The 46,326-nt window shown below is 71.7% G+C and carries 41 protein-coding genes and 3 pseudogenes (1 of these 44 only partly in view); 19 read left to right on the top strand and 25 right to left on the bottom strand.

Translation table 11 applies throughout. From position 1 onward, the window contains the following. Together JF597_RS28620 and JF597_RS28615 are read left to right on the top strand one after the other, a co-directional pair. Nucleotides 1–2,133, top strand: a 2,133-nt coding sequence (locus JF597_RS28620; RefSeq protein ID WP_294002111.1) for an ABC transporter transmembrane domain-containing protein, incomplete at its 5' end; no start/stop codon positions are given. Nucleotides 2,134–2,236: 103 nt separating this feature from the next. Continuing rightward, nucleotides 2,237–2,629, top strand: a complete 393-nt coding sequence (locus JF597_RS28615; protein WP_294002109.1) for a hypothetical protein — start codon at nucleotides 2,237–2,239, stop codon at nucleotides 2,627–2,629. Between the two features lie 238 nt (nucleotides 2,630–2,867). Here the strand turns inward: JF597_RS28615 and JF597_RS28610 are convergent, their stop codons facing one another. Together JF597_RS28610 and JF597_RS28605 are read right to left on the bottom strand one after the other, a co-directional pair. Next, nucleotides 2,868–3,485, bottom strand: coding sequence for a hypothetical protein (locus JF597_RS28610; protein ID WP_294002107.1), 618 nt, complete (start codon nucleotides 3,483–3,485; stop codon nucleotides 2,868–2,870). Nucleotides 3,486–3,587: 102 nt separating this feature from the next. Continuing rightward, nucleotides 3,588–5,381: a glycoside hydrolase family 3 protein gene (locus JF597_RS28605; protein ID WP_294002105.1), complete on the bottom strand. Its 1,794-nt coding sequence runs from the start codon at nucleotides 5,379–5,381 to the stop codon at nucleotides 3,588–3,590. Nucleotides 5,382–5,868: 487 nt separating this feature from the next. Between JF597_RS28605 and aroA the strand changes: the two genes are divergently transcribed. Then, nucleotides 5,869–7,119: a 3-phosphoshikimate 1-carboxyvinyltransferase gene (gene aroA / locus JF597_RS28600; protein ID WP_294002104.1), complete on the top strand. Its 1,251-nt coding sequence runs from the start codon at nucleotides 5,869–5,871 to the stop codon at nucleotides 7,117–7,119. A gap of 9 nt (nucleotides 7,120–7,128) precedes the next feature. Here aroA and JF597_RS28595 read toward each other — a convergent pair whose 3' ends face one another. Beyond that, a complete protein-coding gene (locus JF597_RS28595; protein WP_294002103.1) occupies nucleotides 7,129–7,929 on the bottom strand; it encodes a sugar phosphate isomerase/epimerase family protein in 801 nt (266 codons plus the stop codon). 17 nt (nucleotides 7,930–7,946) lie between these two features. Then, nucleotides 7,947–8,882, bottom strand: coding sequence for a bifunctional helix-turn-helix transcriptional regulator/GNAT family N-acetyltransferase (locus tag JF597_RS28590; protein WP_294002102.1), 936 nt, complete (start codon nucleotides 8,880–8,882; stop codon nucleotides 7,947–7,949). A 393-nt stretch (nucleotides 8,883–9,275) separates the two neighbouring features. On the opposite strand from JF597_RS28590, the gene JF597_RS28585 reads away from it, so the two are divergent. Further along, complete coding sequence (locus JF597_RS28585; RefSeq protein WP_294002100.1) at nucleotides 9,276–9,671, top strand: hypothetical protein; 396 nt, start codon at nucleotides 9,276–9,278, stop codon at nucleotides 9,669–9,671. A gap of 297 nt (nucleotides 9,672–9,968) precedes the next feature. Here the strand turns inward: JF597_RS28585 and JF597_RS28580 are convergent, their stop codons facing one another. Further along, complete coding sequence (locus tag JF597_RS28580) at nucleotides 9,969–11,015, bottom strand: LacI family DNA-binding transcriptional regulator (RefSeq protein WP_294002098.1); 1,047 nt, start codon at nucleotides 11,013–11,015, stop codon at nucleotides 9,969–9,971. Nucleotides 11,016–11,266: 251 nt separating this feature from the next. Between JF597_RS28580 and JF597_RS28575 the strand changes: the two genes are divergently transcribed. The 7 genes from JF597_RS28575 to JF597_RS28545 all read left to right on the top strand — a co-directional run bounded on the left by JF597_RS28575 (nucleotide 11,267) and on the right by JF597_RS28545 (nucleotide 18,720). Next, nucleotides 11,267–12,424 carry a Gfo/Idh/MocA family oxidoreductase gene (locus JF597_RS28575; protein WP_294002096.1) on the top strand — a complete coding sequence of 386 codons (1,158 nt, stop codon included), beginning with the start codon at nucleotides 11,267–11,269 and terminating at the stop codon, nucleotides 12,422–12,424. After that, complete coding sequence (locus JF597_RS28570) at nucleotides 12,421–13,572, top strand: dihydrodipicolinate synthase family protein (RefSeq protein ID WP_294002095.1); 1,152 nt, start codon at nucleotides 12,421–12,423, stop codon at nucleotides 13,570–13,572. The genes JF597_RS28575 and JF597_RS28570 overlap by 4 nt, the downstream gene beginning before the upstream one ends. A gap of 32 nt (nucleotides 13,573–13,604) precedes the next feature. Beyond that, on the top strand, nucleotides 13,605–14,405 hold the full coding sequence (locus tag JF597_RS28565) for a sugar phosphate isomerase/epimerase family protein (protein ID WP_294002119.1): 801 nt from the start codon (nucleotides 13,605–13,607) through the stop codon (nucleotides 14,403–14,405). 237 nt (nucleotides 14,406–14,642) lie between these two features. Beyond that, nucleotides 14,643–15,722, top strand: coding sequence for a MerR family transcriptional regulator (locus JF597_RS28560; RefSeq protein ID WP_294002093.1), 1,080 nt, complete (start codon nucleotides 14,643–14,645; stop codon nucleotides 15,720–15,722). Nucleotides 15,723–16,181: 459 nt separating this feature from the next. After that, nucleotides 16,182–17,195: a DUF5937 family protein gene (locus tag JF597_RS28555; protein ID WP_294002092.1), complete on the top strand. Its 1,014-nt coding sequence runs from the start codon at nucleotides 16,182–16,184 to the stop codon at nucleotides 17,193–17,195. Between the two features lie 147 nt (nucleotides 17,196–17,342). Next, nucleotides 17,343–17,759, top strand: a complete 417-nt coding sequence (locus JF597_RS28550) for a hypothetical protein (protein ID WP_294002090.1) — start codon at nucleotides 17,343–17,345, stop codon at nucleotides 17,757–17,759. A 76-nt stretch (nucleotides 17,760–17,835) separates the two neighbouring features. Continuing rightward, complete coding sequence (locus tag JF597_RS28545; protein ID WP_294002088.1) at nucleotides 17,836–18,720, top strand: hypothetical protein; 885 nt, start codon at nucleotides 17,836–17,838, stop codon at nucleotides 18,718–18,720. A gap of 5 nt (nucleotides 18,721–18,725) precedes the next feature. Here JF597_RS28545 and rbsD read toward each other — a convergent pair whose 3' ends face one another. From rbsD to JF597_RS28520, 5 genes are all read right to left on the bottom strand, one after another. Next, nucleotides 18,726–19,115 carry a D-ribose pyranase gene (gene rbsD, locus JF597_RS28540; protein WP_294002086.1) on the bottom strand — a complete coding sequence of 130 codons (390 nt, stop codon included), beginning with the start codon at nucleotides 19,113–19,115 and terminating at the stop codon, nucleotides 18,726–18,728. After that, the gene (locus JF597_RS28535) at nucleotides 19,112–20,056 is read right to left on the bottom strand and encodes a ribokinase (RefSeq protein WP_294002085.1); all 945 of its coding nucleotides are present in this window, start codon (nucleotides 20,054–20,056) and stop codon (nucleotides 19,112–19,114) included. The genes rbsD and JF597_RS28535 overlap by 4 nt, the downstream gene beginning before the upstream one ends. Before the next feature lie 73 nt (nucleotides 20,057–20,129). Beyond that, nucleotides 20,130–22,076, bottom strand: a complete 1,947-nt coding sequence (locus JF597_RS28530; RefSeq protein WP_294002083.1) for a substrate-binding domain-containing protein — start codon at nucleotides 22,074–22,076, stop codon at nucleotides 20,130–20,132. Further along, nucleotides 22,066–23,610: a sugar ABC transporter ATP-binding protein gene (locus JF597_RS28525; protein WP_294002081.1), complete on the bottom strand. Its 1,545-nt coding sequence runs from the start codon at nucleotides 23,608–23,610 to the stop codon at nucleotides 22,066–22,068. The genes JF597_RS28530 and JF597_RS28525 overlap by 11 nt, the downstream gene beginning before the upstream one ends. Then, nucleotides 23,607–24,650: a LacI family DNA-binding transcriptional regulator gene (locus tag JF597_RS28520; protein WP_294002080.1), complete on the bottom strand. Its 1,044-nt coding sequence runs from the start codon at nucleotides 24,648–24,650 to the stop codon at nucleotides 23,607–23,609. The genes JF597_RS28525 and JF597_RS28520 overlap by 4 nt, the downstream gene beginning before the upstream one ends. A 169-nt stretch (nucleotides 24,651–24,819) precedes the next feature. Here JF597_RS28520 and JF597_RS28515 point away from each other — a divergent pair, with 169 nt between their 5' ends. Then, entirely contained in the window at nucleotides 24,820–25,014 is a 195-nt protein-coding gene (locus JF597_RS28515) for a hypothetical protein (RefSeq protein ID WP_294002079.1), read from the top strand. Here the strand turns inward: JF597_RS28515 and JF597_RS28510 are convergent, their stop codons facing one another. From JF597_RS28510 to JF597_RS28490, 5 genes and pseudogenes are all read right to left on the bottom strand, one after another. Next, complete coding sequence (locus JF597_RS28510; protein WP_294002078.1) at nucleotides 25,015–25,788, bottom strand: DUF5995 family protein; 774 nt, start codon at nucleotides 25,786–25,788, stop codon at nucleotides 25,015–25,017. A gap of 105 nt (nucleotides 25,789–25,893) precedes the next feature. After that, nucleotides 25,894–26,823, bottom strand: a pseudogene (locus JF597_RS28505) (ferredoxin). A gap of 122 nt (nucleotides 26,824–26,945) precedes the next feature. Further along, nucleotides 26,946–27,728 (bottom strand): VOC family protein, encoded by a 783-nt coding sequence (locus tag JF597_RS28500; RefSeq protein WP_294002076.1) that lies wholly within the window; start codon nucleotides 27,726–27,728, stop codon nucleotides 26,946–26,948. A 129-nt stretch (nucleotides 27,729–27,857) separates the two neighbouring features. Continuing rightward, the gene (locus JF597_RS28495; RefSeq protein WP_294002074.1) at nucleotides 27,858–28,226 is read right to left on the bottom strand and encodes a VOC family protein; all 369 of its coding nucleotides are present in this window, start codon (nucleotides 28,224–28,226) and stop codon (nucleotides 27,858–27,860) included. Then, on the bottom strand, nucleotides 28,216–29,439 hold the full coding sequence (locus tag JF597_RS28490; RefSeq protein ID WP_294002073.1) for an RNA-guided endonuclease TnpB family protein: 1,224 nt from the start codon (nucleotides 29,437–29,439) through the stop codon (nucleotides 28,216–28,218). The genes JF597_RS28495 and JF597_RS28490 overlap by 11 nt, the downstream gene beginning before the upstream one ends. Nucleotides 29,440–29,464: 25 nt before the next feature. On the opposite strand from JF597_RS28490, the pseudogene tnpA reads away from it, so the two are divergent. Beyond that, nucleotides 29,465–29,882, top strand: a pseudogene (gene tnpA / locus JF597_RS28485) (IS200/IS605 family transposase). A gap of 162 nt (nucleotides 29,883–30,044) precedes the next feature. Here tnpA and JF597_RS28480 read toward each other — a convergent pair. The 4 genes and pseudogenes from JF597_RS28480 to JF597_RS28465 all read right to left on the bottom strand — a co-directional run. Further along, nucleotides 30,045–30,471: pseudogene (locus JF597_RS28480) on the bottom strand (VOC family protein); the annotation flags it as partial. Between the two features lie 170 nt (nucleotides 30,472–30,641). Further along, nucleotides 30,642–31,037, bottom strand: a complete 396-nt coding sequence (locus JF597_RS28475) for a VOC family protein (RefSeq protein ID WP_294002072.1) — start codon at nucleotides 31,035–31,037, stop codon at nucleotides 30,642–30,644. Nucleotides 31,038–31,158: 121 nt separating this feature from the next. After that, entirely contained in the window at nucleotides 31,159–31,482 is a 324-nt protein-coding gene (locus JF597_RS28470) for a hypothetical protein (protein ID WP_294002117.1), read from the bottom strand. Nucleotides 31,483–31,552: 70 nt separating this feature from the next. Then, on the bottom strand, nucleotides 31,553–31,957 hold the full coding sequence (locus JF597_RS28465) for an ATP-binding protein (protein WP_294002071.1): 405 nt from the start codon (nucleotides 31,955–31,957) through the stop codon (nucleotides 31,553–31,555). A gap of 180 nt (nucleotides 31,958–32,137) precedes the next feature. On the opposite strand from JF597_RS28465, the gene JF597_RS28460 reads away from it, so the two are divergent. Then, on the top strand, nucleotides 32,138–32,977 hold the full coding sequence (locus tag JF597_RS28460) for a helix-turn-helix transcriptional regulator (RefSeq protein ID WP_294002070.1): 840 nt from the start codon (nucleotides 32,138–32,140) through the stop codon (nucleotides 32,975–32,977). A 6-nt stretch (nucleotides 32,978–32,983) separates the two neighbouring features. Next, on the top strand, nucleotides 32,984–33,199 hold the full coding sequence (locus JF597_RS28455) for a DUF397 domain-containing protein (protein ID WP_294002068.1): 216 nt from the start codon (nucleotides 32,984–32,986) through the stop codon (nucleotides 33,197–33,199). On the opposite strand, the gene JF597_RS28450 is transcribed toward JF597_RS28455, so the two are convergent. Together JF597_RS28450 and JF597_RS28445 are read right to left on the bottom strand one after the other, a co-directional pair. Further along, a complete protein-coding gene (locus JF597_RS28450) occupies nucleotides 33,147–33,734 on the bottom strand; it encodes a DUF4328 domain-containing protein (protein ID WP_294002066.1) in 588 nt (195 codons plus the stop codon). The two genes, JF597_RS28455 and JF597_RS28450, sit on opposite strands and share 53 nt — an antisense overlap. A gap of 57 nt (nucleotides 33,735–33,791) precedes the next feature. Then, nucleotides 33,792–34,466, bottom strand: a complete 675-nt coding sequence (locus tag JF597_RS28445; protein WP_294002064.1) for a DUF402 domain-containing protein — start codon at nucleotides 34,464–34,466, stop codon at nucleotides 33,792–33,794. A 114-nt stretch (nucleotides 34,467–34,580) separates the two neighbouring features. Here JF597_RS28445 and JF597_RS28440 point away from each other — a divergent pair, with 114 nt between their 5' ends. Further along, nucleotides 34,581–36,869, top strand: a complete 2,289-nt coding sequence (locus tag JF597_RS28440; RefSeq protein ID WP_294002062.1) for an ATP-dependent RecD-like DNA helicase — start codon at nucleotides 34,581–34,583, stop codon at nucleotides 36,867–36,869. A 178-nt stretch (nucleotides 36,870–37,047) separates the two neighbouring features. Beyond that, nucleotides 37,048–38,337, top strand: coding sequence for a citrate synthase (locus JF597_RS28435; protein WP_294002060.1), 1,290 nt, complete (start codon nucleotides 37,048–37,050; stop codon nucleotides 38,335–38,337). A 555-nt stretch (nucleotides 38,338–38,892) separates the two neighbouring features. On the opposite strand, the gene JF597_RS28430 is transcribed toward JF597_RS28435, so the two are convergent. The 4 genes from JF597_RS28430 to JF597_RS28415 form a co-directional block, all read right to left on the bottom strand. Next, nucleotides 38,893–41,196: a heavy metal translocating P-type ATPase gene (locus JF597_RS28430; RefSeq protein WP_294002059.1), complete on the bottom strand. Its 2,304-nt coding sequence runs from the start codon at nucleotides 41,194–41,196 to the stop codon at nucleotides 38,893–38,895. A 128-nt stretch (nucleotides 41,197–41,324) separates the two neighbouring features. Beyond that, complete coding sequence (locus JF597_RS28425; protein ID WP_294002058.1) at nucleotides 41,325–41,564, bottom strand: heavy-metal-associated domain-containing protein; 240 nt, start codon at nucleotides 41,562–41,564, stop codon at nucleotides 41,325–41,327. Nucleotides 41,565–41,637: 73 nt separating this feature from the next. Next, complete coding sequence (locus tag JF597_RS28420; RefSeq protein ID WP_294002056.1) at nucleotides 41,638–42,588, bottom strand: PrsW family intramembrane metalloprotease; 951 nt, start codon at nucleotides 42,586–42,588, stop codon at nucleotides 41,638–41,640. A gap of 195 nt (nucleotides 42,589–42,783) precedes the next feature. Next, nucleotides 42,784–43,446, bottom strand: coding sequence for a TetR/AcrR family transcriptional regulator (locus tag JF597_RS28415; protein ID WP_294002055.1), 663 nt, complete (start codon nucleotides 43,444–43,446; stop codon nucleotides 42,784–42,786). Nucleotides 43,447–43,644: 198 nt separating this feature from the next. On the opposite strand from JF597_RS28415, the gene JF597_RS28410 reads away from it, so the two are divergent. Together JF597_RS28410 and JF597_RS28405 are read left to right on the top strand one after the other, a co-directional pair. Continuing rightward, nucleotides 43,645–45,888, top strand: a complete 2,244-nt coding sequence (locus tag JF597_RS28410) for an MMPL family transporter (RefSeq protein WP_294002053.1) — start codon at nucleotides 43,645–43,647, stop codon at nucleotides 45,886–45,888. Between the two features lie 246 nt (nucleotides 45,889–46,134). Continuing rightward, nucleotides 46,135–46,326, top strand: the start of a protein-coding gene (locus tag JF597_RS28405; RefSeq protein WP_294002052.1) for a zinc-dependent alcohol dehydrogenase family protein. Its footprint extends 852 nt past the window's final position; 192 of the gene's 1,044 nt are visible here — the first part of the coding sequence; the start codon lies at nucleotides 46,135–46,137; the stop codon falls past the right edge of the window.

Here is a 46,326-nt window from a genome sequence, read left to right as displayed (position 1 = left end):
CTCAACCTCGCCGACCGCATCGCCGTCCTCGACGGCGGCCGGCTCGCCGACATCGGCACCGACGAGGAGCTCCAGCAGCGGTCCGCCCTGTACCGCCGGCTCCTCACCGACCCCGACGAGCTGGGCGGGGTCTCCCCGGGGCACGCGCTGCCCCTCGAACCGCGCGAGGACACCTCCGTGCGGGACGAGCTGGACGCCGAGTTCGACGCCGAGCGCGGTGTGACCCCGCGGCTGTGGACCGGCGACCGTACGCCCCGTGACCTCGCCCTCGCCGGCACCCCGGCCACCCCCGAACTCCTCGCCCAGGTCGAGGCGCTGCCCCCGGCGACCGACGTCCCCGACATCGACGAGGCCGGCGCCGTACGCCCCGAGGACTCCTACGGCCTGCGCCGCCTGCTGCGCGGCTTCGGCGGGCCCCTGCTCGTCAGCCTCGGGCTGGTCGCCGTGGACGCCGGCATGGGCCTGCTCCTGCCGATCCTGATCCGGCACGGCATCGACCAGGGCGTCAGCAAGATGGCGATCGGCGCGGTCTGGGCGGCCTCGCTGCTCGGCCTGGTCGCGGTGCTCGTCCAGTGGGCGGCCCAGACGGGCGAGACCCGGATGACCGGCCGCACCGGCGAACGGGTCCTCTACTCCCTCCGCCTGAAGATCTTCTCCCAGCTCCAGCGGCTCGGGCTCGACTACTACGAGCGGGAGCTGACCGGTCGGATCATGACGCGGATGACGACGGACGTGGACGCGCTGTCCACGTTCCTCCAGACGGGCCTGGTCACCGCGTTCGTCTCCGTCGTCACCTTCTTCGGGATCATGGTCGCCCTGCTGGTGATCGACGTACAGCTCGCGCTCGTCGTCTTCACCACCCTGCCCCCGCTGGTCGTCGCGACCTTCTTCTTCCGCCGGGCGAGCGTGAAGGCGTACGAACTGGCCCGCGAGCGGGTGTCGGTGGTCAACGCCGACCTCCAGGAGTCGGTGTCCGGGCTGCGCATCGTGCAGGCCTTCCGGCGGGAGCGGGACAGCGGGCGCCGCTTCACCGAGCGCAGCGAGAGCTACCGCAAGGCCCGTATCCGGGGGCAGTGGCTGATATCGGTCTACTTCCCGTTCGTCCAGCTGCTGTCGTCGGTGGCCGCGGCGAGCGTGCTGATGGCGGGCGCCCACCGGGTGGAGGCGGCGACCCTCACCACCGGCGCGCTGGTCGCCTACCTGCTCTACATCGACCTGTTCTTCGCCCCCGTCCAGCAGCTCTCCCAGGTCTTCGACGGCTACCAGCAGGCGACCGTCTCCCTCGGCCGCATCCAGGAACTCCTGCGCGAGCCGACGTCCACGCAGGCGGCGGAGCGGCCCCGCGACGTCGGTTCCCTGCACGGCGACATCGCCTTCGAGAACGTGCACTTCGCATACGGTGCAGCCGACGAGGGCGACGCAGCCCTGGACGGCATCGACCTGACGATCCCCGCCGGGCAGACCGTCGCCTTCGTCGGCGAGACCGGCGCCGGCAAGTCGACCCTCGTCAAGCTGGTCGCGCGGTTCTACGACCCGACGAGCGGCCGGGTGACGGTCGACGGCACCGATCTGCGCGACCTCGACCTCACCTCGTACCGGCACCGGCTCGGGGTCGTCCCGCAGGAGGCGTACCTCTTCCCGGGGACGGTCCGGGACGCCATCGCCTACGGCCGCCCGGACGCCACCGACGCCCAGGTGGAGGCGGCGGCCCGCGCGGTCGGCGCCCACGAGATGATCGCCACCCTCGACGGCGGCTACCTCCACGAGGTGGCCGAGCGCGGCCGCAACCTGTCCGCGGGCCAGCGCCAGCTGATCGCCCTCGCCCGGGCCGAGCTGGTCGACCCCGACGTCCTGCTCCTCGACGAGGCGACGGCGGCCCTCGACCTGGCGACCGAGGCCCAGGTCAACATGGCCACCGACCGCCTGACGGGCCGTCGTACCACCCTCGTGGTCGCCCACCGGCTGACCACCGCGGCCCGCGCCGACCGGGTGGTGGTCATGGACCACGGCCGGATCGCCGAGGACGGCACCCACGACGAACTGCTCGCCCGCGACGGCCGGTACGCCGAGCTGTGGCGCACCTTCATCGGCCAGCCCGAGGAACCGGAGGAGCCGGTGGGCGCGACCCGGTGAGCCCGCCTCCCTGACGGCCGTGCAACCATCCGACATACGTCGGGCGTCCGTACAACAGTACGGTCATGGCTGGTGCACAGCTGCGGTACGGGAGGGGACGACTGTGGACAGGGGTGGGATACGCCGACGGCTCGCGCTCGGTGTGGCCGTGCTGGCCGCCTCCGGGGCGCTCGCGCTCGTGGCACCGGCCGAGGCCCAGGCCGTGACGGCGGCGAACTGCGCCGGGCGCGAGGTACGGACCCTGGCCTTCGCCACCGGCACCGTGCACGTCTACCGGCAGGGCGGCTACGTCTGCGCGATCACCCTGCCCAAGAACTCCGGCGGCAGGCGGACCATGTCCGTCAGCGTCCAGGCCCGCGGCAACCGCCCGGTCGTCGACAAGGGCAAGTACAGCCACCGTGCGGGCCCGGTCACGGTCCACGCGGGACACCGGTGCGTGTGGGTGCGGGGCACGGTGGGGCGGAGCTCGGTGAGCTCGGGATGGATCCTCTGCTGAGGGGGGACCGCCCGTGCGCATACGACGAGAGGTCCGCTGGGTCCTGTGGGGGCTGTGGGGCGCGTGTCTGCTGTTCTGCGTCTGGTTCTTCGCGGAGGCGATCGCGCTGTTCCGGCAGGCCGAGTCGTGGTGACGGGAGCGGCGTCCGCGGCATCACCGCGACGCCTGCCCACTGTCTGGCCCGTGCCCTGGACGCTCCGGACGAGCCCCCGCTGCGGGCGCTGCTGACACGGAGCGTTCACAGCCGCCGGGCGCAGCCCACCGGATGCTCACCGCCCAGCTGCACGTAGAGGGCGGTGGACGCCGGGCAGGCGTCCCGTGAGGCCACCGCCCGTACCACCCGGTACTGCGGCTTGCGTCTCCCCGAGCCGTCGCAGGCGGTCTCGCGGACCTCGCCCCGGCCCGAGCCGTAGACACAGTCGCCGACGATCGTGCGCGGGCCGCCGCCCCCGCCGGGGTCGCCGGGGTGCGGCGGCTCCAGGCTGCGCATGCAGGCGTAGCCCTGCGGGATCGTTCCGTCGCCGTCCTCGCCGCCGCCCGCGCGCTGGGCGCCGATGTGCAGCACGAAGTCGGTGGTGGCCGGGCACAGCGGACCGTCGGCGACGGTGCCGTCGTACCGGGCGATCACCCGGGCCGCCGCCCGTTCACTGGTGCAGGGCACCTCGGTGAAGCCGGCGGTCCCGAACGAGCTGCACTCGCCGACCGCGAGGAACCGCGTGCCGAACCCGGACGGCGCCGGGCTCGCCGTCGAGCGCGCGCTGCCCGCCGGTGCCTCGGACGACGGCGTCCGGCAACCGGCCGGCAGCAGCACGACGGCCACCGCCACCAGGACCCCCGCAAAACGTCTGCTCCGCATACCGACCCCCCTGCCAGCGTGGCCCGCGATCACGGTCCGCGTCAGCTGTACGGGAGGCTTTCCGCCTGTTGGGGACGTTACGCCCGGTTCCGCGGCGTACGTCTAATACGTCAGCCCGTGGCCGATCGGATACAGCACCTGGGCCGGATCGTCCGCCCGTTGCACCGGCACCGGCAGTCTGCCGCGCGGCGCCACCTTGCCCGCGATCACCCGCGCCGCGGCCCGCAGTTCGACGTCGGTCCAGGAGTAGGCCGCCAAGCAGGCTCGCACGGAGGGGAGTTGGGCGACATCGTAGGGATTGCGCACCGCCACCGCCACCACCGGGCGGCCGGTCGCGACCAGCCGTTCCACCAGCTGCTGCTGTCCGCTGCCCGCCGTCACGTTGTACGTCCCGACCACCACCGCGTCCGCCTCCCGCGCCGCCGCGACGGCCTTGTCGACGGTCGTGGCGGACGGCGCGGTACCCGTGGACAACGCGCTCGCGGTGAAACCCAGTCCGGTGAGGGCGGCGGCGAGCACGCCGGTCGGCGGGCCCGTCGTACCGGACGGCGAGTCCGGGTCGGCGCCCACGACCAGCACCTTTGCGTGCGTGCGCGGGGAGAGGGGGAGCAGTCCGCCCTCGTTGACCAGCAGGGTGGTGGTGTGCTCGGCGATGCGGTCGGCGGCGGCGAGGTGCTTCGCCGCGCCGACCACCCGGCCGACGTCCTTCGTGTTGACGTACGGCCGGTCGAGCAGCCCCAGCCGGGACTTCAGCCGCAGGATCCGCAGGATCGACTCGTCCAGCCGGGACTCGGTCAGCTCACCGTCCTGCACGGCCTTCAGGACGGCGTTCCAGGCGATGTCCAGGGTGGGCGGGTTGAGGAGCTGGTCCACTCCGGCCTTCAGGGCGAGCACCGGCACCCGGTCGTCGCCGTACTTCGTGCGCACCCCCTCCATGCCCAGGGAGTCGGTCACCACGACCCCGTCGTAGCCGAGTTCGTCGCGCAGGATGCCGGTGAGGACCGGGTGCGAGAGGGTGGCCGGGTCGCCGGAGCCGTCCAGGGCCGGGAACTGGATGTGCGCGGTCATGACGGAGTCGATGCCGGCCTCGATCGCCGCCCGGAACGGGACCGCGTCCAGCTTCTCCCACAGCTCCCGGCTGTGCGTGATCACCGGGAAGCCGGTGTGGCTGTCGACGGCGGTGTCGCCGTGCCCCGGGAAGTGCTTGGCGGTGGCCGCCACGCCCGCCTCCTGGTACCCCTGCACCTCGGCGGCGACCAGCGCCCCGACCGCGTCCGGGCCGGCCCCGAAGGACCGTACGCCGATGATCGGGTTGGCCGGGTTCACGTTCACGTCGGCGTCGGGGGAGTAGTCCTGCCGGACACCCATCGCCCGCAGCTCCGCGCCGGAGACACGGCCGACGGTGCGGGCGTCGGCCCGGGAGCCGCCCGCCCCGAGGGCCATGGCGCCCGGGAAGAGCGTGGCGGGCCTGCCGATCCGGCAGACGGCGCCGTGCTCCTGGTCGGTGGCGATCAGGACGGGCAGGCCGCGCGGCTGTTCCAGCGAGGCCCGCTGGATCCCGTTGGACAGTTCGGCGATCTGTCGCGGGTCACGGGTGTTGTGCGTCCAGGTGAAGTAGATGATCCCGCCGACCCGGTACTTCCCGATCAGCTCGGCCGCAGTGCGGACGCCGATCTCCTTGAGGTTGGCGTCGATGTCGGCCTGGTCGGGGTCGGTGGCCGAATGCCCGTAGACCCGCATCATGAACAGCTGCCCGACCTTCTCCTCGAGCGTCATCCGGGAGACGATCGCGCGGAGTCTCTTGTCGTCGGAGCCGAGGGCGTTCGCGCTGGTGCCGACGGCCAGTCCCGCGGTGACGCCCGCGGTCGCGGCGAGGACGGTGCGTCTGGAGGGCACGTGCGCTCCTTCCGGTGGAGAAACCGGCTGAAGGAAACTTCCGTGGGATCACCAATATTCGGGAAGTTTCTTTCCGTCAAGGGAAAGCACGGTACCCGCAGAGGGGCCGCCATCGGCGCATTGGGAGGGGGGCACGTCGATGGCGGCGGGCCGGCGGCCGTGGTGCGGCGGAGAGGGTAGGCCGGCGCTCGCAGCCAGCAGCGAGGGCCGACACCACACCACGGAGACTCTTCCGACAGCCTGCGCTTTGGACGGACGGGACGGGGGAGGGGTTCCCGTCGGGCGGTCCGTTTCCGTAATTCGGGAAGGGGGAGCTGGAAGTTACGTCAGGGACAGCGCCCCTGAAAGGGGCGCTGGGGGTGCCCCCGGCCGAAGGCTGGGGGAGGAACTGCGCGAACAACCCCCACCGGCCCGAAGTCGACGAACGACCTGTTCCACCCCCTGGAAAACCCCCCACCCGAGCCTCCCGGCAAGCGATCATGACGGCATGCCCCTCGTCGACATCCCCGGTTCCAAGTCCGTCACCGCCCGCGCCCTCTTCCTCGCGGCCGCCGCCGACGGAGTCACCACCCTCGTCCGCCCCCTCCGCTCCGACGACACCGAGGGCTTCGCCGAGGGCCTGGCCCGGCTCGGCTACCGAGTCGGCCGCACCCCCGACACCTGGCAGGTGGACGGCCGCCCGCAGGGCCCCGCGCTGCCCGAGGCCGACGTCTACTGCCGGGACGGCGCCACCACCGCCCGCTTCCTGCCCACCCTCGCCGCCGCCGGCCACGGCAGCTACCGCTTCGACGCCTCCGAGCAGATGCGCCGCCGCCCCCTCGCCCCGCTCACCCGCGCCCTGCGCGACCTCGGGGTCGACCTGCGCCACGAGGCGGCCGAGGGCCACCACCCGCTGCGCATCGAGGCGGCCGGCGTCGAGGGCGGCGAGGTGACGCTCGACGCCGGGCAGTCCTCGCAGTACCTCACCGCCCTGCTCCTGCTCGGCCCGCTCACCCGCAAGGGCCTGCGGATCCGGGTGACGGACCTGGTGTCCGCGCCGTACGTGGAGATCACGATCGCGATGATGAGGTCGTTCGGGGTGGAGGTGGCGCGGGAGGGGGACACCTTCGTCGTGCCGCCGGGCGGGTACCGGGCCACCACCTACGCGGTCGAGCCGGACGCCTCCACCGCCAGTTACTTCTTCGCCGCGGCGGCCGTGACGGGCCGTGAGGTCACCGTCCCGGGGCTCGGGCGGGGCGCGCTCCAGGGGGACCTCGGGTTCGTGGACGTACTGCGGCGGATGGGCGCGGACGTGGAGGTCGGCGAGGACCGGACGACCGTCCGGGGCACGGGCCGGCTGCGCGGCCTGACCGTCGCCATGCGGGACATCTCCGACACCATGCCCACCCTCGCGGCCGTCGCCCCCTTCGCGAGCGGTCCCGTCCGGATCGAGGACGTCGCCAACACCCGGGTGAAGGAGTGCGACCGGCTCGACGCCTGCGCGGAGAACCTGCGCCGGCTGGGCATCGAGGTCGCCACGGGCGAGGACTGGATCGAGATCCGGCCCGGCACGCCCGTCCCGGCCGAGATCAAGACCTACGGCGACCACCGCGTCGTCATGTCCTTCGCGGTGACCGGGCTGCGCACGCCCGGGATCTCCTTCGACGACCCCGGCTGCGTGAAGAAGACCTTCCCGGGCTTCCACGAGGCGTTCGGTGAGCTGGCCGCGGGGTGGGGGATTCCGGTGGCCGGCGCGTGAGGGCGGGGGTCAGGCCGACTCGGTGAGCAGCCGGGCCAGGTGCTCCCGGCCCGCCGCCAGCAGGCCGGGCAGCGGGGCCGCGGCCTCGTACCAGCGTTTCTCGTACTCCCAGCACAGCCAGCCGTCCCAGCCGTGCCGGGAGAGCACCTCGACGCACTCGGAGAGGGGGAGGATCCCGGCGCCGAGCGGCAGCGGGGTGGTGTCGTCGGCCGAGGCGATGTCCTTGACCTGGACGTAGCCGAGGTGCGGGGCGAGCGCCGCGTAGGTCTCGGCGGGCTGCTCGCCGCCCAGCCAGGTGTGCATGACGTCCCAGAGCGAGCCGACCATGCGGTGGCCGACCGGGCCGAGGACCCGGATCGCCGCGGCGCCGGTGCGGTGCGAGTCGTGGGTCTCGAGCAGCACCCGTACGCCGAGCGCGGCGGCGTCCTCGGCGACCGTGCCGAGCCGCCGGGCGGCGATCGCGTCGGACTCGGCCGCGGGCAGGGACGGGTCGGCGCCGGGGAAGACGCGGACGTAGGGGGCGCCCAGGTCGTGGGCGAGCTGGAGGAGTTGGCGGGTCTCGTCGAGGACCGGGGCGTCCGCGCCGGGCGCCGCGAGGCGCGCGTACCCGGCGACGCCCAGGACCTCCACCCCGGTCGCCTTGAACTCGGCGGCCACGTCCGAGCGCGCGGCCGGGCCGAGGCCGGGGTGCACGGGCTCCTCCGGATGGGCGCGCAGCTCGACGCCGTGGTAGCCGTGGGCGGTGGCGAGGGCCAGCACGTCCGGCACCGGCAGACCGGGAACCCCGAGGGTGGAGAAGGCGAACTTCATGCCCACCAACCTACTTCTCACTCACCGGTCGTGTGCAGGTCCAGCCGCCAGTCCTGGCCGACCAGGTCCTTGCCGAAGGAGCGGTGCGGTTTCTCGGCGGTGAGGACGAAACCGTGCCGCTGGTAGATGCTGCGGGCGGCGGACAGCACGTCGTTGGTCCACAGGACCAGCTCCCGGTAGCCGACCCCGCGCGCGAAGTCGGTCACGGCGGTGACCAGCCGGTCGCCGATGCCGAGCCCGCGGGCCTCCGGTTCGACGAGCAGCAGCCGCAGCCGTGCGGTGCCCGGCGCGTCGTCCCGTACGCACATCACGCAGCCCACCGGACGCCCGGCCCACTCGGCGATCCAGGTCCGCTCCAGGTGCGGGTCGTGGTCCTCGGCGTAGTCGGCGACGATCCGGGCGACGAGGCCCTCGTAGTCGGTGTTCCAGCCGTACTCGGCCGCGTACAGGGCTGCGTTGCGCTGCACGATCCAGCCCAGGTCGCCGGGGTGCGGCTCGCGCAGCACGACCTCGCCGGAGCCCTCGGGGGTGTGCCCGTCGCCGAGGATCGTGCGGATGGTGCGCATCGCCTCGGCGAGGCGGGACCGCTCGCCCGGGTCGACGGCGCCCAGCAGGGAGCCGACCGATTCCCGGGCCCGTTCGTCGAGCAGTTCGGCGGCCGCCCGGCCGCCCTGGGTGAGGGAGACGCGCCGCCGCCGCGGGTCCTTCTCCGAGGGCGCGCGCTCGATCAGCCCGGCCTCCTCGAACTTGTTGAGGATCCGGCTCAAGTATCCGGCGTCCAGCGCGAGATCGGACCGCAGGTCGGCCGCGTCGGTGTCGGCGGCGTGCGCGAGCTCGTACAGCACCCGGGCCTCGGTGAGGGTGTACGGGGCGTAGAGGTGGCGGCCGTAGTCGAGGGCGCCGATGAGATTGGTGTAGAAGCGGTTGAAGGCACGGACGTCCTGGACGGTCATGGCTGGACCCCGATGTTTGACTGAGTCAGAGATACCGCGCCTCCGAGGCTATCCCGCCACCCCGCCCGGCCGGAAGGCGTCGGCCCGAACGGCGGCGCCGCGGGCTTTACTTGTCTTTTTTGGTTGGCCCGGGTCCTGCTTTTGACTTCGTCGCGTCCGCGCCGTAGGTTTATACACGAACGTCACTTATGTCCGTTTCAACCAGGACGTGACGTGGTCCGCCGGAAGAGCTCGGACCGGTGCGGAGAACCGGCATCACGGGCGGCGGACGCGTTCTGAGCTGCGCGCAGGCTCTGGAGCGCACGCAGGGCGGCCGACCCTCCTGACATGGCGGCCGTCGTCACTAACCACACCCTCGGAGAGGGGCGAACCATGCGCGCGCACACCACACGTATGAAGAGGGTCGCCATCGCTGCGATTTCGGCACCCATCCTGGCGCTCGCCGCCGGAGCCGGAGTCGCCAGTGCGGCCACCCACGCGGCGCCCGACCACGTCGTCTCCTACCAGGACAACGGCGGTGGCGGTGGCGGCGGCGGCCACGGCGGCGGCGGTGGCGGTGGCCACGGCGGCGGCGGTGGCGGTGGCCACGGCGGCGGCGGTGGCGGCCATGGCGGCGGAGGTTACGGCGGCGGAGGCCACGGCGGCGGTGGCTACGGCGGCGGTGGCTACGGCGGCGGTGGCTACGGCGGTCACGGCGGCTATGGCGGTGGCTATGGCGGCTACGGCGGTCACGGCCACGGTGGCTACGGCGGCGGCGACGACGACTACGGCTGGGGCGGCTGGGACTGAGCCGGCCCTCCGCGTCTGACCCTCCCCTGAAATCAAAGGACGGATCCGGGTGCCCGACCTTCGGGCACCCGGATCCGTGTATCCGGCCCCGGTATCGGCCGGGCGGCTGCCCGGCCGATACCGGGAGCGAGGGACGTCCGGGGCATCTGAGCCGTGCCCCCGGTGTCGTCCCCTGTGCCAGGTCGGCTGCGGTTCAGCAGCGCCCCTAGGGGCGCGGGGAACTGCGCGACCAGCCACGACGGCGCTGCACCCGGCAGCCGCCGGACGCCACATCGCGGCCCTCCCCCAGCGGAGCGCTCAGCCGCGTGGCACCCCCGAGGACCCCCGGACCATCAGCTCGCCGCGGACCGTCGCGATCCCGCCCGGCGGCGGCTCCTCGCGGCCCATGGCGATGCGGCCGGCCCGCGCCCCCGCCTCCGCGAGCGGCAGCCGGACCGTCGTCAGCGACGGCACCGCGTCGATGCTGAACGGCAGGTCGTCGAAGCCGGCCACCGACACGTCCGCCGGGATCCGCAGCCCCGACTCCCGCAGCGCCGCGCACGCGCCCAGCGCGACCGAGTCGTTCGCCGCCACCACCGCGGTGAGCGTCGGGTCCCGGCGCAGCAGCTCCAGCGTCGCCTCGTAGCCCGCCCGTCGGTCGTACCGCCCGTGCACGGTCCAGCGCGGGTCCTCCTCGATACCCGCGTCGGCCAGCGCCGCCCGGTGGCCCTCGAGGCGGTGCCGGGTGGTCGTCCGCTCCTCCGGGCCCGCGATGTAGCCGAGGCGCCGGTGGCCCAGGCCGATGAGGTGCTCGGTCAGCTGCTTGCCGCCGCCGCGGTTGTCGAAGGTCAGCGCCACCGCGTTGGTGTCCGGCGCCGGCGGCCGCCCGCACAGCACCACCTTGGTCCCGGCGTCCGCCAGCTTCCGCAGCTTCGCCGCCACCGCCGCCGCGTGCGGCGCGTCCTCCACGGCCCCGCCGGTCAGGATCACCGCTGCCGCCCGCTGCCGTTGCAGCAGCGTCAGGTACGTCAGCTCCCGCTCCGGCGACCCCCCGGTGTTGCAGGTCACCGCCAGCCGCTCGCCGCCCGCGCGCCCGCCCGGACCGCCGATCTCGCCCTGGATCGCGCTCGCCATGATCCCGAAGAACGGGTCGGCGATGTCGTTGACCAGGATGCCGACCAGGTCGGAGGTGGCCGCCGCGAGCGCGCTCGCCGGCCCGTTGAGGACGTAGTCCAGCTCGTCCACCGCCCGCAGCACCCGCTCCCGTGTGGACGCCGCCACGGGGTAGTTGCCGTTCAGTACGCGCGACACCGTCGCGGGCGAGACCTGGGCGCGGGCCGCCACGTCCGCCAGGGTCACCGTCATCTTGTCGTCCTCCGGTCACGCGTCTCGTCGTACGTCGTCGTACGCAGCCTGATCGGCAGCCCGATCAACAGCTTGCTCATAGGAAGCCCCCTTGCCGTGCAGACCATAAGGCCATTCACTCCTGTTGTTCGCCCCCTCGAACAACTCGACCCCATCACGGTCTTGTACAGACCAGGGGTCAAAGGCTAACTTCAGACCATATAGAAAGCGCTTGCTGCGTTGCTGAGACGCACGCGGACGAAGGGAAACACGTGAACCGCAAGACGGTGCGTATCGCCATGAACGGCGTCACCGGGCGCATGGGCTACCGCCAGCACCTCGTCCGCTCGATCCTCGCCCTGCGCGAGCAGGGCGGACTCGACCTCGGCGACGGCACGGTGCTGTGGCCGGAACCGGTCCTGGTCGGCCGCCGCGAGCACGCGCTCCGCGAGATCGCCGACCGCCACGGCCTCTCGGACGAGCACATCTCCACCGACCTGGAGGCCGTCCTCGCCGACCCGACCATCGACATCTACTTCGACGCCCAGGTCACCTCCGCCCGCGAGGAGGCCATCAAGCAGGCCGTCGCCGCCGGCAAGCACATCTACACCGAGAAGCCGACGGCCACCGGCCTGGACGGCGCCCTGGAGCTGGCCCGGCTCGCGCACGCCAAGGGCGTCAAGTCCGGCGTCGTCCAGGACAAGATCTTCCTGCCCGGCCTGCTGAAGCTGAAGCGGCTCATCGACGGCGGCTTCTTCGGCCGGATCCTCTCGGTCCGCGGCGAGTTCGGCTACTGGGTCTTCGAGGGCGACTGGCAGGAGGCCCAGCGCCCCTCCTGGAACTACCGCGCGGAGGACGGCGGCGGCATCGTCGTCGACATGTTCCCGCACTGGGAGTACGTCCTGCACGAGCTGTTCGGCCGCGTGAAGTCCGTCCAGGCCCTCACCGCCACCCACATCCCGCAGCGCTGGGACGAGAACGGCAAGCCCTACGACGCGACGGCCGACGACGCCGCGTACGGCATCTTCGAGCTCGACGGCGGCGCCGTCGCCCAGATCAACTCCTCCTGGGCGGTCCGCGTCAACCGCGACGAACTGGTCGAGTTCCAGGTGGACGGCACCGAAGGCTCAGCGGTCGCCGGCCTGCGCAACTGCCGTGTCCAGCACCGCAGCGCGACCCCCAAGCCGGTCTGGAACCCGGACATCCCCGCCACCTACGCCTTCCGCGAGCAGTGGCAGGAGGTCCCCGACAACACCGAGTTCGACAACGGCTTCAAGGCCCAGTGGGAGCTGTTCCTCCGGCACGTCTACGCCGACGCCCCCTACCACTGGGACCTGCTGGCCGGCGCCCGCGGCGTGCAGCTGGCCGAGCTGGGCCTGAAGTCCTCGACGGAGGGCCGCCGCATCGAGGTACCGGAGATCGCGCTGTGACCATCCATCTCCCCGCCGCGGACGGGTCGTTGCGGGCGTACGAGCCGCGCACCGAACCCCTCGCCCTCACCCCCGGCACCCCCTTCGCCTCCCGCACGGTCTTCTCGGCGGCGCACGTCGTCGCCGACCCGTTCGCCGACACGAACCCCGACTCGCCCGCCGCCGTCGACTGGGACGCCACCCTCGCCTTCCGCCGCCACCTGTGGTCGCACGGCCTGGGTGTCGCCGAGGCGATGGACACCGCCCAGCGCGGCATGGGCCTGGACTGGGCGGGCGCGGCCGAGCTGATCCGGCGCAGCGCCGCCGAGGCGCGTGCCGTCGGCGGCCGGATCGCCTGCGGCGTCGGCACCGACCAGATCACCGGCGGCACGCTCGCCGAGATCAGGGCGGCGTACGAGGAGCAGCTCGCCCTCGTCGAGGAGTCGGGCGCCCAGGCCATCCTGATGGCCTCCCGGGCGCTCGCGGCGGCCGCCACCGGCCCCGAGGACTACCTCGACGTCTACGGCCACCTGCTGCGCCAGGCCGCCGAGCCGGTGGTCCTGCACTGGCTCGGCCCGATGTTCGACCCGGCGCTGGAGGGCTACTGGGGCTCGTCCGACCTGGACGCGGCCACCGACACCTTCCTCGAGGTCATCGCCGCCCACCCCGACAAGGTCGACGGCATCAAGGTCTCCCTGCTCGACGCGCAGCGCGAGGTCGACCTGCGCCGCCGCCTGCCGCAGGGCGTCCGCTGCTACACCGGCGACGACTTCAACTACCCCGAGCTGATCGCGGGCGACGAGCAGGGCTTCAGCCACGCCCTGCTCGGCATATTCGACCCACTGGGGCCCCTGGCGGCCGAGGGGGTGCGGATCCTGGACACCGGTGACACGGCGGGCTTCCGCCGCCTGCTGGACCCCACCGTGGAGCTCTCCCGGCACCTCTTCCAGACCCCCACCCGGTTCTACAAGACGGGCGTGGTCCTCCTGGCCTGGCTGGCCGGCCACCAGTCCCACTTCACGATGGTCGGCGGCTTCCAGTCGGCGCGCTCGCTGCCGCACTTCGCGCGCGCCTACGAACTCGCCGACGGACTGGGCCTGTTCCCGGACCCCAAGCTGGCCGAGGACCGTATGAAGACCCTCCTCGCCCTGTACGGAGTCAGCCAGTGACCGGCGACCTGTCCCGTTTCTCCATCAACCAGATGACCGTCAAGCAGCTGTCGCTGCCCGAACTCACCGACGCCTGCGGGCGACTGGGCGTACCGGCCGTCGGCCTGTGGCGCGAGCCGGTGCAGGCGTACGGCGTCGACGCGGCCGCCAAGCTGGTCCGCGAGGCCGGTCTGACCGTCACCACCCTGTGCCGCGGCGGCTTCCTCACCGCGATCGACCCGGACGAGCGTGCCGCGGCGCTCGCCGACAACCGGCGGGCGGTCGAGGAGGCCGCGACCCTCGGCACGGACACCCTGGTCCTGGTCTCCGGCGGCCTGCCGACCGGCTCCAAGGACCTGCACGGCGCCCGTGAACGCATCGCCGACGCCCTCGCCGAACTCGGCCCCTACGCCGAGCGGCACGGCGTCCGCCTGGCCATCGAGCCCCTGCACCCGATGTACGCCGCCGACCGCTGCGTGGTCTCCACCCTCACCCAGGCCCTGGACCTCGCGGAACGCTTCCCGGCCCACCAGGTCGGCGTCACCGTCGACACGTACCACATCTGGTGGGACGACCAGGCACCCGCACAGATCGCCCGGGCCGGCGCGGGCGGCCGCATCCACACCTTCCAGCTCGCCGACTGGACCACCCCGTTGCCGGAGGGCGTCCTCAACGGCCGCGGCCAGATCGGCGACGGCGCGATCGACATGCGCGAGTGGCAGGGCTACGTGGAGGCGGCCGGCTACACCGGCGCCATCGAGGTGGAGCTCTTCAACGACGGGCTGTGGGCGAGGGACGGGCGGGAGGTGCTCGCCGAGACGGCGGAACGGTTCGTGCGGCACACGGCGGCCTGACCGGTCGGTGGCCTGCCCGCTTCCCGTGCGGACGGGCAGGCCGCGCCCCTTTCCCGACCTCCTCCGCGATCCCGAACTCCGCTCCGCGTTCCCGCACTTCCGGGGCGCCGGCCACCGAAACACCCGTCCCGCACGGCCCCTGCCGACGCGGTCGGCCGCCCGCCGGGAAGACCGGCGCCCGGCCGGGTTGACCCTCGACCTTGTGCAGGGCCCAGAGTGCCGGGTGTGGAGAACGACATGCGCAGCATCGGGGAGATGGCCCGCGACAGCGGCCTGGGCGTGAGTGCCCTGCGGTTCTACGACCGGTCCGGTGTGCTGGTCCCCGCCTGGGTGGATCCGGTGAGCGGCTACCGCTGGTACGAGCCCGGCCAGCTGGAAGAGGCCCGGCTGCTGGCCCGCCTGCGCCGGGCCGGGATGCCGCTGGCGGACATCCGGCTGGTGCTGGCCGGCTGGTCCGGCCCGGACACCGACCTGGTCCGGAAGCTGCTCACGGTGCACCTGCGCCGTCTGGAACAGGGGCTGTCCGATGCCCGCGCCGAGTTGTCCGCGCTCCGAGCCCTACTCGATCACAGGGAGAACGTCATGACCTCGCTCCGTACCGCCTCCGTCCGCCTGTCCGTCGCCGCGCCGGAGCTGGCGGCCGCGCTGGACTCGGTTCGCTTCGCGGCGAGCACCGACCCGGAGCTGCCGATGCTCGGCGGGGTGCTGTTCGACATCGAGGGCGCGAGTCTGCACGCCGTGGCCACCGACCGGTACCGGATGGCGGTCGCGCGGGCCGGTGTCGGCGGGTACGAGGGGAGCCGCGTGCAGGTCGTCGTGCCCGCTCCGCTCGCCGACGCGATGCGGCCGCTGTTGGACGGCGAGGGAGCCGTGGGGCTCTCCGTCGACGGTGACCGGGTGACTCTGGAGGCCGGGGACCGGCAGGCGGCCGGCCGGTGCCTCGACCACGACTTCCCCGACTACCGCCGTCTCCTGCCCCGGCCCGGCGGACGCCGCGCCGTCGTCGAGGTGGCGGCCTTCCGGCAGGCCCTGCAGACCGGTCCCGTCCGCTCCGGGGAGTCCGGGGCACCCGATCTGAGCGTGCTCAGGGTGGAGGACGACGGCACGGTCGCCCTCTGCGCCGACGCCGACGCCGACGCCGACGGCGACCCGGACCGCGTCGCCGTCAACCGTGCGTTCCTGCTGGCCGCGCTGGCCGCCGGAGCCCGTGACCGACTGGTGCTGGAGATCGGCGCGCCCACCGCGCCGATCGCGATCCGCCGGCCCGACGACGAGGGTGCCTTCTCGCTCCTGATGCCGGTCCGGCTGGAGAACTGACCGCACCTTTTGACGGCATCAAGGAGGGCAGCAAGGCGACCCTCCACGTCAAGGACGGCAGGAAGTGGGGCAGGTGTCGTGGGGGGCCTGCGCGCTCGCCGAATCCGTTGGATCCCATGCGGCACCTGTCTTCGCGGCCGCCTTGGATTGTCACTGGTTGACGCGCTCGGCCCGCGGCGGCTCCAGCCCCGGGCGGAAAAATCTTGGAACCGCGTACAACCCTCCCCCCGCCCCGCCGGTCTCCTTGGCATCAGGGCTTTCGGAGGGGGATCCGGGGGGATCGCGGGGGTTCTGATGCGGAGGGGAAAGCCGAGGGGGTTCGGTCCACGGGCCGGGCCCCCTCGAAACATGTCCGGGCGCAGCCCGCTCCGTCACGGCCGGTTCCTGTGTTGCTCCCGGGTGCCGTGTGCCCCAGGCTGCTCTTGACCGGACGACTGTTCGACTCGGGGGGCGGTTCTCGTGCTGCGCATCCACTTCACGCCTCGGGATCTGACTCGTATCGAGGTCGCGAGCGCCCCCGACCCGCTCTGGGAGGTCGCCTGCAGTCTGCACCGGTTACAGACCTCGCGGGGCCGCTGGGCGTACGCCGACTGGTACCGCGAGACCCGGACCACTCTCGCCGGCACCCGGCTCGGCGGAGCCGTACGCCGGCTCCTGGTCCCCGTGCTGCCCCGGGCCCGCTACCTGCCCGACTTCCTCACCCCGCAGGAGGCCGCCGACGGCCTGGACCGGGGGCTCGCGGCGATCGTCGACACCCCGCCGGAGCGCGTCGCCCACGAGATCCGGCTGCTGGACCGGTCCAGCGGCGCCCCCGACTGGGCGCCCCGGCTGCTGGAACGCGAGGCGAGGGAGGACCTGGCCGGACTCCTGCGGGCCTACCACGAAGCGGTGGTCGCGCCCCACGAGAGCCGTATTCTCGCCACCGTCGCCGCGGAGCGCGCCCAGCGCGGCCGGGACGCCCTCGCGGCCGGGGTCGACGGACTCCTCGCCGGCCTGTCACCCGCGATCCGCTGGCATCCGCCGGTCCTGCACGTCGACTACGTCGAGGACCGTGACCTGCACCTGGCCGGCCGCGGACTGCGCCTGGTCCCCTCCTACTTCTGCTGGCAGTCACCGGTCTCGATGGCCGACGACACCCTCCAGCCGCTGCTGGTCTACCCCGTGCACGCACTGCGCGCGCCCACCCCCGGACACCCGCCCGACGCCTCGCTCGCGGCACTGCTCGGCCGTACCCGGGCGGCCGCGCTGCGGTCCCTCGCACTCGGCGCGACCACCTCCGAACTGGCCCGGTTCCTGGGGGTGTCGGTGCCCACGGCCACCCACCACACCACCGTGCTGCGGGACGCCGGCCTGGTCGTCAGCCAGCGCCACCACAACACCGTCCTGCACACCCTCACCCCGCTGGGCGCCGCGATGCTCAGGGCGAATCCGCACGACGCACCGCGCCCCGGTCTCGCCCCAGGGGCCACGTGAGCGTCCCGGGCCTCGCCGGAGCGGCGAACTCCGCCGCCCGGCGAGGGACTTTAGAGCCCTGTCTAAAGACGTGGTCCGTGTGCCGGGTGCTCTGCCAGCGTTTCGGGTGACCGAGCCACTCACACCCGATCACCACTAGGGGGACCCATGAGGAAGGCCATCGCCGCGGGCGCGTTCGCGCTCGTCTCCGCCGCCGGCTGTCTGGTGTTCGCGCCCGCCGCGTCCGCCGCCCCGGACGCCTGCGTGACCGTCACGCTGAAGACCGGACCCTACGAAGGCGTCGGCGGCACGGCGAACAAGTCGGCGTCCAGCAGCTGCAACGACCTCAACCTGACCTACTCCGACGACTCCACGTCCGCGATCGGCGACTACTACGCCGGCCGCCTCTACCACACCTCCAGCAGTTCCTGGGTGACCTGCAACAAGGGGTACGTCTGGGCCGGCGACGGCAGCCACAGCATCAACGACTCCACCTACGCGCTGTGCACCGATGTGAGCGACAACACGAAGTTCACGGTGGCGAGCAAGATCGACGGCGGCGACACCGTCCACATCACGCACTGACCCGGTTCAAGAGTTCCAGGGGCGCCGCGGGCCCGAGCGGTCCGCGGCACCCGCCTCCACCCGTAGGCAGGACCCCATGATCCGGATGCTCCGTTCGGCCCGCCCGGCCCTCGCCGCCGCCCTCACCCTGCTCGCCACCGCGGTCACCGCCTGCACGACCGGCCAGGCCGCGCAGCCCGACGCCGGCCCCCGCGCGGCCACCGTGACCCCGGCCCGGCTCGGCGACACCCTGCCGGCCGACCCGGTGCGCATGGTCCTGCCCGCGACCGGCGCGGAGTCCCGCTGGACGCAGGGGCTGGACGTGTTCGTACAGCAGGTGCAGCGGGCCGCGGCGGCCTCCTGCGCCCGCGACCGAGGTTTCACCCTGCCCGCCCAGCCGCCGATCGCCTTCATCCGCTACTCCGAACTCCCCGACCTGGACTTCATCGCCCGCCACGGCACCAGCGAGAGCGCCACCGTGCCCGCACCGTCGGCGAGCCCCGCCCCGGCGCGGACCGGAGCCGCGGCCGAGGTACGCGCCTGCCTCACCCGGGGGACGGCGGCAGCCAAGGCCTTGCGCGACCGCTACGCCGAAACGCAGGGGCAGTGGTTCTCCACGGTCACGTCACTGCGCCGGGACCCCGCCACCCTCCGCGCCCTGCGCACCCTGCCGGACTGCTTCGCCCGGTACGGCATCGAGGCCCGCGACGAGAACGCCTACTTCGCCCTCGCCGACCAGCTGATGCAGACGGCCGACGCGAGCGGCCTCGCGGTGCGGGAGCGCGAGCTGGGCCAGGCGTACGCCGCCTGCATGCGCCCGGTCGAGGCGGTGCGCGAACCCGCCCGCGCCGGGCTGCGCGCCCGTTTCCTCGCGGCCCCCGAACACGCCGCCGCCGTCCGCGCGTTGCGCACCACCCTGGTCCCGGCCCTGCGCGCCGCCGAGAAGCGGTACGGCGTGCCGCTGGTGTTCCCGGAGCCGTAGCCGGTCTAGAAGAACACCCCGCACCGCAGCAGCACGTTCGCGTACGGCCGGGCCTCCCCGGTCCGTACGACCAGCCGTGCCTCCGCCGACAGCTCCTTCAGCCGCTCGTGCGGGACCAGTGCCAGGTCGGGGAAGTGCCCGTCCAGCAGCGCGGCGGCGGCCGGATTGGCCCCGCGTATCTCGCTCGCCGCGGTCGCGCCCTCCACGACCAGCTCGGCCAGCAGCCCCTCCAGCACCTCCGCGAAGGACGGCACCCCGGCCCGGAACGCCAGGTCCACGACCCGCGGCCCCTTCGGGATCGGCATCCCGGCGTCGCACACCAGCACCCCGTGCCCGTGCCCCAACTCGGCGAGGGCGCCGGAGAGGTGACGGTTGAGGATCCCCGTCTTCTTCACAGCGCCTCGCCTCGCCCGTCCGCCCCCGGATCGGCACAGCGCAGCGCGTCGACCTCCGCCGCCGTCGGGTACGACTCCTGCGCGCCCCGCCGGGTCACCGCCGCCGCCCCCACCCGCGCCGCGTACGCCGCCGCCGCGCCGAGCGACTCGCCCGCTCCGAGCCGTACCGCGAGGGCCGCCGTGAACGCGTCCCCGGCACCGGTCGTGTCCACCGTGTCCACCTTCACGGAGGAGACGTGCGAGACGCCGTCGCCGTCGGCCACCAGCGCACCCTGCGCGCCCAGCGTCACCACCACCGACTTCGGGCCCTTGGCGAGCAGGAGCCGCGCCCAGTCGGCCGGTTCCTCGCTCACGCACGCCTCGCCCAGGATCACCCGCGCCTCGTGCTCGTTCACGATCAGCGGGTCGCAGGCCGCCAGGACCTCACCGGGGAGGGGCCGCGGCGGGGAGGGGTTGAGGACGAAACGGCTGCCGGGCGCCAGGTTCCGTACGACCTCCAGCACCGTCTCCAGCGGGATCTCCAGCTGCGTGGACACCACCCGGGAGGCGTGGAAGAGGCTCACCGCGGCCCGCACGTCCGCCGGCGTCAGACGGCCGTTCGCGCCCGGCGACACCACGATGCTGTTGTCGCCGGAAGGATCCACGGTGATGAGGGCGACCCCCGTCGGCGCCCCGCCCGCCAGCACACCCACCGTGTCCACACCGGCCGCCCGCTGCGAGTCGAGCAGCAGCCTGCCGTGCGCGTCGTCGCCGACCCGGGCCAGCAGGGCGGTACGGGCACCGAGCCGGGCGGCCGCGACCGCCTGGTTGGCGCCCTTGCCGCCGGGATGCGTGGCGAGGTCGCCGCCGAGCACGGTCTCACCCGCGCCCGGCCGCCGCTCGACACGGATCACCAGGTCGGCGTTGGCCGATCCCACGACCAGGAGGTCGTAGTCGTACATCAGATGACTCCCTCTGCGAATGGGTCGAGGCGGCCGGGGCTCCATTCAAGCGCCCGGCCGCCTCCCTGGTGCCTCAGCCCGTGAAACCGGCCACGTTGTCCTTCGTGACCACCTTCACCGGGACCTTGATCGCCGACGGGATCTTCTGGTCCTTGACGGCCTTGAGGGCGTTGTCCACGGCGATCTTCCCGAGCTGGCTGGGCTGCTGGGCCACCGACGCGTACAGCGTGCCGTTCTTGACGGCGGTCAGGCCGTCCGGGGTGCCGTCGAAGCCGACCACCGAGACCGACGAACCGGCCTTGGAACCCAGCGCCTTGATCGCGCCGAGGGCCATCTCGTCGTTGGCGGCGATGACGCCCTGGACGTCCGGGTGGGCCTGGAGCAGGTTCGACATCACGTCGAGGCCCTTGGTGCGGTCGAAGTCGGCGGGCTGCTGGGCCACCACCTGGATACCGGGGTAGGCCTTGAGGCCCTCGGCGAAGCCCTGCGCCCGCTCCCGGGCGGCGGAGGTACCGGCCTGGCCCTGCAGGATCACGATCTTGCCCTGGCCGCCGAGCTTCTCGGCGATCGTCTTCGCGGCCAGCTCGCCGCCGGCGACGTTGTCGGAGGCGACCAGCGTCGCCGTCTTCGCGTTGTTCACGCCGCGGTCGACGGCGATCACCGGGATGTCCGCCTTGTCGGCCGCCTTCACGGAGTTGCTCGCCGCGTCCGAGTCGACCGGGTTGACGATGATCGCGCCCAGCCCCGAACTGGTGAAGTTCTGGAGCTGGTTGGCCTGCTGCGAGGCGTCGTTCTGGGCGTCCGTGACGGTCAGGTCCACGCCCTGCTTCCTCGCCTCGGCCTGGGCACCGGCTCGGATCTGCACGAAGAAGGGGTTGTTGAGGGTGGACAGGGACAGGCCGATCTTCGGGCTGGTGGAGGAGGAGCCGGTGTGCAGGAGGGAGGTCGCGGCCACCAGGGCCGCGGTCACAACTGCGGCCAGGGCGTACGTCCCGGCCTGCCTGCCCTTGTTGCCCCCGGTGCCGGCGGCGAGCGGGGTGGCCCCGGCCTTGCGGCGCACGGTGTCCAGGAGGACGGCCAGCGCGATGACGACGCCGATGACGACCTGCTGCCAGAACGCGGACACGTTGAGCAGGTTGAGGCCGTTGCGCAGCACCGCGAGGATCAGCGCGCCGATCAGCGTGCCGGACGCCTTGCCGGTGCCGCCGGCCAGCGAGGCGCCGCCGATCACGACGGCCGCGATGGCGTCCAGTTCGTAACCGTTGGCGGCCTGCGGCTGAGCGGAGGACAGCCGGGCGGCGAGCACGATGCCGGCGACGGCCGCGAACAGCCCGGACAGGGCGTAGATGGCGAGCTTCTGCTTGTTCACCCGCAGCCCGGACAGCCGGGCGGCCTCCTCGTTGCCGCCGATCGCGTACATCGAGCGCCCGATGTAGGTCCGGCCGAGCACGAAGGCCGCGATCAGCCCCATGAGGACCATGACCAGCACCGGCACCGGCAGCCAGCCGCCGAGGGTGTCACCGAGGTGCGAGACGGAGTCGGGGAAGGCGATGGGGGAGCCCCCGGAGATCACCAGCGCCAGACCGCGCCCCACCGACAGCATCGCGAGCGTCGCGATGAACGGCGGCAGCTTGCCGTACGCGATGAGGAAGCCGTTGACGAGACCGGCCGCGATGCCGGTGGCGACGGCGAGGACGACGGCCAGGAACACCGGCACCCCGTGCGACGTGGCGCTCCACGCCAGCACGGTGGCCGACAGGGCCGCCACCGAGCCGACCGACAGGTCGATGCCGGCCGCGACGATCACGAACGTCGCACCGAACGCCAGGATCGCCGTCACGGCGGCCTGGACGCCGACGTTGAGCAGGTTGTCGGTGGTGAGGAAGTCCCCGGACAGCGCCGACATGGCGATGACGAGGACGATCAGCGCGGTGAGCGCGCCGTTGTCGAGGAGCAGCCGGCGCACACCGGAGACGCCACCGGCGCCCGCGTTCTGGTTCTTGAGCGTGTCAGTGGCCACGTCCGGCCTCCTTGTCGGTTGTGGTGGGAGCGGCGGGGGCGCTCGTGGGGGTGCTCACGGCGAGGGACATGACGGCGTCCTGGGTGGCCTCGCCGGCGGCGAGCTCGCCCGCGATCCGCCCCTGGGCCATCACCAGCACCCGGTCGCTCATCCCGAGGACCTCCGGCAGATCGCTGGAGATCATCAGCACGGCGGCCCCGGCGGCCGTGAGTTCGTTGATCAGCTGGTAGATCTCGACCTTGGCGCCGACGTCGATGCCGCGCGTCGGCTCGTCGAGGATCAGCACCTTGGTGTCGGCGAGCAGCCACTTGCCGATGACGACCTTCTGCTGGTTGCCGCCGGAGAGCGTCCGCACGTGCTGCCCGAGCCCGGCCATCCGCACGCCCAGCTGCCCGGCGATCCGCTCGGCGGCGACGTGCTGCCCCCTGAGGTCGACGATCCCGGCCCGGGTCGCCTTCCGGAGGGTCACCAGGCCGAGGTTCTCCTCGACGGAGGCGTCCAGCACCAGCCCCTGGCCCTTGCGGTCCTCGGGGACGAGCCCGATCCCGGCGGCCATGGCCGCGTTGACGTCGGACCGCCTGAGCGCCGTACCGGCGACCTTCACGGCCCCCTTGTCGTACGGATCGGCCCCGAAGACCGCCCGTACGACCTCCGTACGACCGGCACCCACCAGCCCGGCGATCCCGACGACTTCGCCCGCGTGCACCTCGAAGCTCACGTCGTGGAAGACGCTGTCCCGGGTCAGCCCCTCCACGGACAGCAGCGCCGCCCCGGCCTCGCCCCGCTCCCTCGGGTACTGCTGCTCGATGGAGCGCCCGACCATGAGCCGGACGAGCTCGTCCTCGGGCGTGGTGGCGGGCACCTGGCCCACGCTCTTCCCGTCGCGGATGACGGTGACCCGGTCGCCCAGGGCGGCGATCTCCTCCAGGTGATGCGTGATGAAGACGATCCCGACCCCGTCCGCGCGCAGCTGCCGCACGATCGCGAAGAGCTTCTCCACCTCCTCCGAGGTGAGCACGGCGGTCGGCTCGTCCATGATGAGCACGCGCGCGTCCAGGCTGAGCGCCTTGGCGATCTCGACCATCTGGAGGCGGGCGATCCCGAGTTCACGGACACGCGCGCGTGGCGACACGTGCACGCCGACCCGCTTCAGCAGGACCTCGGCGTCGGCCTCCATCCGCTTCCGGTCGATCATCCCGAAGCGGCGCGGCTGCCGGCCCAGGAAGATGTTCTCGGCGACCGTGAGGTCGGGTACGAGGTTGAACTCCTGGTAGATGGTGGCGATCCCGAGCCGCTCGGAGTCCTGCGCACCATGGATGCGCACCTCCTCGCCGCCGGCCAGGATCCGCCCCGCGTCGGGGGTGTAGGCGCCGGAGAGCATCTTGATGAGGGTGCTCTTGCCCGCGCCGTTCTCACCGAGGAGTACGTGCACCTCGCCCCGGCGCAGATCGAAGTCGACGCCGTCGAGCGCGACCACGCCGGGGAAGGACTTCCGTATGCCCTCGATGCGCAGCAACTCGTCCGGGTTGCTCACGATGTGCTCCTTTGCACAGGGGTGGGTGACTGTGGGGGGTGGGGGTCGCGGCCCTCGCCGCACGAACGGCGGACGACGAGCCGGGCGGGGAGGGTGACGGACTGCGGGGGCCGTCCCTCGATGCGGTCGACCAGCGCGCGCACGGCGGCGCGGCCGAGCTCGCGGGTCGGCTGGGCGATGGCGGTGACGGGGGGGTCGGTGTGCACGAACCAGGGGATGTCGTCGAAGGCGGCCAGTGCTATGTCACATGGCACCCGCAGCCCCCGCGCCCGGATCGCGTCCAGCGCGCCCAGCGCCATCAGGTTGTCCGCGGCGAACACGGCCTCGGGCGGCTCGGGCAGGTCGAGGAACCCCTCGGTGACCCGCCGCCCGCTCTCGGCCTGGAAGTCGCCCTGGCCCGTGTAGGCGTCGGGGAGGGGGACGCCGTACTCGGCGAGCGCCTCCCGGAAGGCCTCGACACGCTCGCTGCCGGTGGTGGTGGCCGCCGGCCCGGCGATGATCGCGACCCGCCGGTGCCCGAGCCCGCACAGGTGCGCGACGAGATCGCGGATCGCGGATCGTCCGTCCGCCCGCACCACGGGGACGTCCATGCCCGGGATCCACCGGTCGACGAAGACCATGGGCGTCCCGGCCCGTGCCGCCTCCAGCATCAGCGGTGAGCCGCCGTCGGTGGGGGAGACGAGCAGCCCGTCGATCCGCCGGTCGAGCAGCGTCCGCACGTGGTGGTCCTGGAGGTCCGGCCGCTCGTCGGCGTTGCCGATGATGACGCTGTAGCCGAGAGCGCGGGCCGCCTCCTCGACCGAGCGGGCCAGCTCGGTGAAGTACGGGTTCATCACGTCGCTGATGACCAGGCCCAGGGTGCGGGTCTGGTCGGTGCGCAGGGAGCGGGCGACGGCGTTCGGGCGGTAGCCCAGCACGGCGACGGCCGCCAGCACCCGCGTACGGGCGTCGTCGCTGACCGACGGATGGTCGTTCAGGACCCGCGACACCGTGGCGACGGAGACCCCCGCCTCGGCGGCCACGTCCTTGATGCTCGCCATCGCCGCTCCACCTCCTCGTGGAATCGATTACACGACTGCGTGTAGGGAGGATTGGAATCGATTACACGGGGGTCCGGCAAGGGTTCGGAGGTGGCCGAAATCCAATCGTGACCGAACGGGGCGCCGCCGGGACTGGCTCACTCGCTGCCTGACCTGTGGAATTCCCGGCATGACCCGGACGGAGATACGTGACGGCGCGCTGCTGCTGTTCGTCGCCGTGCTGGAGGCGGCCGTGATCGCGGGCGGCGGGCTCTCGGTGGCCTGGGCGCTCGGCGTCGCCGTCGCCTACCTGGTGTTCCTGCAGGCCTGGGTCAGGGGCCTGGTGCGCCGCCGTCGACCTGGGGCCGCCGACGGCGCGGACTGATCACCGGGCGGCGGCTCCCTGCACGGCGCCGTCCAGGTGGCTGATCACGGCCGGGACGTCGTCGCTCTCGGTGTGCCGGATCAGTTCCAGGGCCGGGCGGACGAGGCCGCCGGGCCGCGCTGTCAGCCGGGCGAGGACGGTGGCCCGGGTGTCGAGCCGTTCGACGGTGGCCGCCTGCTCCTGCTCGTTCTGGCCGGACAGCAGGACGGCGTTGTGCCATGCCTCCGCGCGGGACTCGCGGACGCTGAAGTCGAGGATCCGCTCGTCGGTGCGGCCGCCGACCTTGTCCAGCAGCGACAGGAGGGGCGACACGGCGTCGACGGAGTCCTGCACCGCCAGCACCACCCGCGCGAGGATGTCGTTGATCAGCAGGAAGTCGTGGTGCAGGACGTGGATGTCCTCGCCCGGGACGGTCCGTGCGGCGGCGACCGCCAGGTCGAGGTTGATGTGCGCGTTCACGCCCAGGACCAGGTGCTGGACGATGACGGTGTCGGCGTCGTCCAGCAGCCCGAACGTCTCGCGCCAGCAGCGCGGTCCGCTCCGGTCACGGCGCCAGGCGTCGTACGCGTCGAAGTAGCGGTTGCCGAAGATCGTGTCGAAACGGTCCATGCGGGGGCCGTCGTCGAACTGCCCGGCGTGGATGGCGGCGCGGATCTCGACGGTCACCTGCCGGTACAGCGCGGCGAAGTACCCGATCCGGTCACCGGTGCGCTCGGCCTCCCGCACGATTCCGGCAAGTCCGTCCACGACATCGTCGATGTTCTGTGCCGCCATGCCCAACTCCCCATCCCAGTGGCCTCGTTGCAGCCATGTCCTACCACCGCGGGCCGGGGAACGGCACCGGACGTGACAGGCGGGTTGCGGGGGCGAGCGGAAGACTCACCAGCGCACTGCGGCGAAGTCCACCGGGCGGGACCGTAGTTCACGAGACCGGGACGCCAAGTCGCGCAGTCGCGCGCCCATTTCCTCATGGGGGAGGTGACGGCGGTCGCCGTGGCCCGGCAGCAGCCATTCGAAGCGCAGCCGGTCGGTGGCGGCCCGGCTCAGCGAGGCGGCCAGCTCCCGGATCGAGTACCAGGTGACGCTGTCGGCCACCTCGATGTCCGCCGTCGTACGCGACCAGTAGAAGCTGTCCCCGCTGAAGCAGTAACGGTCGTCGGCCAGGTAGAGCACGCTGCCCCGGGTGTGCCCGGGGAAGGGGAGGGCGACGACGCCGTCGGCGATCACGGTCGGCTCGGTGCCGCGCAGCACCCGGTCGGCGTCCGGGGCGGCCTCGAGGTCGCCCTCGTGGATTCAGAGCCGGGCGCTGAACCGGTCGGCGTACCGGCGGCCGTGCGCCGCGTGGTCGCGGTGGGTGAGGAGTACGTCGGTGACGAGCCCCCGGGCCTCGTAGCGGGTGGCGAGCGCCGGGCTCCAGCGCGGGGTGTCGACCATCATCGACGTGCCGTCGGGGCGGCGCAGGAGGTAGGAGTTGGCGCCCGCGGTGTGCGGGGAGTTGTGCCCGCACAGCAGCACGATGCCGGTACCTGTCCCGGTGCTCGTGCCGGTGCCGGTGTCGTCTTCCAGGGGCATCGGGAACGGGTCCCGGGCCGGGTCCAGCCGCCCGCCCGGCGGCCGGACGGACCGGGTGGGGCAGGCGTGCGCCGCCGCCTGTAACCGCGCCGCCTCCGCCGCGTCGCGCGGCTGCCGCAGCACGGCCGAGCGCCCCGCCACCTCCCCGACGAGGCCCGGGGCGAGCTGCCGCGCCACGTCGCAGTTCGTGCAGCGCCCGTCCACCCACCAGCCGTGCCCGGCCTCTTCGGTTCCCATGACACGAGCCCCTTCCGCTCTCCGTACCGCCGGTCGTCCCAGGGGTATCCCGGGCGTCACGGAAAGCGGAAGGGGGCCAAGATCTGGTGCTCACGGCAAAGTGCTGCTCTGCCGTCCACGGATCACATCGGCTTCGGCTTGAACACCGCGAAGGTCGCGCCCTGCGGGTCGGCGACCACGGCCATGCGGCCGGCCATCATCTCGAACGGCGGTTGGAACACCGTGCCGTTGCGCTTGACCAGGGCGTCCACGGTGGAGTCGACGTCGTCGACCGCGAAGTAGGTGAGCCAGTGCGGCGGGACGCCGGGGCGGTCGTCGCCGAGCTGGGCGGCGCCACCGACGCCCCGGCCGCCGACGTTCAGGGACCAGTAGTTCCCGGCGGCGCCCTCCATCGGCTGGATCTCGATCCCGAAGGACTCGCCGTAGAAGCCGGTGGCGCCGGGTACGTCGCTGGTGTTCAGCTCGTTCCAGATCAGCGCGCCCGGCTCGTTGACCACCCCCGCGCCGTGGAAGTCGCCCGGCTGCCACACCCCGAACACCGCGCCCTGCGGATCGGCGGCGATCAGCATCCGGCCGATGCCGCCGACGTCCATCACCGGGGCGATCAGGGTGCCGCCCGCCGAGACGATCGCGTCCTGGGTGGCCTGTGCGTCGGTGCTGGCCAGGTAGGTGGTCCAGACGGTCGGCGGCTCCGGCTGCCCTTCGGGTGCCATGGTCGAGCCGATGCCGGCCACCGGCTTGCCGTGCAGCGTGCAGACCGCGTACCCGCCGAAGTCGGCCCCGCCGACCTCGCCCTGCCAGCCGAACAGGTCACGGTAGAAGTCCAGCGCGGCCTGCTGGTCCTGCGCCATCAGATCGACCCAGCACGGGGTGCCGGTCGGGTACGGAGTAGTGACTTCGGGCATCTCCAGCTCTCCCTGCGCGCGAAAAAGTTCCCCGCCGCCCACCATCACCGCCCCGGCGATTTCCCGCCACCGGAACGACCGGGGTTTTACGCTCGGCTCACCTGGGCGCGGCCGGCGGCCCGAGTCCCGCTAGCGAGTTCTCCGCACACGGAACTCGTTGCCGTCGGGGTCGAGCATCAGCAGGCCGTCGCCGTCGCCATCGCCGCTGTTCGTGCGTGTCGCGCCCAGCGAGACCAGGGGGCCGATCTCTGCCTCCCCGTCGGCACCTGCGGGAACCCCCAGCTCGAAGAAGAGCCTGTTCGGACCCGTCTTCGGCGGCACCGGCGGCCCACCCCACGTGAGCTTCGTACCGCCGTCCGGCGACTGGATCGCCGTCTCCTGGTCCTTTTCCCAGACCAGCGGCCACCGCAGCGCCTCGCTCCAGAATTGACTTGCTCCTCGGGTTGACGCCTGAGGATTCTGGCCTTCTCGACTTGATCCTGTGCCGCTACGCGGCACGGGGTTCGGTCGGGAATCCGTGGCTTCCTGTTTCTTCGCGCTGTGCCGGGATTACTCCTGGTCTTACCGGCGCTCCGCAGGCCGATACCGCCAGTCCGGCGGCCTGTTTGACGTTGATCGCGGCGTTGTGGTCCCGGTCGTGGGTGGCGCCGCAGGCGCTGCAGGTCCAATCCCGGACGTTCAGGGGTTTGGGCCCGTCCTTGGCGCCGCAGGTGGAGCAGGTCTGGGAGGTCGGCTCGAACCTGCCGATCCTGACCAGGGTGCGGCCGTACCGTTCTGCCTTGTACTGCAGCATGCTGAGGAAGGATGCCCATCCTGCGTCGTGCACGGACTTGGCCAGCCTCGTGCTGGCCAGCGCCTTCACCGACAGATCCTCCACGGCGATCCCCTGGTTCTCGGAGATCAGCTTCGTGGAGAGCCGGTGGTGGAACTCACGGCGCGCGTCGGTGACCTTGGCGTGGGCGCGGGCGACCTTGAGGCGGGATTTGGCCCGGTTCTTCGATCCCTTCTGCTTGCGGGACAGCTCCCGCTGGGCCTTCTTCAGTTTCTTCTCCGCGCGCCGCAAAAAGCGCGGGGAGGCGATCTTCGTGCCGTCGGACAGGACGGCAAAGTGGGTGAGGCCGAGGTCGATGCCGATGGTGCGGTCGGTCTCCAGCATCCGCGCCCGGTCGGCGGCGGGGTCGGTGTCGATGACGAAGGAGGCGAAATACCGGCCGGCCGGGTCCTTGACGACGGTGACGGAGGTGGGGGCGGCGGGCAGCGTGCGGGACCATTTCACCTTGACCGCACCGACCTTCGGCAGGTTCAGGCGGCCGCCGGGGGTGATGTTCCAGCGGGCGTTGGCGGTGAACCGGACCGACTGCCGGGCGTCCTTGCGGGACTTGAAGCGGGGTAGGCCCACCTTCGGTCCCTTGCGGGTTCCCTTGAGGGAGGCGAAGAAGTTGCGGTACGCGGTCTCGGCGTCCCGCAGGGACTGCTGGAGCACCACCACGGACACCTCAGCCAGCCAGGACCGCTCCGGCGTCCGTTTCGCCTCCGTGATCAGACGGGTGGACAGTTGACCTGCCGTCGGCGGTGACTGTCCCGCGGCGCGGGCGTCCTCGCGGGCGCGGACCGCGTCGTTGAACACGACGCGGGCGCACCCGAACGCCTTGGCCAACGAGGTCTTCTGGCCGTTGTCCGGGTACAGGCGGAAGCTGTACCTGAGCTGCATGGCCGTCACCCTACGTACCTGGGTTATGGGTGAGATGCAGGAGACCAGAACTGGTCGTCACTGTGCTTTCCTGATGCATGTGCACTTGCTCTTCGTCACCGAGTTCAGGCACAAGGTGTTCACCGGTGCCCACTTGAGACGCATGGGGGAGATCATGCGGTCGGTGTGCACGGACTTCGATTGCGACCTGTTGGAGTTCAACGGAGGGAACAACCACGTCCACCTGCGGGTGGACTTCCCGCCCAAGGTCGCCCGTGACCAAACTGGTCAACTCCCTCAAGGGCGTCTCCTCCTGCTGTCTACGCCATGAGTTCCCCGATCTGGTGCGCCACTACTGACGGGCCAACAAACTCAGGTCCGGGTCCTACTTCGCCGGAACCGTTGGCGGCGCCCCGCTCTCCGCGGTCGGGCAGTACATCGAACAGCAGAACCGGCCGGTGTGAGTACCCCCGGCTCCGCCGGGACCGGCCCTCCAACGCTCCGCCCGCAGGCGAAGTACTGCGATGTCCCGCTCCGCCGGACCTGAGTCCGCGACGCCCCCCATCGCCACCATCAGATTCGCTTCACCACCGGCCTTAAGGCCGATGCAGTGCGAATGAATTCCGGTAGCCCACCTCCTGCGTACCGTCGCAGGCCAGCGCTCCGATGAAGCCGGTGTCGGCGAGGAACGTGTTGCCCGCCTCGATGACGCAGAACTCGTTGCCGTCCGGATCGGCGAGCACGACATGCCCCTCTTCCGGGAGCTGTCCCACGTCGATGTCTCTCCCGCCGAGCGCCAGCGCCCTCGCCACCGTCCGCCGCTGCTCCTCCGGGGAGGTGCTCGTCGGGTCGAAGTGCGCCCGGTTCTGCCCGGTCTTCGGCTCCTGGCCCGATAGGAAACGGATGCGGAACCCGGCGGCGTCAGGGGGCAGGATCGCGGCGTCGCCGTCCGGACCGTCGCCAAGTTCCCAGCCCAGGACCCCGGACCAGAACCGCGCCAGATCCGACGGCCCGGTCGGCGTTGAAACAGATCGCGAACAGCTGACTGGTCATCCCTGCGCATCTCCGAGCTCGGCATCTTCATCCGGTCCGGGACGTTGCGAAGGAGGCGGCCACCGGATTGAGCCGTCGCCGGAATCGCAAGACACACAACGTCGGGGCGCTCTCAGCCCCAGGAGCAGGGGGCGCCATCCGGCGAACCGTCAAGCTCTGTAAGTAAGAAACTAGTTCGACGGTGCCAGGGTGCGCACAACGTCGAACTCGTTGCCCTCAGGATCGGCCATGACCACCCAGTTCCGGTCTGGTCCCTGGCCCACGTCCACCTTGGCGGCGCCGAGGCCGAGCAGCCTGGCCACCTCGTCGTCGGTGCTGCCGTCGACCGGGCTGACGTCGAGGTGGAGCCGGTTCTTCACGGTCTTGCCCTCGGGCACCTGGATGAACAGCAGGGTGGGCGGCATCTGGCGGGCCCGGACCTCCTCGACGGTCGGTACCCAGGAGCCGATCTCGACCTTGCCCTCGCTCCGGTCGATCACCTTGAAGTCCAGGACCGCGCACCAGAAGGCCGCGAGCCGCTCGGGATCGTGGCAGTCGACGACCAACTCCGTGAACCTACTGGTCACTATTCCCCCTGACGGTGCGGACGGGGGCTCAGCCTACGGGGCCTCGCCGCCCGTCCGGCAAGTCCGGGATCACCGCGCGGATCGACGTCGACACGATCGTCGTACGTCCCTCCGCGAGTGCTCAGCAGTCCCGTGCGGTCCCGTCGACGAAGCGAAGCAGCACGGCGGCCTCCGCGCGCAGCCGCTCGGCCCGGTCGGCGTGCGCCGGCGCGGTCAACTGCGCCGCGGCCTCCAGCCGTTCGTCTGCCTCCGCCCGTACGACACGCACCACGTCGCGCTCGTTCAGCTCACGCCGGGCCGCCTCGGTGGCCCCGGCGCCGACCGGCGACGCCTCCAGGGCCAGGCCCCGCAGCTCCGTCTCGCCCACGGGCACCGCCTCGGCGTTGTCCAGTGCGGCGAGGGTCGCGCGCAGGGCACTCACCGCGACCTTGTCACGGGCACGCATCGCTTCGGGCAGCGCTTGACGCATACGGAGACGTATAGACATGCCGGTGACCTTACGGGCCCTCGTGTGCCTACGCAGCGGCCAACTCGCACCACACGTACTTCCCCCGATTACCGAACCTCGACAGCGGCTGCCAGCCCCACAGATCCGAACAGGCCCGCACCAGCGCCAGCCCCCGCCCCTCCTCCACCTCCCCGAGCCGCTCCAACGGCACCGGTGGCTCGGGCGGTTCGGGGTCCGCGTCCCACGCGCCGATCCGGAGGGTGCCGGGCGGCGCCCATCGGATACGCAGTGCGGCGGGGCCTTTCGTATGCCGTACGGCGTTGGACACCAGCTCCGTGGCGAGGAGTTCGGCGACGTCGAGGAAGTGGGCGAGCCCATGCGCAGTGAGGACCAGCCTCAACGTGTGACGGCTGACGGTGACGGCGCGGAGGTCGTTGGGGATGGTGAGCGTGTACTCCCAGCCTTCGGGCATGCGTCATCAACTCCGGTGGTGGTGAGGGACTTCCACGCACGGTGGCGTTGCCGCACCCGTCGCGGCAGGACGGGGCGGTGCACTTCCGCTGCGTGTGCATTGCGTCACTGACGGTAGGGGTAACTTATTACCCGTGGCAAGCTGATCGGGAGATCGGCCCCCGAAAGAGGAGAGCAACTCATGGTCCAGAGGCGTGAGCCGACAGCTCGTCAGGTGCGCCTGGGAGTTGAGCTGCGCAGGCTCCGAGAGGCGGCCGGCTTGACCGGTGCGCAGGCGGCCGCCCTTCTCGGAGCGAACAGGGTCCAGATCAGTCATATCGAGCTGGGTCTCACGGGCGTGAGCGAGGAACGGGTGCGCCGACTGGCGTCCCATTACGCATGTACGGATGTGGAGTTCATCGAGGCCCTGGTGGGAATGGCCACTGATCGGACGCAGGGCTGGTGGGAGGAGTACCGGGGCCTCCTGCCCACCTCGTTCATGGACCTGTCGGAACTCGACCACCATGCTGCGTTCCAGAAAGATGTGGCCATCTTGTATGTGCCGGGCCTGCTTCAGACGGAGGAGTACGCTCGCGCGGTCTTTTCGTCCCGGCTCCCGGAACTGACACGCGAGGAACTTGAGTTGCGTGTCAGCCACCGAATGGCACGCCAGACCAAGGTCGACTTCCCGCACGAGATCGTGCTCCACGAGGCTGCACTGCGCATCCGGGTCGGTGACCGTGCCGCCGCGCGGGCTCAACTCATCCGGCTCCTGGAGCTGTCCGAATCGGATCGCATCACCTTGCGGATCATCCCCTTTGACCTGGATGACTTCGCTGTGGCGTCAAGCACGATGACGTACGTGGGCGGACCCGTGCCCAAGCTGGACACGGTCTCGCGCGACGCCCCCCATGGCTCGGTCTTCCTTGATTCCGAGGCCCAGCTCAACACCTATCGAACACGCTTCCATAAAGTGGAGGGCGTATCGCTCGAACCGGATCGGTCGCGCGACTTCATCAATCGGCTGCTGAAAGAGCTGTGAGGCCCCATGGACAACTGGCGGAAGTCGTCCTACTCCGGCGAGGGGGACGGCAACAACTGCGTCGAGATAGCCACCACCCCCACCCACACAGCCGTCCGCGACTCCAAAGCCCCCACCCGCGCCACCCTCACCTTCCCGGCGGGAGCCTTCGCCGCTTTTGTTGCGGAGATCAAGTACGCAGGCTCACCTGGACGCCGGGCGCCGTACCCTGCAGCGCCGTGACGCGCTCGATGACCAGCCCCGCCAGCACGGCCGCCGCGAGCATGAGCGTCTCCGTCACCACGAGGCAGGGCATCGAGCCGGGGGCGACTCGGCCGGCCACCAAGGCCACCAGCGCGTGCGCGGCCCAGGCGGCCCACCACAGATTCACCAGCGTCGTCTCCCGCTTCTGCCAGGACGCGGAGCCGGCGCGTCCGATGTCGAGCACGACCCGGCGCGGGGCGAAGAGGTTGACCACCGGTATGAACCAGGCGCCGATCATCCAGCCCGTACTCGGGACCGCGGCCTCGGGGGCCAACTCGCGGGCGTTGCGCCGGGAACGGGCGAGCCACACGAGGAACAGCACGGTCGCGAGGGTCATCAGGTAGGCGAAGGCCATGGAGATGAGGCCGGACCTGTGCAGGGACGCATCCGTGGGGTGCAGGTAGTGGTCCCGGAGGGCCACCGCGCGGAACACGTCCGCCACGGCCGCCGCCGCCGTCAGCGCCTGCGCGGAGCGGGCGAGGAACCGGGGAGCCGTGCGGGCGGCGCTCGTCATCGTCTTCGGCCTGTCTCGGAGGTGCCCTTCGCCGCGGCGGACGCCGGGGCGGAGTGATCATAGGGCCCGGTCGAGACCGAATGTCGGGGCGTCGGCGGGCAGTGACGGAGCCGGCCGGTCGGGATCGGGGCGCCAGGTCCGCCAGTTCGCCTCCGCGGCGAACGGCCCGCCATGCTCCTGGATCACGGCCACCGCCTGCCCGCGGGCCTGCTCGACAGCCCGGTGATCCGCCTCGCTCACCACGCCGAGCCGTCGGCCGTGGGCGTACTCGTCCTCGTCCTTCCAGTCCCACCGGGACAGGTCGGGTGCCACCACCAGGTCCAGGAGGAGGTCGAAGGTGTCGAAGCCGAGGGCCGTGCGCCGCACGGGCCGCTGGAAGTTGACGTACCAGTGCGTCAGCCGGTGGCCGTCCGAGACGTCGTAGAACGCGTTCACGCTGAACCATGTGTCCGGCGGGACCCATTGCAGATGTGCCGTGTCGCGCCACGACCAGCGGCCGAGCCGCCAGCTGCCGTCGGCCAGGCCCGGCAGAGCCCTGATCCTGGCTTCCTCGTCTCTGGTCAGCAGCCACTCGATCCAGGTCGTCGGGGCCAGCACGTCAGCGCCCGGCCGGCAGCCCACGACAAGTGCCTCGGTGCTGTCCTCGACGACATGGAACGCGTGTGCGCTCCACACCTTCCGGCGGAACACGTCACGCCGGACAGCGATCTCACCCGGTCGGAACCGTCGCATGGCGCACCTCCCGGCATCATGACGCGTGGCGCCACCGCCGGGGTTGCGTCTTCTCGGCGCCCTGAAATCCACACCCCGCCCCGGACTGTCAGACCCCACCTGTACCGTCGGATCATGGCTGACCAGGCGGGAACCCCCACAGGCGAACGACGGCTCGCCACCGTCGAAGGCGTGCTTGAGCGGATCACGTACGCGAACGAGGAGAACGGGTACACGGTCGCGCGGGTCGACACCGGCAGAGGTGCCGGTGATCTGCTCACGGTCGTCGGTGCGCTGCTCGGCGCCCAGGTGGGGGAGTCGCTGCGGATGGAGGGCCGTTGGGGGTCGCATCCCCAGTACGGCAAGCAGTTCACCGTCGAGAACTACACGACCGTGCTGCCGGCCACGGTGCAGGGGATGCGGCGCTATCTGGGGTCGGGGCTCGTCAAGGGGATCGGGCCGGTCTTCGCGGACCGGATCACCCAGCACTTCGGCGTGGACACCCTGAGGATCATCGAGGAGGAGCCGAAGCGGCTGGTCGAGGTGCCCGGTCTCGGCCCGAAGCGGACGAAGAAGATCGCCGACGCCTGGGAGGAGCAGAAGGCGATCAAGGAGGTCATGCTCTTCCTCCAGACCGTCGAGGTGTCGACGTCGATCGCCGTGCGGATCTACAAGAAGTACGGCGACGCGTCGATCTCCGTCGTGAAGAACCAGCCGTACCGGCTCGCGGCCGACGTGTGGGGCATCGGGTTCCTCACCGCCGACAAGATCGCCCAGTCGGTGGGGATCCCGCACGACAGTCCGGATCGGGTGAAGGCCGGGCTGCAGTACGCGCTGTCGCAGTCGGCCGACCAGGGGCACTGCTATCTCCCCGAGGAGCGGCTCATCGCGGACGCGGTCAAGCTGCTCCAGGTCGACACCGGCCTCGTCATCGAGTGCCTCGCCGAGCTGGCGGCCCAGCCCGAGGACGGGGAGGACCCCGGTGTCGTACGGGAGAAGCTCCCGGGCCCCGCTCCCGACGCGGACCCCGTCACCGCCGTCTACCTGGTCCCCTTCCACCGGGCCGAGGTCGCCCTCGCCTCGCAGCTCCTGCGCCTGCTGCGCACGGACGAGGACCGGATGCCGTCGTTCAGGGACGTCGCCTGGGACAAGGCGCTCGCCTGGCTGAAGGACCGTACCGGCGTCGAGCTCGCCCCCGAGCAGGAGGCCGCCGTCAGGCTGGCGCTGACGGAGAAGGTGGCGGTGCTCACCGGCGGGCCCGGCTGCGGCAAGTCGTTCACCGTCCGGTCGATCGTGGAGCTGGCGCGGGCGAAGAAGGCGAAGGTGGTGCTCGCCGCCCCCACCGGCCGTGCGGCCAAGCGGCTCGCCGAGCTGACCGGGGCCGAGGCGTCGACCGTCCACCGGCTGCTGGAGCTGAAGCCGGGCGGGGACGCGGCCTACGACCGGGACCGGCCGCTCGACGCCGACCTGGTGGTGGTGGACGAGGCGTCCATGCTCGATCTGCTCCTCGCCAACAAGCTGGTCAAGGCCGTACCGCCGGGTGCGCACCTCCTCTTCGTGGGGGATGTGGACCAACTGCCCAGCGTCGGGGCGGGGGAGGTGCTGCGGGACCTGCTCGCCGAGGGCGGTCCGATCCCGGCGGTGCGCCTCACGCGCGTGTTCCGGCAGGCCCAGCAGTCCGGCGTGGTCATCAACGCGCACCGGATCAACGCGGGGCAGCACCCCGTCACCGACGGCATGAAGGACTTCTTCCTCTTCGTGGAGGACGAGACGGAGGAGGCCGGCAAGCTCGCCGTCGACGTCGCCGCCCGGCGGGTTCCGGCCAGGTTCGGGCTCGACCCGCGGCGGGACGTGCAGGTCCTCACGCCCATGCACCGGGGCCCGGCCGGCGCGGGCGCGCTCAACGGTCTGCTGCAGCAGGTCATCACTCCGGCCCGCCCCGACCTGCCCGAGAAGCGGTTCGGCGGGCGGGTGTTCCGGGTCGGCGACAAGGTCACGCAGATCCGCAACAACTACGAGAAGGGCGAGAACGGCGTCTTCAACGGCACGGTGGGCGTGGTCACCGCGCTCGACCCGGTCGACCAGCGCCTCACCGTGCTGACGGACGAAGATGAAGAGGTGCCGTACGAATTCGACGAACTGGACGAACTGGCGCATGCCTACGCGGTGACCATTCACCGTTCACAGGGGAGTGAATATCCCGCGGTGGTGATCCCGGTCACCACCGGGGCCTGGATGATGCTCCAGCGGAACCTGCTCTACACGGCGGTCACCCGGGCCAGGAAACTGGTCGTCCTCGTCGGTTCGCGCAAGGCGATCGGCCAGGCGGTGCGCACCGTGTCGGCAGGCAGGCGCTGTACGGCACTGGACTTCCGGCTCGGCCGGAGCGATCTCCGGAAAAATGATCGATCAAATGAGTCGTGAAGGTCACAGAGCTCTTCCAGATGGCGGGACAAGGGGGCAGGATGAGCAGGTTGGCGGCACTGAGTGCCGCCGATAGGCCCAACGGTCGACCCCGAGTGCACTCTCCTGAGCCAAATGGGGGATGGTAGAGACAGTCAGGGCACCTCGAAGATGAGGCACTACGTCGGTGAGGGAAGACGTGAGCGACAACTCTGTAGTACTGCGGTACGGCGACGGCGAGTACACCTACCCGGTGGTCGACAGCACCGTCGGCGACAAGGGCTTCGACATCGGGAAGCTCCGCGCCCAGACCGGTCTCGTGACCCTGGACAGCGGCTACGGCAACACCGCTGCCTATAAATCCGCCATCACCTACCTCGACGGCGAGGCGGGCATCCTCCGCTACCGCGGATACCCGATCGAGCAGCTGGCGGAGCGCTCCACCTTCCTGGAGGTGGCCTACCTGCTGATCAACGGTGAGCTGCCGACCGTGGACGAGCTCACCACGTTCAAGAACGAGATCACGCGGCACACGCTCCTGCACGAGGACGTCAAGAACTTCTACCGGGGCTTCCCGCGTGACGCCCACCCGATGGCCATGCTGTCGTCGGTGGTCTCCGCGCTGTCCACGTTCTACCAGGACAGCCACAACCCGTTCGACGCGAAGCAGCGCGACCTCTCCACCATCCGCCTGCTCGCCAAGCTTCCGACCATCGCCGCGTACGCGTACAAGAAGTCGGTCGGCCACCCGTTCGTCTACCCGCGCAACGACCTCTCCTACGTGGAGAACTTCCTGCGGATGACGTTCTCGGTGCCGGCGCAGGACTACGAGCTCGACCCGGTCGTCGTCTCGGCCCTGGACAAGCTGCTGATCCTGCACGCGGACCACGAGCAGAACTGCTCGACCTCGACGGTCCGCCTGGTCGGCTCGTCGCAGGCGAACATGTTCGCGTCGATCTCCGCCGGCATCTCCGCGCTCTGGGGCCCCCTGCACGGCGGTGCCAACCAGTCCGTCCTGGAGATGCTGGAGGGCATCCAGGCCAACGGCGGCGACGTCGACTCCTTCATCACCAAGGTGAAGAACAAGGAGGACGGCGTCCGCCTGATGGGCTTCGGCCACCGGGTCTACAAGTCCTTCGACCCGCGCGCCAAGATCATCAAGTCGGCGGCGCACGACGTCCTCTCGGCCCTCGGCAAGTCCGACGAGCTGCTGGACATCGCGCTGAAGCTGGAGGAGCACGCGCTCTCCGACGACTACTTCGTCTCGCGCAACCTCTACCCGAACGTCGACTTCTACACCGGCCTGATCTACCGCGCCATGGGCTTCCCGACCGAGATGTTCACGGTCCTGTTCGCCCTCGGCCGGCTGCCCGGCTGGATCGCCCAGTGGCAGGAAATGATCAAGGAGCCGGGCTCCCGCATCGGCCGTCCGCGCCAGATCTACACGGGCGTCGTCGAGCGCGACTTCGTGCCGGTCGAGGAGCGCTGAACGCGCTAGCGGCCATACGGGCCTAGCAGAAGGCGCCCTGGAGCGCCGGTCCCCCCACGGGCCGGCGACCAGGGCGCCTTCCCGTGTCCCGGTGCGGATTCCCCCCACGGGATCCGGCCGGGCGCTCGGTGCGGCAGCGCCTGAATCGCTGCTTCGAGCACAACGAGCAGAACTCGCCGTACTCCATCCAGTGATGCGGTGCGATCTGCCGGGACCCGTACGGCACGGGAGGGCCGCTCAAAGCTTCCCGTCGTACGTGCCCCGGCAACGCATCTCTGAGGAAGTCCCCCAAGACATCCCCAGATGCCAGGTCAGCGCCCCCCAAGACGCATCTCTGACACCGCCAACTTAGACCGTCGAACCCCTTCGATGGTTACGTTCACATCACTGTGATCTGCGTCTCTTGCATCTGTCCGATAGATGCGCAAGAGCCCCGATACGGTGATCGGAGCTCAAGCGTAAGGATGATGCGCGAGCCTTGTGAAGAGCTTATGTGAGGTGCGCGTTGGACTCTAGGGGGACTCCGACATCCACGGTGCCGAACCGCCGGTAACTTCAGCGGAAGGTGCGCAGCCGCAGGCTGTTGGTCACCACGAAGACCGACGAGAAGGCCATCGCGGCCGCCGCGATCATAGGGTTCAGGAGCCCGGCGGCAGCAAGGGGGAGCGCGGCCACGTTGTAGCCGAAGGCCCACACGAGGTTGCCCTTGATGGTGGCGAGGGTCCGCCGGGACAGCCGGATCGCGTCCGCCGCCACCCGCAGGTCCCCGCGCACCAGGGTCAGGTCGCCGGCCTCGATGGCCGCGTCCGTCCCGGTGCCCATCGCCAGCCCCAGATCGGCGGTGGCCAGCGCCGCCGCGTCGTTGACGCCGTCGCCCACCATGGCGACCGTCCGCCCCTCGCGCTGCAGTCGTCGTACGACGTCCACCTTGTCCTCGGGCAGCACCTCGGCGACGACCTCGCCGATGCCGACCGCCCGGGCGACCGATTCGGCCACCGCCCGGTTGTCCCCGGTCAGCAGCACCGGCGTCAGCCCGAGCGCGCGCAACTTCCGGACCGCCTCGGCGCTGGTCTCCTTGACCGCGTCGGCGACGGCGAGGACACCTCGTGCCCGTCCGTCCCAGCCGACCAGGACGGCCGTACGGCCCTCCTGCTCGGCCCGGGAGCGGGCCAGGGCCAACTCCTGCGGTACGGCGTCGAAGAGGCGCCCCACGGCCACCTCGCGGCCGTCCACGCGCCCGCGTACGCCTCGCCCGGGGACGTTCTCGAAGTGCTCGACCGCGGGCAGCGCCCCCACCCTCCCCCAGCCTTCGGCCGGGGGGACCCCCATCTCGCTTCGCTCGGCCGCCGCCGCGGCGATCGCCCTGGCGACCGGGTGCTCGGAGGCGTGTTCGAGGGCGCCCGCCAGCCGCAGCACCTCGTCCGCGTCCTCCCCGCCGTCCTCGGCGACGTACACGTCCTGGAGGCTCATCCGCCCGGTGGTCACCGTCCCGGTCTTGTCGAGGACGACGGTGTCGACCCGGCGCGTGGACTCCAGGACCTCCGGGCCCTTGATGAGGATGCCGAGCTGCGCACCCCGCCCGGTGCCGACCATCAGCGCGGTCGGCGTGGCCAGGCCCAGGGCGCACGGGCAGGCGATGATCAGGACGGCGACGGCGGCCGTGAACGCGGCGGCCGTGTCCCCGGTGACGCCCAGCCAGACCCCGAAGGTGCCGAGCGCGATCAGGATGACGACCGGGACGAAGACGGCGGAGATCCGGTCGGCGAGCCGCTGCACCTCGGCCTTGCCGTTCTGCGCGTCCTCCACCAGCCTTGCCATCCGCGCGAGCTGCGTGTCGGCGCCGACCCGGGTCGCCTCGACGACCAGCCGCCCGCCCGCGTTGACGGTCGCGCCCGTGACGGCGTCGCCGACGGTCACGTCCACCGGCACGGACTCGCCGGTCAGCATCGACGCGTCCACCGCGGACGCCCCCTCGACCACGGTCCCGTCGGTGGCGACCTTCTCCCCGGGCCGTACGACGAACCGGTCACCGACCGCCAGTGACGCCACCGGGACCCGCACCTCACGTCCGTCCCGCAGCACCGCCACGTCCCGGGCGCCCAGCTCCATCAGCGCCCGCAGGGCCGCGCCCGCGCGCCGCTTGGAGCGTGCCTCCAGGTAGCGGCCGAGCAGGATCAGCGCGACGACCCCGGAGGCGACCTCCAGGTAGATCGTGGACGCGCTGTCCATCCGGGACACGGTGAAGCGGAACTCGTCGTGCATGCCCGGCATGCCCGCGTCGCCGAAGAACAGCGCCCACAGCGACCAGCCGAACGCGGCCAGCGTGCCGACCGAGACCAGGGTGTCCATGGTGGCGGCACCGTGCCGGGCGTTGGTCCAGGCGGCGCGGTGAAACTGCCAGCCACCCCAGACGACCACCGGAGCGGCGAGCGTCAGCGACAGCCACTGCCAGTTGTCGAACTGCAGCGCCGGGACCATCGCGAGCAGCACCACCGGGGCGGCGAGCAGGGCGGAGACCAGGAGACGGTGGCGCAGGGCGGCGAGCTCGGGATCCCGCTCGGCCTCCTGTTCCTGTTCCGGCTCCGGAGGTGCGGGTTCCTCGGCGGTGTACCCCGTCTTCACGACCGTGGCGATCAGGTCCGCGACCTGAACCCCCTGGGGGTATGTGACCTTCGCCTTCTCGGTCGCGTAGTTCACGGTGGCGGTGACGCCGTCCATGCGGTTGAGCTTCTTCTCGACCCGGGCGGCGCAGGAGGCGCAGGTCATGCCGCCGATGAGCAGCTCGACCTCGGACTCGCCGGCCGGGCGCGGCGGGGCTATCGGTGTCTGTGCGGTGCTGGTGGTGGTGCTGGTCGTCATGTCCGGACTCCAGACAACGGACCGGACCGCGCGGAGCCAGTATCAGCTGGTCGGCACGGCCCGGCGGAGAGATACGTTTCCGTCGTACGTGCTGCTCGTACTGCTGGGGGTGTTTGCCGTGCGGGCTCTCAGACGCGGCCGGCGAGTTCGAAGCCCGCCTCGTCGACGGCGGCGCGGACCGCCTCCTCGTCGAGCGGGGCCGCGGAGACGACCGTGACCTCGCCGCTGGCCGCGACGGCCGTCACCGAGGTGACGCCGGGCAGTCCGGAGATCTCGGCGGAGACGGACCCCTCGCAGTGTCCGCAGCTCATGCCGGTCACCTTGTAGACGGCGGTCACGGAGCCCGGGGTGTCGGTCTGGGTGGTCATGGCGTTCTCCTCGTCGAGGCGTGTGGGGCCGATGGGGCCCGCGAGAGAACCCCACTGTCGTCACACTATACCCCTAGGGGGTATTTCTCCAAGAGGCGCCCCGGCGCGCCAGGGAGAGGACCCAGGCGACCCCGAGCAATGAGACGAGTACCAGCAGACCGACCGAGAACACCGCGAAGAGGTGCTCCTGTGCCGCACTGGGGCGCGGGATGTACCCCTCGGCGAACAGCTGCCGGTCCGGGCCGGTGTCCGCCAGGTGGGCCACCAGCCAGACCGCGATCCCGTGCGTGGAGTCCCACAGGGCGTGCAGCAGCGCGACCCCGAGGCAGGCGGAGACGACCGGGGCGGTGACCCGGAAGCGGCCGTTCGGGCGGCGGAAGGAGAGCAGCACGCCGCCGGTGACCGCCGTCCACAGGCCGTGCCCGAAGGGGGCCAGCACTCCGCGCAGGATCTCCGTCTCGATCAGCGCGCGCAGGTCGATGCCCTCGGTGGAGACGGCCGCGTTGAACGCGTACCCGGCGCTCTCCAGGGCCGCGAAGCCGAAGCCGACGGCGGCGCCGAGCACCAGCCCGGCCCGCATGCCCCGGATCCCGGGCAGCCGGCGCAGCACGAACACCAGCGCGCCGAGCTTCACCGCCTCCTCGATCAGGCCGACGCAGACGAACATCCCCCAGGAGGGGCGGACGAGGTAGGACTCCATCACCGAGGCGCCCAGCACCCCGAGCGTGCCGCCGGTCAGGAAGCAGCCGAGGATCGCGCTCACCCCGAGGTCGCGGCCGTGCCGCTCGTACGCCCACAGCACGAACACGACCGGGACCAGGAAGCTGCCGAGCAGGATCAGGGTCGGCAGCAGGGTGGTGTTCTTCGTCGCGTACGTGACCGCCGCGGTCAGCGCCCACAGGGCGAACCCGCCGCCGAGGCAGCGCTTCCACAGGCCGGCGCCGATACGGGGGTACGGCGGTGGCGGCTGCTGCGGACCGGGGATCCGGGCCTGCGGGCGGCCGGGCGGCGGCGAGTGGGTCACGGCGGGTCCCCCTTGTGCTCCTGCGGGTGCGGGTGGCGCTCGTCGGCTCGGGATCGGCGCGATTTATCCGCACTTTAGGCAGGTGTGCCGTTTGTTGCAGTTCGGGAAGTTCGAGGGGGTGGCGGTCCGGGGGTGTGCGGGGACGGGGATGTGCCGTGGGGGCGACGGGTCGGCCGGCGGGTCGCGGTCGGCGGATCAGTCGGCGGTGCGGCCGAGCCGGTCGCCGACCAGGGGTTCCAGGTAGCGGGTGAGGACGTTCTTGATCTCCTGGATGTACGCCTCGCGCTCGGCGCCCTCGTGGCTGAGCACCAGCTCCAGCCCCGACTTGTAGATGCCGAGGCTGACATGTGCCGTACGTGTGATGTGGGCCTGGTCGGTGCCGGGCGGCAGGAGCGAGGCGAGCAGGCCCTCGATGCGGCCGAGCAGGTTGCTGTGCAGCGCGTCGTGGGCCTCGGTGATCCCGCCGGGCACGTCGGGGCCGTGCATCAGCGCGAAGAACACGGGGTGCTCGGTGTTGAAGGCGGTGAGGCGGTCCACGGTGGCGTTGACCGCGTCCGTCAGCGAGGTGCCGGGGTCGATCGGCGCGAGCGCCTCGCCGTAGGTGTTCCGCAGGTCGTGCATGAGCCGGCCGCCGAGCTCGACCGCGATCGCCTCCTTGTTCGGGAAGAACTGGTAGAGCGTGCCGGGGGAGACACCGGCCTCGCGGGCGATGGCGTTGGTGCTGGCGGCCGTGTAGCCCGTGGTGCAGAAGACCGAGGCGGCGGCTTCGAGCAGCTGCTGGATGCGCCGCTCGCCGCGGGCCTGCCGCCGGCGCGGCTGCTCCTTGCCCGGGGCCGTGTCGCCGGGCTGCTCTGGCATGTCGGGCTTGTCGGGCACGCGTTATCCCCAGCTCTTCGAACGCGATTGACAAACACGAGCGGTCGCTCGCATTCTGATGGAACGCGAGCGACGACTCGTGTTTGCCAGTCTAAAAGGCAATGGCCGACCCATGCTGCCCTGTGCACGAAGCGGATGCGTACCGGCAGGCAGTGGTCACGGTGAAGGGGACACCGCAGGATGACCGAAGTCAGCAAGCCCTCGGAGCCCGGGAGCGGGGCCCGCCCGGGAGGCTGGACCAGGTTCGTGACCGCCCGCCCCCGGCTCTCCCTGCTGCTCGCCCTGGTGATCACCGCGCTCGCCGTGCTGGCCGGCAGCGGGGTCGCCGACCGGCTGGGCAGCGGCGGCTGGGAGGACCCGGCCGCCGAGTCGACGTACGCGACGAAGGCGCTGGAGCGCGAGTTCCCGGACTCCCAGCCCAACCTGCTCCTCCTGGTGGACGCGCGGGGCGGCTCGGTGGACAGCCCGGCGGTGGCGGCCGAGGCGAAGGCCCTCGCCACCCGGCTGTCCGGCGAGAAGGGCGTCATGGGTGTCGGCTCGTACTGGCAGACCGGGTCACCGTCCCTGCGCGCAGAGGACGGCCACGAGGCCCTGATCGCGGCCCGCATCACCGGTGACGAGAAGGCGGCGGCCGACACCCTGGACCGCATCGCCCCGCACTACCGGGGCGCGCACGGACCGGTGACGGTGAAGGTCGGCGGCATGGTGGCGGTCCGCAGCGACATGCAGACGATCATCAAGGAGGACCTGGCCCGCGCCGAGCTGATCGCCCTGCCCGTCACCCTGGTCCTGCTGGTGATGGTCTTCGGCAGCGCGATCGCGGCCCTGCTCCCGCTGGGCATCGGCATCGTCGCCATCCTCGGCACGAACGCGGTCCTGCGCGGCATCACGTCCTTCACGGACGTCTCGGTCTTCGCGATGAACCTGACCACGGCCCTCGGCCTCGGCCTGGCCATCGACTACGCCCTCTTCATCGTCCGCCGTTTCCGCGAGGAACTGGCCACGGGTGCCGACCCGCTGACGGCGGTCGGCACGACACTGCGCACCGCGGGCCGCACCGTGCTGTTCTCGGCCCTGACGGTGGCCGTCTCCCTGGCGGCGATGCTCGTCTTCCCCCAGTACTTCCTCCGCTCGTTCGCCTATGCCGGCATAGCGGTGGTCCTGCTGGCCGCGGCGGCCGCCCTGATCCTGCTCCCGGCGGCGCTGATCCTGCTGGGCGACCGGGTCAACGCGCTGGACCTGCGGCGGCTGTTCCGCAGGGGCCGGAAAGCCCGGCCCTCGGGCGCCGAGGGCACGGCCTGGGCCCGCGCCGCGACCCTGGTGATGCGCCGCGCCCCGCTCTTCGCCGTCGCCACCACGGCCTTCCTGATCGTCCTCGGACTGCCGTTCCTCGGCGTGAAGTTCGGCACCGCCGACGACCGCCAGCTCCCTGCCGGCGCCGAGTCCCACGTCGTCCAGCAGCACATCCGGGACGGCTTCCCGGGCAACCCCGGCGGCGACCTCGAAGTCCTGGCCGAGGGCGGGGCCACCCGGGCGCAGTACACGGCGTACAGGAAGCGGGTGGCGTCCCTGCCGGAGGTGGCCGGGGTGACCGGTCCCCTGGTCAAGGGGGACGCGGCCTACTTCACGGTGCAGCCGAAGGGCGAGTCGGTGGACGACGGCGCCCAGCGCCTGGTGGGTGAGGTGCGCGCGCTGCACACCCCCTTCGACACGAAGGTGACCGGCACGGCGGCGGTCCTGGTCGACTCCAAGCACGCCATCGCACAGCGCCTGCCCTGGGCGGCGGCGATCATAGCGATCGTCACCCTGCTGCTGGTCTTCCTCCTCACCGGCAGCGTCCTCATCCCCCTGCAGGCGGTCCTGCTCAACGCGCTCAGCCTCACGGCGATGTTCGGCGCGGTGGTCTGGGTCTTCCAGGACGGCCACCTCTCGAACCTGCTGGGCTTCACCAGCCCCGGCTCGATCGAGACCACACTCCCGGTGCTGATGTTCTGCGTGGCCTTCGGCCTCTCGATGGACTACGGGGTGTTCCTGCTCTCCCGCATCAAGGAGGAGTACGACAGGACCGGCGACCACGAGCGGGCGGTCCGCCTCGGCCTGCAGCGCACCGGAGGCCTGATCACGGCGGCGGCGATCATCCTGGCGGTGGTGATGGTGGCGATCGGCACCTCCCGGGTCACCAACACCAAGATGCTGGGCCTCGGCATCGCCCTGGCCGTCCTGATGGACGCGATGGTCGTCCGCAGCCTCCTGGTCCCGGCCATCATGCGCCTGACGGGCAAGGCCACCTGGTGGTCACCGACCCCCCTACGCCGCTTCCACGCCCGCTTCGGCCTGAGCGAGAGCGAACCCCAGAAGCCCCCGTCGGACGCACCTGAGCCAATCGCGCCCCGCCCGGACGCGGCTCCGATCGGACGCACCTGAGCCAATCGCGCCCCGCCCGGACGCGGCCCCCGTCGGACGCGCCTGAGCCAATCGCGCCCCGCCCGGACGCGGCCCCCGTCGGACGCGCCTGAGCCAAACGCGCCCCAAAGGGGCGCGGGGAACTGCGCGACCAGCCACGACGGCGCCGCAGTCGGCAGTCGGCAGTCGGCAGTCGGCACGCCGCCCATCACGGCACTCCCAGCGGAGCGCTTACCCTTCGCGCAGCCCCCGAAAGGAGCACGCGCGATGCGAGCCGTCGTCTTCGACCACTACGCCACCCTCGCCGAGGTACGGGACGTCCCCGACCCCCACCCGGCCCCCCACGGAGTGGTCGTCCGCGTGGAGGCCACCGGCCTCTGCCGCAGCGACTGGCACGGCTGGCAGGGCCACGACCCGGACATCACCCTCCCGCACGTCCCCGGCCACGAGCTGGCCGGG

The organism is Streptomyces sp. (genome assembly GCF_019510245.1).
Lineage (GTDB): Bacteria > Actinomycetota > Actinomycetes > Streptomycetales > Streptomycetaceae > Streptomyces.
Note: the sequence above shows the minus strand (reverse complement) of the source record. Positions and strands in the feature narration are given on the sequence as shown.

Coding starts and splice junctions, on each gene's coding strand:
- JF597_RS28610 (WP_294002107.1), bottom strand. CDS start 3,485: ATGCGGAGCAGACGTTTTGCGGGGGTCCTGGTGGCGGTGGCCGTCGTG.
- aroA (WP_294002104.1), top strand. CDS start 5,869: ATGCCCCTCGTCGACATCCCCGGTTCCAAGTCCGTCACCGCCCGCGCC.
- JF597_RS28595 (WP_294002103.1), bottom strand. CDS start 7,929: ATGAAGTTCGCCTTCTCCACCCTCGGGGTTCCCGGTCTGCCGGTGCCG.
- JF597_RS28590 (WP_294002102.1), bottom strand. CDS start 8,882: ATGACCGTCCAGGACGTCCGTGCCTTCAACCGCTTCTACACCAATCTC.
- JF597_RS28585 (WP_294002100.1), top strand. CDS start 9,276: ATGAAGAGGGTCGCCATCGCTGCGATTTCGGCACCCATCCTGGCGCTC.
- JF597_RS28580 (WP_294002098.1), bottom strand. CDS start 11,015: ATGACGGTGACCCTGGCGGACGTGGCGGCCCGCGCCCAGGTCTCGCCC.
- JF597_RS28565 (WP_294002119.1), top strand. CDS start 13,605: ATGACCGTCAAGCAGCTGTCGCTGCCCGAACTCACCGACGCCTGCGGG.
- JF597_RS28560 (WP_294002093.1), top strand. CDS start 14,643: ATGCGCAGCATCGGGGAGATGGCCCGCGACAGCGGCCTGGGCGTGAGT.
- JF597_RS28550 (WP_294002090.1), top strand. CDS start 17,343: ATGAGGAAGGCCATCGCCGCGGGCGCGTTCGCGCTCGTCTCCGCCGCC.
- JF597_RS28545 (WP_294002088.1), top strand. CDS start 17,836: ATGATCCGGATGCTCCGTTCGGCCCGCCCGGCCCTCGCCGCCGCCCTC.
- JF597_RS28535 (WP_294002085.1), bottom strand. CDS start 20,056: ATGTACGACTACGACCTCCTGGTCGTGGGATCGGCCAACGCCGACCTG.
- JF597_RS28520 (WP_294002080.1), bottom strand. CDS start 24,650: ATGGCGAGCATCAAGGACGTGGCCGCCGAGGCGGGGGTCTCCGTCGCC.
- JF597_RS28515 (WP_294002079.1), top strand. CDS start 24,820: ATGACCCGGACGGAGATACGTGACGGCGCGCTGCTGCTGTTCGTCGCC.
- JF597_RS28510 (WP_294002078.1), bottom strand. CDS start 25,788: ATGGCGGCACAGAACATCGACGATGTCGTGGACGGACTTGCCGGAATC.
- JF597_RS28500 (WP_294002076.1), bottom strand. CDS start 27,728: ATGCCCGAAGTCACTACTCCGTACCCGACCGGCACCCCGTGCTGGGTC.
- JF597_RS28490 (WP_294002073.1), bottom strand. CDS start 29,439: ATGCAGCTCAGGTACAGCTTCCGCCTGTACCCGGACAACGGCCAGAAG.
- JF597_RS28470 (WP_294002117.1), bottom strand. CDS start 31,482: ATGCGTGCCCGTGACAAGGTCGCGGTGAGTGCCCTGCGCGCGACCCTC.
- JF597_RS28465 (WP_294002071.1), bottom strand. CDS start 31,957: ATGCCCGAAGGCTGGGAGTACACGCTCACCATCCCCAACGACCTCCGC.
- JF597_RS28460 (WP_294002070.1), top strand. CDS start 32,138: ATGGTCCAGAGGCGTGAGCCGACAGCTCGTCAGGTGCGCCTGGGAGTT.
- JF597_RS28455 (WP_294002068.1), top strand. CDS start 32,984: ATGGACAACTGGCGGAAGTCGTCCTACTCCGGCGAGGGGGACGGCAAC.
- JF597_RS28450 (WP_294002066.1), bottom strand. CDS start 33,734: ATGACGAGCGCCGCCCGCACGGCTCCCCGGTTCCTCGCCCGCTCCGCG.
- JF597_RS28445 (WP_294002064.1), bottom strand. CDS start 34,466: ATGCGACGGTTCCGACCGGGTGAGATCGCTGTCCGGCGTGACGTGTTC.
- JF597_RS28440 (WP_294002062.1), top strand. CDS start 34,581: ATGGCTGACCAGGCGGGAACCCCCACAGGCGAACGACGGCTCGCCACC.
- JF597_RS28430 (WP_294002059.1), bottom strand. CDS start 41,196: ATGACGACCAGCACCACCACCAGCACCGCACAGACACCGATAGCCCCG.
- JF597_RS28425 (WP_294002058.1), bottom strand. CDS start 41,564: ATGACCACCCAGACCGACACCCCGGGCTCCGTGACCGCCGTCTACAAG.
- JF597_RS28415 (WP_294002055.1), bottom strand. CDS start 43,446: ATGCCAGAGCAGCCCGGCGACACGGCCCCGGGCAAGGAGCAGCCGCGC.
- JF597_RS28410 (WP_294002053.1), top strand. CDS start 43,645: ATGACCGAAGTCAGCAAGCCCTCGGAGCCCGGGAGCGGGGCCCGCCCG.